This window comes from Sphingobium sp. TomTYG72 (genome assembly GCF_055394715.1).
This window is the reverse complement of record NZ_AP027337.1, coordinates 168,716-226,386: the sequence shown is the minus strand read 5'-3', so window position 1 is coordinate 226,386 and position 57,671 is coordinate 168,716. Positions and strand designations below refer to the sequence as shown.

Annotated in this window: 41 protein-coding genes (2 of these 41 running past the window's edge); 27 read left to right on the top strand and 14 right to left on the bottom strand. The window is 64.4% G+C overall.

What is annotated here, in order from left to right; translation table 11 throughout:
* Positions 1-1,808: the 3' portion of a cation-translocating P-type ATPase gene (locus ACZ5U1_RS14425; RefSeq protein ID WP_464780812.1), read on the top strand. It extends 745 nt beyond the left edge of the window; only the last 1,808 of its 2,553 coding nucleotides appear in the window; the start codon falls outside the window, past its left edge; its stop codon occupies positions 1,806-1,808.
* A gap of 75 nt (positions 1,809-1,883) precedes the next feature.
* On the opposite strand, the gene ACZ5U1_RS14420 is transcribed toward ACZ5U1_RS14425, so the two are convergent.
* From ACZ5U1_RS14420 to ACZ5U1_RS14410, 3 genes are read right to left on the bottom strand one after another with little or no spacing between them, the layout of a single operon-like run.
* Positions 1,884-2,192 carry an alkylphosphonate utilization protein gene (locus ACZ5U1_RS14420; RefSeq protein ID WP_464780593.1) on the bottom strand — a complete coding sequence of 103 codons (309 nt, stop codon included), beginning with the start codon at positions 2,190-2,192 and terminating at the stop codon, positions 1,884-1,886.
* A 22-nt stretch (positions 2,193-2,214) separates the two neighbouring features.
* On the bottom strand, positions 2,215-3,921 hold the full coding sequence (locus ACZ5U1_RS14415) for a SulP family inorganic anion transporter (protein ID WP_464780592.1): 1,707 nt from the start codon (positions 3,919-3,921) through the stop codon (positions 2,215-2,217).
* Complete coding sequence (locus tag ACZ5U1_RS14410) at positions 3,911-4,228, bottom strand: helix-turn-helix domain-containing protein (protein WP_464780591.1); 318 nt, start codon at positions 4,226-4,228, stop codon at positions 3,911-3,913. Before ACZ5U1_RS14410 ends, ACZ5U1_RS14415 begins: the two co-directional genes overlap by 11 nt.
* A gap of 405 nt (positions 4,229-4,633) precedes the next feature.
* Between ACZ5U1_RS14410 and ACZ5U1_RS14405 the strand changes: the two genes are divergently transcribed.
* The 13 genes from ACZ5U1_RS14405 to ACZ5U1_RS14345 all read left to right on the top strand — a co-directional run bounded on the left by ACZ5U1_RS14405 (position 4,634) and on the right by ACZ5U1_RS14345 (position 29,544).
* Entirely contained in the window at positions 4,634-7,720 is a 3,087-nt protein-coding gene (locus ACZ5U1_RS14405; protein WP_464780590.1) for a CHAT domain-containing protein, read from the top strand.
* 5 nt (positions 7,721-7,725) lie between these two features.
* Positions 7,726-9,768: a CHASE2 domain-containing protein gene (locus ACZ5U1_RS14400; RefSeq protein WP_464780589.1), complete on the top strand. Its 2,043-nt coding sequence runs from the start codon at positions 7,726-7,728 to the stop codon at positions 9,766-9,768.
* Complete coding sequence (locus tag ACZ5U1_RS14395; protein WP_464780588.1) at positions 9,755-10,471, top strand: hypothetical protein; 717 nt, start codon at positions 9,755-9,757, stop codon at positions 10,469-10,471. Before ACZ5U1_RS14400 ends, ACZ5U1_RS14395 begins: the two co-directional genes overlap by 14 nt.
* A 143-nt stretch (positions 10,472-10,614) precedes the next feature.
* Positions 10,615-12,372 (top strand): ShlB/FhaC/HecB family hemolysin secretion/activation protein, encoded by a 1,758-nt coding sequence (locus tag ACZ5U1_RS14390; RefSeq protein WP_464780587.1) that lies wholly within the window; start codon positions 10,615-10,617, stop codon positions 12,370-12,372.
* Positions 12,373-12,457: 85 nt separating this feature from the next.
* A complete protein-coding gene (locus tag ACZ5U1_RS14385; protein WP_464780586.1) occupies positions 12,458-13,858 on the top strand; it encodes a hypothetical protein in 1,401 nt (466 codons plus the stop codon).
* On the top strand, positions 13,746-18,116 hold the full coding sequence (locus ACZ5U1_RS14380; protein ID WP_464780585.1) for a beta strand repeat-containing protein: 4,371 nt from the start codon (positions 13,746-13,748) through the stop codon (positions 18,114-18,116). The genes ACZ5U1_RS14385 and ACZ5U1_RS14380 overlap by 113 nt, the downstream gene beginning before the upstream one ends.
* Before the next feature lie 144 nt (positions 18,117-18,260).
* The gene (locus tag ACZ5U1_RS14375; protein ID WP_464780811.1) at positions 18,261-19,583 is read left to right on the top strand and encodes a multiheme c-type cytochrome; all 1,323 of its coding nucleotides are present in this window, start codon (positions 18,261-18,263) and stop codon (positions 19,581-19,583) included.
* Positions 19,584-19,630: 47 nt separating this feature from the next.
* Positions 19,631-21,553: a heme-binding protein gene (locus ACZ5U1_RS14370; protein WP_464780810.1), complete on the top strand. Its 1,923-nt coding sequence runs from the start codon at positions 19,631-19,633 to the stop codon at positions 21,551-21,553.
* A gap of 2 nt (positions 21,554-21,555) precedes the next feature.
* A complete protein-coding gene (locus ACZ5U1_RS14365; RefSeq protein WP_464780584.1) occupies positions 21,556-23,394 on the top strand; it encodes a hypothetical protein in 1,839 nt (612 codons plus the stop codon).
* Positions 23,394-27,377 (top strand): LVIVD repeat-containing protein, encoded by a 3,984-nt coding sequence (locus ACZ5U1_RS14360; protein ID WP_464780583.1) that lies wholly within the window; start codon positions 23,394-23,396, stop codon positions 27,375-27,377. Before ACZ5U1_RS14365 ends, ACZ5U1_RS14360 begins: the two co-directional genes overlap by 1 nt.
* A 41-nt stretch (positions 27,378-27,418) precedes the next feature.
* A complete protein-coding gene (locus ACZ5U1_RS14355) occupies positions 27,419-27,961 on the top strand; it encodes a tetratricopeptide repeat protein (RefSeq protein WP_464780582.1) in 543 nt (180 codons plus the stop codon).
* A 330-nt stretch (positions 27,962-28,291) separates the two neighbouring features.
* Positions 28,292-28,735 carry a hypothetical protein gene (locus ACZ5U1_RS14350; protein ID WP_464780581.1) on the top strand — a complete coding sequence of 148 codons (444 nt, stop codon included), beginning with the start codon at positions 28,292-28,294 and terminating at the stop codon, positions 28,733-28,735.
* A complete protein-coding gene (locus tag ACZ5U1_RS14345) occupies positions 28,732-29,544 on the top strand; it encodes a hypothetical protein (RefSeq protein ID WP_464780580.1) in 813 nt (270 codons plus the stop codon). Before ACZ5U1_RS14350 ends, ACZ5U1_RS14345 begins: the two co-directional genes overlap by 4 nt.
* 70 nt (positions 29,545-29,614) lie before the next feature.
* On the opposite strand, the gene ACZ5U1_RS14340 is transcribed toward ACZ5U1_RS14345, so the two are convergent.
* The 4 genes from ACZ5U1_RS14340 to ACZ5U1_RS14325 all read right to left on the bottom strand — a co-directional run bounded on the left by ACZ5U1_RS14340 (position 29,615) and on the right by ACZ5U1_RS14325 (position 35,879).
* Positions 29,615-30,463, bottom strand: a complete 849-nt coding sequence (locus ACZ5U1_RS14340; protein WP_464780579.1) for a metallophosphoesterase — start codon at positions 30,461-30,463, stop codon at positions 29,615-29,617.
* A gap of 16 nt (positions 30,464-30,479) precedes the next feature.
* Entirely contained in the window at positions 30,480-32,276 is a 1,797-nt protein-coding gene (locus tag ACZ5U1_RS14335) for a cytochrome c3 family protein (RefSeq protein WP_464780578.1), read from the bottom strand.
* A 5-nt stretch (positions 32,277-32,281) separates the two neighbouring features.
* Positions 32,282-33,163 (bottom strand): hypothetical protein, encoded by an 882-nt coding sequence (locus ACZ5U1_RS14330; RefSeq protein WP_464780577.1) that lies wholly within the window; start codon positions 33,161-33,163, stop codon positions 32,282-32,284.
* A 238-nt stretch (positions 33,164-33,401) separates the two neighbouring features.
* Positions 33,402-35,879, bottom strand: coding sequence for a cyclic nucleotide-binding domain-containing protein (locus ACZ5U1_RS14325; RefSeq protein WP_464780809.1), 2,478 nt, complete (start codon positions 35,877-35,879; stop codon positions 33,402-33,404).
* Between the two features lie 268 nt (positions 35,880-36,147).
* Here ACZ5U1_RS14325 and ACZ5U1_RS14320 point away from each other — a divergent pair, with 268 nt between their 5' ends.
* The 12 genes from ACZ5U1_RS14320 (at position 36,148) to ACZ5U1_RS14265 (ending at position 50,097) form a co-directional block, all read left to right on the top strand.
* Complete coding sequence (locus ACZ5U1_RS14320) at positions 36,148-37,005, top strand: tetratricopeptide repeat protein (RefSeq protein ID WP_464780808.1); 858 nt, start codon at positions 36,148-36,150, stop codon at positions 37,003-37,005.
* A gap of 182 nt (positions 37,006-37,187) precedes the next feature.
* Complete coding sequence (locus ACZ5U1_RS14315) at positions 37,188-37,961, top strand: nucleotidyltransferase family protein (protein WP_464780576.1); 774 nt, start codon at positions 37,188-37,190, stop codon at positions 37,959-37,961.
* The gene (locus tag ACZ5U1_RS14310) at positions 37,945-38,688 is read left to right on the top strand and encodes a metallophosphoesterase family protein (protein WP_464780575.1); all 744 of its coding nucleotides are present in this window, start codon (positions 37,945-37,947) and stop codon (positions 38,686-38,688) included. Before ACZ5U1_RS14315 ends, ACZ5U1_RS14310 begins: the two co-directional genes overlap by 17 nt.
* 169 nt (positions 38,689-38,857) lie before the next feature.
* Positions 38,858-40,531, top strand: a complete 1,674-nt coding sequence (locus ACZ5U1_RS14305; protein ID WP_464780574.1) for a ShlB/FhaC/HecB family hemolysin secretion/activation protein — start codon at positions 38,858-38,860, stop codon at positions 40,529-40,531.
* A 36-nt stretch (positions 40,532-40,567) separates the two neighbouring features.
* On the top strand, positions 40,568-41,128 hold the full coding sequence (locus ACZ5U1_RS14300; RefSeq protein ID WP_464780573.1) for a 2OG-Fe(II) oxygenase: 561 nt from the start codon (positions 40,568-40,570) through the stop codon (positions 41,126-41,128).
* Between the two features lie 491 nt (positions 41,129-41,619).
* Entirely contained in the window at positions 41,620-43,062 is a 1,443-nt protein-coding gene (locus ACZ5U1_RS14295) for a hypothetical protein (RefSeq protein WP_464780572.1), read from the top strand.
* A gap of 98 nt (positions 43,063-43,160) precedes the next feature.
* On the top strand, positions 43,161-44,324 hold the full coding sequence (locus ACZ5U1_RS14290) for an EAL domain-containing protein (RefSeq protein ID WP_464780571.1): 1,164 nt from the start codon (positions 43,161-43,163) through the stop codon (positions 44,322-44,324).
* Between the two features lie 29 nt (positions 44,325-44,353).
* Positions 44,354-45,343: a ParB/RepB/Spo0J family partition protein gene (locus ACZ5U1_RS14285; protein WP_464780570.1), complete on the top strand. Its 990-nt coding sequence runs from the start codon at positions 44,354-44,356 to the stop codon at positions 45,341-45,343.
* Between the two features lie 240 nt (positions 45,344-45,583).
* Entirely contained in the window at positions 45,584-46,663 is a 1,080-nt protein-coding gene (locus ACZ5U1_RS14280) for a Rieske 2Fe-2S domain-containing protein (protein ID WP_464780569.1), read from the top strand.
* A gap of 125 nt (positions 46,664-46,788) precedes the next feature.
* On the top strand, positions 46,789-47,466 hold the full coding sequence (locus tag ACZ5U1_RS14275) for a hypothetical protein (protein WP_464780568.1): 678 nt from the start codon (positions 46,789-46,791) through the stop codon (positions 47,464-47,466).
* 310 nt (positions 47,467-47,776) lie between these two features.
* Positions 47,777-48,811: an SDR family oxidoreductase gene (locus ACZ5U1_RS14270; RefSeq protein ID WP_464780567.1), complete on the top strand. Its 1,035-nt coding sequence runs from the start codon at positions 47,777-47,779 to the stop codon at positions 48,809-48,811.
* Between the two features lie 344 nt (positions 48,812-49,155).
* Entirely contained in the window at positions 49,156-50,097 is a 942-nt protein-coding gene (locus ACZ5U1_RS14265) for an IS110 family RNA-guided transposase (RefSeq protein WP_464777874.1), read from the top strand.
* Positions 50,098-50,211: 114 nt separating this feature from the next.
* On the opposite strand, the gene ACZ5U1_RS14260 is transcribed toward ACZ5U1_RS14265, so the two are convergent.
* Together ACZ5U1_RS14260 and ACZ5U1_RS14255 are read right to left on the bottom strand one after the other, a co-directional pair.
* Positions 50,212-50,982, bottom strand: coding sequence for an SDR family NAD(P)-dependent oxidoreductase (locus ACZ5U1_RS14260; RefSeq protein ID WP_464780566.1), 771 nt, complete (start codon positions 50,980-50,982; stop codon positions 50,212-50,214).
* Positions 50,983-51,012: 30 nt separating this feature from the next.
* Positions 51,013-52,083 carry a Rieske 2Fe-2S domain-containing protein gene (locus tag ACZ5U1_RS14255; RefSeq protein ID WP_464780565.1) on the bottom strand — a complete coding sequence of 357 codons (1,071 nt, stop codon included), beginning with the start codon at positions 52,081-52,083 and terminating at the stop codon, positions 51,013-51,015.
* 123 nt (positions 52,084-52,206) lie between these two features.
* Here ACZ5U1_RS14255 and ACZ5U1_RS14250 point away from each other — a divergent pair, with 123 nt between their 5' ends.
* Positions 52,207-52,944 carry a helix-turn-helix domain-containing protein gene (locus ACZ5U1_RS14250; RefSeq protein ID WP_464780564.1) on the top strand — a complete coding sequence of 246 codons (738 nt, stop codon included), beginning with the start codon at positions 52,207-52,209 and terminating at the stop codon, positions 52,942-52,944.
* Here the strand turns inward: ACZ5U1_RS14250 and ACZ5U1_RS14245 are convergent.
* The 5 genes from ACZ5U1_RS14245 to ACZ5U1_RS14225 all read right to left on the bottom strand — a co-directional run.
* Positions 52,941-53,879, bottom strand: a complete 939-nt coding sequence (locus ACZ5U1_RS14245; protein WP_449469512.1) for an AEC family transporter — start codon at positions 53,877-53,879, stop codon at positions 52,941-52,943. The two genes, ACZ5U1_RS14250 and ACZ5U1_RS14245, sit on opposite strands and share 4 nt — an antisense overlap.
* A gap of 115 nt (positions 53,880-53,994) precedes the next feature.
* Positions 53,995-54,849 (bottom strand): sugar phosphate isomerase/epimerase family protein, encoded by an 855-nt coding sequence (locus tag ACZ5U1_RS14240; RefSeq protein ID WP_464780563.1) that lies wholly within the window; start codon positions 54,847-54,849, stop codon positions 53,995-53,997.
* A 12-nt stretch (positions 54,850-54,861) separates the two neighbouring features.
* Positions 54,862-55,761: an NAD(P)-dependent oxidoreductase gene (locus ACZ5U1_RS14235; protein WP_464780562.1), complete on the bottom strand. Its 900-nt coding sequence runs from the start codon at positions 55,759-55,761 to the stop codon at positions 54,862-54,864.
* A 230-nt stretch (positions 55,762-55,991) separates the two neighbouring features.
* Positions 55,992-57,236, bottom strand: a complete 1,245-nt coding sequence (locus ACZ5U1_RS14230) for a CaiB/BaiF CoA transferase family protein (RefSeq protein WP_464780561.1) — start codon at positions 57,234-57,236, stop codon at positions 55,992-55,994.
* Positions 57,233-57,671, bottom strand: the 3' portion of a protein-coding gene (locus tag ACZ5U1_RS14225; protein ID WP_464780560.1) for a crotonase/enoyl-CoA hydratase family protein. 362 nt of this gene lie beyond the right edge of the window; the window shows 439 of its 801 coding nt (coding positions 363-801); its start codon lies off the right edge, out of view; the stop codon is at positions 57,233-57,235. Before ACZ5U1_RS14225 ends, ACZ5U1_RS14230 begins: the two co-directional genes overlap by 4 nt.

The window sequence follows — 57,671 nt, the reverse complement described above, 5'->3', positions numbered from 1 at the left end:
TGCTGTACGGATGGTTTAGGGGCGACTGGATGGCCGCGCTGCTGGCGGGGATCGCGACGGCAATGTCGTTGCTGCCTGAAGAGTTTCCGGTGGTCCTCACCATATTCCTCGCCATGGGCGCGTGGCGCATTGCGCAGGTCGGCGTGCTCACCCGACGGGCTTCCGCCATAGAGGCTCTGGGCGCGGCCACGGTCCTGTGCACCGACAAGACGGGGACACTGACCCAGAACCGGATGACGGTCACTGAATTGTGGCTGCCGTCAGGTGAGGCGGCGGTCCTTGGCGAGGTATTACCGCAAGCGCAATTCCATGACCTGATCAGCGCGGCCGCCCTGGCGAGCGCTCCCGTGCCGGTCGATCCGATGGAGGTGGCGTTCCACACTGCTGCTCGGGATGTCCGGGTTCCCGCCCGCGAAGACTGGCTTCTGGTCCACACCAATGGTCTTCAGCCCGACCTCCTGGCAATGTCCAATGTCTGGCGGCCCGCGAACGCCGGGGAACCATTGCTTGTTGCGGCGAAGGGCGCACCGGAAGCGATCGCGCGCCTTTGTCGGCTGGATGAAGGGGCTCGTTCGGCCCTTGAGCAGGCGGTTCAGGCCATGGCGGCTCGCGGGATGCGCGTTTTGGGTGTGGCTTCTGCTAATATAGCGGAGCCAAATGTCGGGATAGGGCATGAAGCGCACGAGTTCAGTCTTCTCGGGCTGATCGGCTTGTCCGATCCGCTGCGGGCGGGGGTTCCGGAAGCCGTGGCCCAATGCCACACGGCCGGCATCCGGGTGGTCATGATCACCGGCGACTATCCCGCCACCGCGCAGGCTATTGCGCTAGAGGCGGGGATTGGCGCAGGCGCGCTCATGACCGGCGGCGACGTCGCGACAATGTCCGACGCGGAGCTTTGCGCGCGGGTCAAGGACGTCGCTATTTTCGCGCGCACCATGCCGGAACAGAAGTTGCGAATTGTCTCGGCGCTCAAAGCGGCGGGGGAAGTGGTCGCCATGACCGGTGACGGCGTCAACGACGCACCGGCGCTAAAGGCCGCCCATATCGGCATCGCCATGGGCAAGCGCGGCACGGATGTGGCACGGGAGGCTGCGGCCATCGTCCTGGTTGAGGATGATTTCGGTGCCATCGTCGTCGCCATTCGGCTTGGCCGCCGCATCTATGACAATATCCGCAAAGCCATAGGTTTCATCTTCGCGGTCCATGTGCCGATCGCAGGGCTTGCCGTTTCCCCACTTCTGCTGGACCTTCCGCTGGTGCTGGGGCCAATCCAGATAGCCCTTCTCGAAATGATCATCGATCCGGTGTGCGCGCTCGTTTTCGAAGCCGAACGGGAAGAAAACCGTATCATGCGCAGGCCACCGCGCAATCCGGACGAACGCCTCTTTTCCGGGCGTCTCGTCCTGCCAAGCATCGCTTATGGCGGGATTGCCTTCGCGCTGCTCCTCGCTCTCCATGTCTGTGCAAGCCTATGGGGCTATGATCCCGGCCGCGTGCGAGCGCTCCTTTTCTTCGGGCTGGTGGCGTCCATCATGGCGTTGGTGCTGGTCAATCGGTCCTTCAGTACATCCCTGACGAGCGCCGTCTGGCGACACAATGTTTCGCTGCGCTATGTCGCGCTGCTCGTCCTTTTGGCTTGCGCACTGATATTCATGCTGGAACCTCTGCGCCAGGTTCTGGACTTTGCTCCGTTGAAGCTGACGGATTTGGCCCTCCTGATCCTGCTGCCAGCCTGCGTTCTCCTTCTATGCGAACTGCTCAAGGGGCGCATGGGATGGAGCGCACGTCGCGCCGCGCGCGCGGATTGACGCACTGTCCAGCCACAAGTTTGGAGCGATATTATCCGTCCATCTCCATGTCAGCGTTTTTGGACCCGCCGCAGATCAATGCTTGCGCACAAACTCGGCTCGCAGAACCAGGCCTTTGATGCCCTCATAGCGGCAATCAATTTCCTGCGGGTCGCCGGTCAGCCTGATCGACTTGATCACGGTGCCTTTGCGCAGCGTCTGCCCGGCGCCCTTCACCTTCAGATCCTTGATCGTGATGACGCTGTCGCCGTCCGCCAGAAGGTTACCGGCGGAATCATGCACTTCAACCCGGTCTGCGAGCTGCTCCTTGGCCGCAGCCTCCGCCGCAGAGATCCACTCGCCCGAAGCTTCGTCATACACATAATCATCGTTTGTATCGGTCATTTCAAATCCCTGGTACTGTTGGTTAGTTGAGCCGCTGGGCCGCGCAAGTTGGTGCGAGAATGATCGCCCTTGCGAGGCGGAGGGCATCGGGAAAATCATCGCTGAAGATGACGCGCCGATCCGCCGGTCCCAGCGATACCCGCTTGAGCATCGCCATGGGTTGTGCCTGGACGCCTGAAACGATGATCTGCGTCCCGGCAGAGGCTGCTTGCCGGACGATTTCCTCGATCGCCGTCACGCCGCTCGCATCAAGCAGGGGCACCTGCCGCAGCCGAAGGATGATGACCTTCGGCGTGGGGCCGACCCGTCGCAGCGTATCGAGCAATTCATTCGCGACGCCAAAGAAGACCGGTCCATCGACATGGAACACCTCTACACCTGGCGGAAGCGCATCGCGCTGGTGGATGTCCTCCCTTTCTTCGGATGGCGGCGTTCCATTACCGCTGTCGTTCGCAATCTCCACCGTGCGGCTCATGCGCATCATGAAGAGCAGCGAGGCCAGCGTCACGCCTACGCCGATCGCCACGGTGAGATCGACCAGAACAGTGAGGCCGAAGGTCAGCAGCAACAGGCCCCGGTCGCCATTGGGCATCCGCAGCAACTGGATGAAGCGATGATGTTCGCTCATGCCCCAGGCGACCATGAACAGGATGGCGGCGAGTGCTGCCAGCGGCACGAACGCCATGAGATCTGAGGCGAACAGGATGAACAGCAACAGGAACAGCGCATGCATCATGCCTGCGATGGGCGTGATGGCGCCCGCCTTGATGTTGGTCGCCGTGCGGGCGATGGCGCCCGTCGCTGGCAGGCCACCGAACAATGCGGATGCGATGTTGGCGACGCCCTGGCCGACAAGCTCCTGATTGGATCGATGCCTTGATCCGATCATGCCATCGGCCACGACCGCGGACAGAAGCGCCTCGATTCCCGCCAGAAACGCGATCGTGAAGGCAGAGGGGACGACCGCCTGAAGCTTGGCAAGAGAGAAATCTGGCAATGCGGGGACAGGAATTCCGGTGGGCAGGTTGGGAAAGCGCGATCCGATCGTTTCCACCGGCAACTGGAGCAGCGCCGCCAACGCTGCCGCCAATATGACCGCGATCAGGAATCCCGGCGCCCGTGGCGCCCATTTGCGCAGGGCGATGATCAGCGCCAGTGACCCGGCGCCAATCGCCAGGCTCAATATCTGGATGCTGCCCTGCGCAGAGAAATAGGCCTGCCATTTGGGGATGAAATCGGCAGGGACGCCACCGCCCATTCGCAGGCCGAGAAAATCCTTCACCTGGCTCGACGCGATAATGACGGCGATGCCTGCGGTGAAGCCGATGACGACGGGTTGGGGAATGAAGCGGACGAGACTGCCCAGACCCGAATATCCAGCAATGATCAGCATCAGCCCAGCCATCAGCGTCGCCAGGAGCAGCCCGTCATAGCCATGCTGTGCGATGACCCCGAAAACGACGACGACAAAGGCGCCGGTCGGCCCACCGACCTGAACCCGCGACCCGCCGAGCGCGGAAATCAGGAAACCGGCTATAACGGCTGTGATAAGCCCCTTGTCAGGCGACGCCCCACTCGCGATCGCCAGCGCCATGGCAAGGGGCAGGGCGACAATCGCGACCGTGAGCCCGGCAATGCAATCGCGCCGCAGGCGATCGGCAGAATAGCCCTCGCGCAGGACCGTGATCAACTTGGGCGTGAAGGCGAGAAGTCGTGCGTTACGATCCATCGTCTTGGGCCGTCTGATCGAACAGCACGGAGGGCACGCGCCGGGGTTGCTGGCCGGACGCTGTTTCCCTCAGGCGGACACCGCGTCCCGCGCCACTACTCGGGGCATTCTCGCCGATAATCTCGATCCCTGCCGCTTCGAGCGCGCTGATCACCTTCACCAATGTATCAACGACGCTTCGTACCTGCCCATCGGAAGCTTCCATGCGCTGGATCGTCGGCAGCGACACGCTCGCTAAAGCGGCGAGTTGGCGCTGATCGATTCCGAGCAATGCTCGCGCGGCCCGCATTTGCTGAGAAGTGATCATTGGTCCTCGAATGATGTATAAAACATCAAATTACAATCTTTGAACATATATATGCAATGCGACAGGCCAAATCCAGATTTCTTTCATCGGATTTGTCGGACTGGCGACAGCAGACCCACCGTCGCGATGCCAAACTGAATAGTGCGGACGACGGTCGTCCTTGCGCACCAGTTTCGTCTGCATCAGTTTCTCGCGCGGGAGGATGAGCAACCCGAAGCCTCACCTCCTGCGAAATGCTGGTTTAAGCGCCGCATCGGATCGGCGCGACACCCCTCTTTTACCTTGCGGCAAGCTGGGGTGGCGTTATGAAGAGCGCGCCGGGTCCCGCCATGGGGGGCTTGCACGGACAGATCCGGCGAGGCTGGGGGGATAGCCTTGGGCACTATAGGAAATTTTTGTCGGATCTTGGCCGGGCTGGGCGCTTTGGGCCTGTCATCCGCGCTGGCCGCGCAGCCGGAGGTCGACCGCCCGCTGTTGCAGGACAGCTTTCGCATCGGCAGTGGCGGCGGAGCGCTTTGTCAGGCGCAGAGCGTCAACGGCGATCCGGCAAGCCGCACCATGTTCGATCGCGCCTGGGCCGTTGTATGTCGTGACGCCGCGCGTCCGGTAGGCCGCATCTATGCCTTCCGGCGGAGCGGGGCCGATAGCGAAGAGGCGCTGCTTGAAAGACTGTCGGCATCGCGCCGATCTTCTGTGAACTGCGCCGCGCCGGGCGGCATGACCTTGCCCGATATTGGTGCTGTAACTGTCCGCAATTGTTCCAGCGACGCGGGCGCTTACCGCATCCTGTCCGCCGAACGGGGCAAGACGCTTTATGTGACGCAGGGCTTCGCGCCCTATGACACGGTCCTGGACCTTGGACTCCGCACCGTCGCCTTGGGCCGCACCGTGCCGGGCAAGATCGACATCGTCACGACGGGCGGCAGCAATGCAGCGGCTTTCGCCCGGATGCAGGCGGTGACCCTCGATCCGCAGACTGTGTTGGCGGAGGGCTATCGCCGTAACGCGTCGGGCAATTATGCCGAGGCTGCGGAATTTTTCGACAGCCTGACCGATCGCCTTGCCCGTGATCCGGATACGCAAGCCCTAAGCCCCGCCGAACGCGCCAACCGACAACACGAATATCTCGTGAACCACGGTTTGCAATTGTCGAACCTTGGCCTGTTCGATCGGGCCGATGCCGCCTTTGCCCAGGCTCGCGCCGTGCCGACGGCTGATGCTATCCAGCTCCGCCTGCGCCGCAATTTCGAAGCCGTGCATCACCTCAATCAGCAGGACCTTCAAGGCGCGCTCGCCTTGCTCGACCAGTCGTTGGAAGGCGGGACGGCGCTTGCCGCTGGCACTGATGGCGCAGTGACCTTGCCGAGCGACGTGGCCGCGGAATTGAGCAGCGGCTCGCCGGAAACGCGGGCACTGGGCGTGCGGCAGGATACAGCGCTCACGCCCGGCGAGCGGGCGGCCATACTCGATGCGCAAGCGCAGCAATTGCGCGGCACCATCTTGCGCCTGTCCGGCAAGCCTCGGGAGGCGCGCGCCGTGCTTGCCCAGGCGCTCAACGACGTGCAGCGGGTGCGCGATGGCCGTGTGACCTCGATCACCCGGCTACGCGCGCAACTGCTGGGCGAGATCGCGCTGACGCACGAAGCGGAACAGGACTATGGTGGTGCCGAGGCGCGGCTCAATCAGGCCGTCAGCCTGATCGCCGCGCAATATCCCGAAACGATGGCCCTGAACGGCGCGCGTGCCCGCTTGGGCGCCTTCCTCGTGCGGCGCGGGCGGACGGATGAGGCGCTGAAGACCTATCGCGCGATCATGACGTCCACCACGGCGAACCGTGGCACGCTGACGGCGATGGCGAACCAGTTGCAGCCTTATTTCACGCTGCTCACATCCGAAATGCCCCGGCGCCCGGAACTCGCGGCGGACCTGTTCGAAGCGTCGCAATTGCTGGTGCGTCCCGGTGCGGCCGAGACGCTGGAATTGCTGAGCCGCGAATTGTCGGCGGGCGACGGAGAGGCCGCGCGCCTGTTCCGCCAATCGACATCTCTCTCGCGCGACATAGAGCGTGGCCGCATCGCGCTCGCCCAATTGCGTGAAGCGGGCAAGGGCGACAGCGCGACCCAGGATGAGATCGCGCGGCGGCAGGCAGAGATCGACGCCCTGGCGACCGATCAGGCCGCGACGCTGACGGCCTTGGCCGCCTATCCCCAATATCGCGCCGTCAGCCCGCAAGCGCTGACCCTTGGCGAAATGCGCGGAACGTTGAAAGCGGGGGAGGGCTATTACAAGCTCGCTCAGCTTGGCGATGCCCTCTATGCCCTGTGGATAGACGGGCAGGGGGCAACGGGCTTCCGCTTGCCTGTCAGCGCTGGCGAAGTGGCGCGCAAGGTCGCGGCGCTGCGCGAAACGATTTCGACCGATGTCGCGGGTGTGCAGTCCACTTACGCCCTCGACCTGCCGGTGGCACGCAGCCTCTATCTCGATCTGTTCGGCCCGATCGATGAGCGGCTAAAGGGTGCGCGCCATCTGATCTTCGAGCCGGACGGCGCGATGCTGCAACTGCCGGTCAACCTGCTGGTCGCCAGTCAGCCGGGCGTCGATGCCTATGCCGCGCGGCTGGAGAAGGGCGGCGACGAATTCGACTTTCGTGGCGTTGACTGGCTCGGCCGCGACCATGCGGTAAGCACCGCCTTGTCGGCCCGCGCCTTCCGCGACGCCCGGCTGACGCCGCCCTCGGGCGCACCGCAAAGCTATATCGGCTTTGGCGACAATGCGCCGATTGCCGGGCCAAGGCTGGCCGCCCTGACCCGTGGCGCGTTGCCCGGTCAGGCTGACGATTGTAGCTGGTCGCCTGCCCAATGGAGTCACCCCATTCCGGCGGACGAGTTGCGTCAGGCGGCGCAGGCGGTTGGAACATCGGGCAGCGAACTCGTAACCGGCGCGGCCTTCACCGATGAGGCGGTCAAGGCGCGCAATGACCTCAACCACTTCCGCATCCTGCATTTCGCGACCCACGGCCTTGTCACGCCGCCGCGCGCGGGATGCCCGGCCCGCCCTGCCTTGCTGACCAGCTTTGCGCCCAAAGCCGGGTCGGACGGCCTGCTGCAATTTGGCGAAATCTTCGACCTGCGGCTGGATGCGGACCTTGTCATATTGTCGGCCTGCGACACGGCCGGGGCGGCGGGGGCCGAAATGACCCGCGCGGCCGGGCTTTCCGGCAGCGGTGGAGCGCTCGACGGATTGGTGCGCGCATTCATCGGTGCGGGCGGCCGTTCCATCATCGCGAGCCATTGGCCTGCGCCCGAAGAATATCGCGCGACCGAAAGGCTGATGGCCGGGCTGTTCGCGGCGGCTCCCGACCAACCAGTGGCTGAGGCGCTGCGCTTGGCCCAGATTCAGCTGATGGACGACGCGGACACTTCGCATCCTTTCTACTGGTCCGGCTTTGCCGTCATAGGCGATGGCGCCCGTCCGTTGATCGCCCGGCGCTGATCCCGATGGCGGCGCAGGGCCTGTTGCGTCGGGGCGCGCGCGTCATGCAGGACGCGGGGCGATGGCGGCTTGCCGGGACGGCGCTGTTATTGCTGCTGGCGCTGTTCGTCGCGGGGTGGAACTGGACCAAGCCATTGGGCGCCGCCAGTTCAGAGCGGGAGATGCCGACCGCCGACGCGGAGCGCGGCCTGTATGATTGGCGCGCGGCCACTTTCGCCCCCCGCGTCGAGCAGGACAAGCGCGTCCTGATGGTCGTCTATGATGACCAGACATTGATCGCCACGCGCAAGCGATCGCCACTGGACCGTGGTCTTTTGGCGCGGGCGCTGCGCAATCTGGACGCGATGGGCGCAACTTCCATCGGCATCGATATATTGTTCGATCAACCGCAGGATGAAGACGCGCAGCTATTGTCGGCGCTGCACGCGATGCGCACGCCGGTCTGGCTCGGCTGTGCCAATTTCGGCGATAACCGCGAACAGATCATCTTCGAACAGCAGCAATATCTGGACCGGTTCATCGCTCAGGCGCGGACCTCCAGGGTCAGGCCCGCGAGCATCCGCCTGGAAACGGATGCCGACAATGTCGCGCGCAGCTGGCCAAAGCCAGTGCCAGGCCAGCCACCGCTGCTGTCGCTGGCAATGCACCCGTCGGCGCCCTTTGCGCATTATGGCGGCGCCATCCGTTTCCGCATGCCACGGCCCCAAGCGGACGGATCGGAAGAACCGGTGATCCCGAGCCTTCAGATCGATCTGCTCGCCGACCCCTCCATGGCCGCTGCTCTGGCGCCGATGGTGCGCGGTCGGCATGTGCTGATCGGCGGCGACATCGTCGATATCGATCAGTTCGAAACACCGCTGTCCGGACGGCAGGCGAAATCGACGATGATCGGTCTGGAAGTGCATGCGACCATGTTGGCGCAGCTGCTTGATCGCGCTCTGTTGCCTGCGGTCCCCGGCTGGACAATGTGGATCGCGGCGGCGCTCATCGTGCTGGCCGCAGCGCTGACCAGCCTCGCGGATTTGCGGTGGTTCTGGCTGGTGCCCGCGCTTGGACTTCAAGCCGTGGCCATAGCGGGCTTGCCGCTTTGGTTGCACGCGAGCGGCTGGGATACCAAGGGGCTGCCCGCCGCCGGTTGGGCGCTGGGCTGGGTCGTCACCTTTGCGGCAGTCAGTGCGGCAGCGCGGGCGGTCAATTCGCAACAGCGCCGCTTCGCGCAGGCGGCGCTGGGCAAATATCTGCCCCGTGATATCGCCGCGCAAATTCTGGCGGAACCCGAGAAACTGGCGCTGCATGGCGAAAAGCGGCCCATCTTCACCCTCTTCACCGATCTGGAAGGCTTCACCAAGCTTAGCCACGCGATCGCGCCGGAAATGGTGGCGCAGTTGCTGAACCGTTATCTTGACATGTTGAGCGACGTCGTGCTGGCTCATGGCGGGACCATCGACAAATTCGTCGGCGATGCGGTCGTCGCATTCTGGGGCGCGCCGATCGCGCGAGAGGATGACGGGCGCAATGCCGCGCTCGCCGCCTATGCGATGTGGCAGGCGGGCGAGGCGTTCCGGCAAGACCTGCCGCCCGGCGTCCCGCCGATCGGTCGAACGCGGGTGGGGCTGCACCATGGTGATGCGATCGTCGGGAATTTCGGCGGCGAAGGGCGCATTCAATATACGGCTCTGGGCGACAGCATGAACACGGCCGCGCGGCTGGAAGCGGCGAACAAGGCGCTGGAAACGTCCGTGCTGGTTTCGCGGGAGGCGATGGAACGATCCGGCCTCGACTGGTGGCGGCCGATGGGCCGGGTCCGCCTTCGCGGTAGGTCAACGCCCGTCGACCTGTTTGAGCCGACGCCGGATTTCGCGACCGCTGATCGCGCTCGGCTGAGCGCCGCGCTTGCCGCCTTCGACACCGAAGATGCGGAGACGCGGGCGGCGGGGCTGGCCCAGCTCAAAGCAGTGGCGCAGGAGCATCCGGATGATGCGGCTCTCGCCAATCTGGTGTATCGCTATGAATATATTGGGGACGGAGGAACTTATGGTCTGGGCTAAGGGGGCGGTGGCGCTCGGGATGGCGGTGGCCGTGGGCGCTGGGACGCCTGCATGGGCCGACAGCCTGGTGGTGCGGTCTTCGGGACCCTCGGCGGGCAGCTATGCGCCGGGCAAGAAGCTCGCGGATGGCGGGGCACTGCTGCTCAAGGCGGGGGACGTTGTGACGTTGCTCGATGCGAAGGGGACGCGGACGCTGCGTGGACCGGGCCGTTTCAACGTGACCGCGGCGGCGACAGTGCCGGCTTCCAATGTGACCATGGCCGCGCTGCTTGATACGAAAAGGGTTCGCCGGGCGCGCACCGGAGCCGTGCGGGGCACCTTGGGGGACGCATCAGCGGTGGCCAAGCGGCCCAATCTGTGGCTGGTCGATGTTGCGCAACCGGGGCCGCTATGCGTGTCCGATCCCGCCGCCGTGCGCCTGTGGCGTGTCGATGCCAAAAAATCGGCAACCGTCCGCATCAGCGGCGGTGGCGCGCAGGATACGGCCAGCTTCGCCGCTGGGGAGGCGATGACGGCATGGCCCGCAGCACTCCCCGTCAAGGATGGCGCAACCTATCGGGTGGATGCCGATGGGCGTTCCACCGACATTCGCTTCGCACTGCTGGGAGCGCCCGATGGAGGGATCGACAGCACGGCATCCGCGCTGATCGCGAATGGATGCCAGGCGCAGCTTGATCTGCTGATCGATACGGCGGCGCGCTAGGGACTTGATAAGCCGACGGGCGGCAGGCAGAGCGCCTTCCCCGGACGGTCGCAACGACAGGGGCGACAGGCTATATGGCCGCTCCCGTCGCACTTTGGGGGAATGAGACGGCTATGGGGTTTCAGGGGGCAGCAACATCCCGCATGACGGGGCGTGCGCAATGGCGGATGGCGTTGGCACTGACCGCCTTGGCGCCAATGCCCGCCATGGCGCAGGTTGCGCCGCGCGCACCGACGCGGGAGGAACTGTCTCCGGGCCAACAGGCCGCCGACGTCGCGGGCGAAGGAAGCCGTCTGACCGTCGAGGGCGGCGTTGAGCGGGCGCCTTGCCCCCTGGCCGATCCGCGCTTTGCCAATGTCACCGTGAACTTTGCCGATGTGCAGTTTGACGGCCTTCGCGGCGTGGACGCAGCCATCCTCAAGGACAGCTGGGGCGATCTGGCCGGGCGGGATGTGCCGATCGCCAGCCTGTGCGAAGTCCGTGACCGGGCCGCGACGGCGCTGCGGCAGCTCGGCTATCTGGCGGCCGTGCAGGTCCCGCCGCAGCGGATCGAGAAAGGCGGCACCGTCCGTTTCGACATATTGATGGCGCGGCTGGTCGCTATCGAGGTGCGCGGCGACGCGGGCCGGAGCGAGCGGCTGATTGCCGCGCATATGGAAGCGCTCAAGGGGCAACCGCTGTTCAATGTGCATGAGGCCGAACGCCACCTGCTGCTGGCGCGCGACTTGCCGGGCTATGACGTGCGGCTGGCGTTGCGGCCCGCCGGGACGGCACCGGGCGAGGTCATCGGCGAAGTGCAGGTGGTGCGTCGCCGGGTCGAGATGGACGTCAATGTCCAGAACCTTGGCAGCAATGCGGTGGGCCGCTTCGGCGGCCTCGCGCGGGTGCGCTTCAACGATCTGACCGGGATGGGGGACAGCACGGTCCTCAGCATCTTCAACACCGTGCAACCGAGTGAGCAGACGGTGCTCCAGGTCGGGCACAGCATGGCGTTGGGGAGCGACGGGCTGCGGCTGTCGGGCGACTTCACCTATGCCTGGAGCAAGCCGGATATCGACGGGCTGGACCTGTCGTCCAGAACGATGATCGCTTCGGCCGCGCTGTCTTATCCCCTTGTGCGGCGGCAGGTGCACACGTTGTTGGCGAGTGGCGGGCTGGACGTGGTCGATCAGGACCTTCGCATCGGCTCTCTGCCCTTGTCCCGCGACCGGCTGCGGGTGCTGTTTCTTCGGCTGGAGGGAGAGGCGATCGACGCCGACAGCCTGGGGAGCACGACCGGCTATTCGGCGAATGAACCCAAATGGCGGATCGGCGGTAATCTGGAGTTGCGCCACGGGCTCGCCGGGCTGGGGGCGAGTGAGCCTTGCGGCAATCAGGCCGCCTGCATTCCGACGGGACAGTTGGACGGAGACGCCTCTGCTTTTCTGGTGAGGGCAGGGGTGCAGGCGGAATATCGCCCTACCCCGAAGCTGACTTTCGCGCTGTCGCCCCGCGCGCAATATAGCCCGGACCCGCTGCTGTCCTATGAACAGATGAGCGCGGGCAATTATACCGTCGGGCGCGGCTATGATCCGGGCACGCTGACGGGTGACAGCGGCGTCGGGTTCGGGGCGGAGGTCCGCTACGGGCGGATCACGCCGAAGGGTCCGGGCGCGATCGCGGTGCAGCCTTTCCTTTTCTTCGACGCGGCGTGGATGTGGCACCAAAGCAGCGTCTTTGCCGGACTTGATCCGCAAAAGCTCTATTCGGCCGGTGGCGGGGTGCGGGCGACCTGGTCCAATCATGCGCGGATCGACGTGACGCTGGCAACGCCGCTGCGGCGCGCGGGTTTGCAGACGGAGCGGGGCGATACGCGGTTGCTGTTGTCGGTTAGCACTCGAATTCTGCCGTGGAGGCGGTGAAGTCATGAAGGAATTGGCGAGAAAAACGCGTTTTTCCAAACTGTGTCGTTACGTTAGTGTAACGGCTTTGGCGGCGGGGTGTTGCTTGCCTGCGGCGCGGGCGCAGACGGCGTTTCAGGGTGGGGTCATTTCCAGCACCGGGGCGCCCTCGATCACGCAGGGGACGTTAGGCGGGACGACGGATGTCATCACGGTAAGCAACCCGGAAACGATCATCAATTGGCAACCCACGGACACATCGGCCCCGGCGGAGATTGATTTCCTGCCGACCGGCAAGACGGCGTCGTTTGTGAACGGCATGTCGGGCGGCGGCGATTATACGGTGCTGAACCGCATTCTGCCGGTCGATAATAGCGGGCAAACCGTGTCCAGCATCATTGCGCTGAATGGCACGGTGCAGAGCGGCAGCGACGGCAAGATATGGTTCTACGCGCCGGGCGGGATCGTGGCTGGTCCTAACGCCTTGTTCAATGTCGGGTCGCTGGTGCTGACCGGCAATGACATCGACACGACCGGCGGGCTTTACGGGAGCGGGGGAGAGATCCGTTTTCGCGGTCCCAGCAACGTCCTGACATCGGTCGAAGTGAAACCGGGCGCGCAGATCAACGCGCTGTCGAGCGGCAGCTATGTGGCGCTGGTGGCGCCGCGCGTGGTGCAGGGCGGGACGGTGGCCGTAAATGGCGCAGCGGCCTATGTCGGCGCGGAAGCGGTCGATATCACAATAAATAACGGCCTGTTCGACATCAACATCAGCGCGGGCACGACCGATACCAATGGCGTGGTGCATACGGGCACCACAGAACGGCCGGGCGCGACGGTCACCGATGCGCAGCATGTCTTCATGGTCGCGATGCCAAAGAACCAGACGCTGACCATGCTATTGTCCGGCAACGTCGGCTATCAGTCGGCGGCGAGCGCGGTCCAGTCGGGCAGCGCGGTGGTGCTGGCTGCTGGATATGATGTAGCGGGCAACGTCATCGGCGCGCGCAATGTGACCGGCACTGGCGAGGCGAGCATCAGCATCGGCGGGGGGACCTGGCAACCGGATGTGACGGGCCATGCGACCGGCAATATCGCCGTTCAGCCAAGCGCGGCCACGAACTTCGCGAACCTGAACCTGACGGCGGAACGAGCGATTACGCTGCAATCCGGCGCTGCGGGAGCCATAGCGGCAACCGGCACCATGGACCTGAAAGCGGGTGAGGCGATCAGCGTGCGCGCCGATCAGGGCGGCAGCATCAGCGTTGGCGGCGACATGAACCTGACCGCCGGGCTTGGCGGCACGGGCGGGACGATCGACGTGCTGACCTTTGGCGGCAGCGCCTCGTCAGCGGGGAACGGGCAGATCGACGTCACTGGGGCGATGCAGCTGGATGCCCGCGCCTATGGGCTGGGCGGCGGTAATTTCCCGGTGCTGGCCGGTGGCGACGCGACGGGGGGGGGCGATCAACGTCATCGCCGAGGGCGGTTCGGTCAGCGCCGGTAGCCTGTTCGCTGCTGCCGATGCGACAGCCGGAGCTGGCAGCAACAGCGCGGGCACTGCGACGGGCGGAGCCATCACCATATCGGCGCGAACCGCGGCAGGGCCGAGCGGCCCGCTGGCGGGGACGATTGATTTCGGCGATATGGTGCTGAGCGCGACCGCAGGAATCCAAAGCAGCTTTCCCCTCCCTTCCGTCACAGGCGGCAACGCGACAGGCGGGACGATCGACGTCTCGGCGGCGGGCGGCAGCATCACGACCGGCCGTTTTGACATATATGCCAGCGCGGCGGGCGGGGACGCTAGCGGCGTGGCGGGGACCGGCACGGGGGGCAGCATCACCCTGTCGGCAAGTAGCGCGAACGGACTGCGTGGCAGCTTCGCCGCCGATTGCGTCGGCTATTGCAACGCTACCGCCGATGGTCGGGGCGGCTATGGTGCAAACGGGGCGAATGGTACGGGCGGGTCGATCCTGATCCATGCGACCGATGCGAGCTTTGTGGCGGATGGCAGCGGCCTGACTCTGCAAGCGAAAGGCGTCGGCGGGGAAACGGCGTCTTTTGACGGCGTTGCGGGCCGAGGCGGCGACGGGCTGGGCGGCAGCATATCGGTGGAAAGCCGAGCCGGTGCGGCGGGAAGCGCGGTGATGCGCTTTGGCGCCTTGTCGGCCTATGCGGACGGCGTCTCTACTTACAATGTCGAAGGGACGACCTACAACGAAGGCGATGGCGGGAATGGCACCGGCGGCACGGTGAACCTGCTGGTCGCCGGAGGCAGTTTCGATGCTGCGATGCTGTCGGCGGGCGCTTATGGTCGAGGCGGAGCGTCCTCTGTGAATTGCCCGTCATGCGGTGACGGCGTCACGCCGTTTCAGGCGGGTAGCGGGCAGGGCGGATCGATCCAGTTCCTGATGACCGGCGGCACCGCCAACATCGCCAATCTGGAACTGGGCGCGGGCGGCATCGGCGGCGAAGCGGTCGCGGCGAATGGCAGCGATGAAGTGACCAGCCTGGCCGGGTCGGGCACTGGAGGCACGGCGATATTGGAATCGCGCGGCGGCGTGCTGAATGCCGATAGCATTTCGATCGAGGCCAATGGCGGGGGCGGCGGCCCCGACCCCTATTATTCCTTCTATTCCTATAACGGTCCCAATGGCGCGGACGGCGGCGCGGGCATTGGCGGCACGGCCCGGTTGCTGATGGGCGCGGGCGGCACCGGCCAGATCGTCGTGACCGGAGAGCTGGGCATCCGGGCGCAGGGCCATGGCGGTGCTGGCGGTGAAGCCGGATCGGGTTCGCCCGGCGGCCAGTTCACGGCAGGCGCTGGTGGCAATGGCACGGGCGGCACGGCGGAACTGACGCTGGCGAGCGGAGCGCTGACAACGCCGTCGCTGCTGGTGTCGGGCGCGGGCGTTGGTGGCGCTGGCGGCAATAACAGCAGTGATGCGGCGGGTGGCGCGGCAGGCGATGGCACGGGCGGAACGGCGCGCGTCGCTTATCTGAGCGAAGGCCATGTCATTGGCGCGTTGAACGTTTCAGCATCGGGCGAGGGCGGCCAAGCGGGGATCAACCGCTACATCAGCGGTTTCGATATCAACGACCAGCCCATCTATGCCTATGGACCCGGCCAGGGCGGTGCGGGTGGCGCCGGAACGGGCGGCACGGCGGACATGCTGATCGATGTCGATCCCGGCTTTGCCAGCCTGATCGTCAGCGCCGACGGTATTGGTAGCGCGGGCGCGGATAGCGCTAGCAGCGGCGCGGGCGGGACCGGAACGGGCGGCATCGCGGCGCTCAACATCGGCTTTGGCGCGACCAGCGTTAGCGGCGAGCTGCGCGTGTCGGCTTCCGGCTTTGGCGGTGCTGGCGGGGTGGCGTCCAGCGGAGCGGCGGGCCGGGGCGGCGATGCCTTTGGCGGGGCGGCGACGCTGGGCCTGACCGGGGCATCGACCTCCCTCGACGCAGGCGACATCGCCGTTCTCGCAGAAGCGTTTGGTGGCGCGGGCGGCATTGGCGCGTTCCAGAGCGGGTTGGGCCTTGCGGGCGCGGATGGCGGTGACGCGCAGGGCGGGGCCGCGCTGTTCGCGGTGAATGCCGGGGCGAGCGCGGTCACTGGCGCGGAACTGATGTTGAGCGGCAACGCGATTGGCGGGGCGGGCTCGGCCGGGATCGACGGGCTGGCCGGTGGCGCAGGCGGTTCGGGCGGCAATGCGGCGGGCGGGTCGGCGACATTGCGGATCGACGGCGGAAAACTGCGTGTAAGCAACAGCTTTTCGACGCTGCCCGCCTACAGCATCACGGCGGTTGGTCAGGGCGGCGCGGGCGCCGATGGCGGCGTCGCGAGCGACCCGGCGCTGGCCGATGGCGCGGGCGGCAACGGTGGAGCGGGAACGGGCGGCGTCGCCTCCTTCGCAGCGAGCGATGGCGATTTCCTGCTGGGGCCGCTTTCCATCGTTGCTGACGGCGCGGCGGGACTGGCTGGCGCGGGCGGAATCGATGGCCTGAGGAGTGGTGGGACGGCTTCCCTCATCAATGACGGCGGTGTCGCGCTGGGCGCGGGTGTGCAGCGGCAGCTGGCTTCGCTGTCGATGACCGCCAATGGCGACGCGGGCGGCCGGATCAGTTTTACCGACAGCAGCACCGCGGCTGGCGGCGGCCTGCGCGTGGCCGGTCCGATGACATTGCATGCGACGGGCACAGTGGTGCCGGGCTTCACCGGCATCAGCTTTGCCGCGTCGGGCAATATGGTGCAGGTCGATGGCGCGGCCGATTTCCTGACGGAAGGCCCGCTGTCCTTTGCCTTCAACGGCGGCGGCGCGCTGGCGGTGACGGGCGCGCTAACCGGCTATTCGGGGACGAGCATCACGTTCAGCCATACTGGACGGGCGGCAGGCACGGACAGCCTGTCGGCGGCCAGCATTGCCCTCGACACGCCGGGCAGCATCAGCGCGACGGGCGCATCGCTGCGTTCGGTGGGATTGCTGACGATGAACGCGACCGGGATCAATGCGCAGGCTTTAGCTTCGGGTGGAGCTGCGGTGTTGGATGCCGGGGCTGGAGATCTGGTGGTGAACGACCTGCTGGCTCAGGGTGCGATCACGGCGCTGGGTCGCAACATCAGCCTGGGGTCGAGCGGCGGGATGGCGATCGCCAATGCCGTGGCGAGTGGCGATGTGCTGCTGAATGCCGCCGGACTGGTGGCGGTGAACGGCCAGGTCAGCGGGCAGGCGGTGACGATCGGTTCCGGCGACATCGCGATTTCGACCAATGGGCAGGTGAGCGCGGCGGAGCTGTTGCGCTTCGATGCGCTGGGCGCGCAGGCGTTCGTCGGCGGTGGCGACGCGACGGCGGGCTACAGCCTGTCGGCGGCGGAGCTGGGCCGTGTATCGGCTGGCGGCATTGCGATCGCGGGCGCGGGGGATGTGGCCGTGCGCGACCTGACGATCGGGACCAATGTGCTTCCGGGCGGCAGCGTGATGAGCATCGGCGCGGCCGGGCTGTTGCGTGTGCAGGGCGCGGTGGCGATGACCGGACGAACGGGCGACGGCGGGCTGACGCTGACGGCCGGGGACGCGCTGGAGGTGATCGCGGGGCTCGGGTCCATCGCGATCAGTGATGGCAATGGCGGGCTGGGCGGGGTGCTGACGCTTGACGCGCCCTCCATCTACGTCGCGACGGCGGAGGCGATTGCCGATGTGCGGGCGGCGGATTCGCTGGCGGCGCGGGACCTGCGGTTGGCGCAGAGTGACGGGCTGGCGCTGGACGCGGGGATGTTGCAGGCGGGGACGATCCGTCTGGCCGCGACGGACGGCATCTTCATCCAGAATAGCGGGCTGTCGACCAACTTTGCAGACCGGCGCGGCTTTACCGCCAACAGCTTGATCATCAGCAGCGGGAACGGACAGCCGCAAATTGCGATCAACGGGCGACTGGCGCTGGCTGGCGGGGGCTTTGCGCCCGGGCTGGACACGATCCCGCTGGTGGCGATTGATGGGCGCTATGCCGTGGGGTCGAAGATCAACGGCTGCTTCCTCTTTGGGTCCTGCACCACGCTGAGCTTCGATAATCGGGAGACGTTCGACGGCTTGCTCGATCCCACGGTGGCGGTGTCGCGCACCTTCCCGGCGGCGCTGATCGAGCTGCGCGATGTCGTGACGGAGGGCTTTCCTCCGCTGATCGACGAGCCGGTGACGGGCGCTGGCAATGAGGATCTGTGGGATCGCCCATGCGGCGGGCCGGGAGAAGCGGCCTGCGATGCGCAATAAGCGGAAAGACCAAGAGAAACGGGATTGAAAGGGTGGCGCGGACGCGGCTAGAGCGGTCGCGCGCAAGGGGGCGTGTGAATGGGGGGCTTCAGGAGCCATGGAGTGAGCAGGCGGGCGGTTGGCACGGTAGTGCTGGGCGCGGCGATGCTGCTCGTGCTGCTGCTGTGCGCCTTGCCGGGGGGCGGCCGGGGGGCGGCTGACGCTGCTCCGGTAACGCGCGGGTTTACCGGCGTTGCCTCCTGCGCGGGCTCCACCTGCCACGGGCGGATGGAAGGCGACGGCAAGGTCGTGCGCCAGGATGAGCTGATGCGGTGGCAGGAGCCTTCGACGCCAGGTGGGGCGCATAGCCGGGCCTTTGCGGTGCTGAGCGGCACGCGCGGGCGGCAGATCGCGGCGACGCTGGGGCTGGGCGATGCGGCGGCGGCGCCTGCTTGCCTTGGGTGCCATTCGACTCCGGCGGCGGGCACACGGGTGCTGGCGAGCGATGGCGTCGGGTGCGAGGCGTGCCACGGCGCGGCGGGCGGATGGATTGCGAGCCATTATGCGGTGGGCGCGACCCATGCGTCCAACGTTGCGGCTGGGATGATGCCGCTCGACCGGCCGCAGGCGCGGGCTGCTGTCTGCCTCGATTGCCATTTCGGGAGCGACCGGCCGGGGCAGTTCGTCGATCACCGCATGATGGCGGCTGGCCATCCGCGTGTCTCGTTTGAACTCGACCTTTTCTCTTCCATGCAGGCGCATCATGATGAGGATGCCGACTATGCGCGGCGGAAGGGGCGGACGGACAGCCTGAAGCTGTGGGCCGTGGGGCAGGCGATGGCGGTGGAACGGGCGCTGACCCTCTATGCCAGCGAGAAGGGGACGGAAGGGGCGTTCCCGGAATTCTACTTCTTCGATTGCCAGAGCTGCCACCGGCGCATCTATGACCAGACGGAGCGGAACAAGACGTGGGAGGCGAACCCCGGACGGCCGATCCCGGCGGGCATGCCGCCTTTCAATGACGAGAATATGATCATGCTGTCGGCGGCGGCCAAGGTGATCGCGCCCGGCGCGGCCGCCCGGTTCGATGCGGACAGCAGGGCGTTCCATGCTGCCATTGCGAGGGACCGGGGTTTGGCGGTCGCGGCGGCAGGCAAGCTGGCGGCAAGCGTCGGTGCGCTGGCCAATGGCTTTGCGGGGGCAAAGACGAATGGCGACATGGCGTTTGCTATCGTCAGCGAGATTGCGGGGGGAGCGATCAGTCCGCGCTTCACCGATTATGAAGGGTCGGTGCAGGCGGTGATGGCGATCGACACGTTGCTCAATAGCATGGTGAAGAGCGGCCAGGTGACAGTGGGCGCGGCGGCGGGTATCCGGGCGGACGTCAATCGCGCCTATGCGGCGGTGAAGGAGCCGAATGGCTATCAGCCTGCCGCGTTCAGGGCGGCGCTGGGTAGCGCGGCGCGCAGCATTGGGGCTTTGCGGTGAGGGCGTTGCGGCACAGATTTGGCGCGCTGGTTGCGCTGTCGGCGTTGATGCTGACATCGTGCGGCGGTGGAGGCGGCAGTAGTGGCGGGGGCGGAGGTTCGCCTACGCCTACTCCTACGCCCACACCTTCGCGGCTGTATGCCGATCCGGCGCAGGAGGCGTTAACCGTCGCCGATGTCGAGAGCGTCGTTGCGCATGCGGCGGCTGAAGCGCAGGCGCGTAGCTTGCCTGCGGTGATTGCCGTCACGGATCGCGTGGGCAATGTGCTGGCCGTGTTCCGCATGAATGGCGCGCGGGCGACAGCCACGACCAGCGCTGCGCCTAATGGGCAGAATATAGACGCGCAGAATCTGACCGTTCCGGCGGAGGCTGGCGCGATTTCCAAGGCGATCACCGGGGCCTATCTGTCGAGCGGCGGCAACGCCTTTTCGACGCGTACGGCGAGCATGATTGTGCAGGAACATTTCCCGCCTGCGCCCGGAACCGTTGGGCTGGAGAGCGGACCGCTGTTCGGCGTGCAGTTCAGTCAGCTGCCCTGTTCGGATCTGTCGGCGCGCTACATGTCGTCGGGCGCACAAGCGATGATCGGGCCGAAGCGGTCGCCGCTGGGGCTGGCGGCCGATCCGGGGGGCTTTCCGCTTTACAAAAACGGCGTCGTTGTCGGCGGCATCGGCGTGATGGCGGATGGGGTCTATGGATCAGATCCAAACGTCACCGACACGGACAATGATCCGGAAGAATATATCGCGCTCGCCGGGACGCTGGGCTTTGAAGCGCCCGACAGCATCCGCGCGAACCGCATCTTCGTGGACGGCACCTCGCTGCGCTATTCGGACGCGGCCTATTCAGGGCTAATGGCGAGCGGGACGGCCAGCTTTGCGGCGATCAACGGCAGCGCGGGGAGCCTGGTGGCGGTGCGCGGCTATTATGGCGATCCCGCGCCGATGGTGCTGGCGGGTGTCGCCTATGGCAGCGAGCTTTCGGGCGTGCGGGCTTCACGGGTGGCGGAATTTTCCAATCGCGACGCCTTTGTGCTGACTGATGGGTCGGGGAATAACCGCTTTCCGATCCGGGCGGCGACCGATGCGGGGGATGTGGCGCAGCCGCTGACCGCCGCCGAGGTGACTGCGGTGCTGGAGGAAGCCTTCACCATCATGAGCCGGGCACGGGCGCAGATCAGGCAGCCGCTGGACAGCCGGGCGCAGGTGACGATCAGCGTCGTGGATACGCGCGGGGCGGCGCTGGGAATCGTGCGGTCGCCCGATGCGCCGATCTTCGGTACGGACGTCAGTTTGCAGAAAGCGCGGACGGCGGCGTTCTTCTCCGGCGCCCATGCCGGGCCGGATTTGTTGGCGAGCAGCAGCGCGGATGTGGCGGCCTTTGTGGGGAAGGCGCGAACTTTCCTGAATGACTCCGCTGCGCTGACAGGCGCTCATGCTTTTACCGACCGGGCGAATGGTCTGCTTTCGCGGCCCTATTTTCCTGATGGCGAAGTGGGGCGGCCCAATGGGCCTTTCTCCCGCCCGATCGCGCAATTCAATCCTTTCTCGACCGGGTTGCAATCGGCGCTGGTGGTGGGTGATCTGGCCGCGCATCTCGCCTATGTGACCGGCGCGAGTGCGACCGACACGCCGCAGCGTTGTTCGGCGGTGACGGGCGTGGGCGCGGGTAATCGGGTGCAGAATGGCATTCAGATATTTCCGGGATCGGTGCCTATCTATCGCGGTGGCGTGCTGGTGGGCGCGATTGGCGTGTCGGGCGACGGCATCGATCAGGATGACATGATCAGCTTCCTGGGCGCGCATAATGGCGGGCTGCGGGGCGGCGGCATTGGCAATGCGCCTGCTGCGATCCGGGCGGACCAGATCGTCGTCGATCTGGGTAATGCTGCGGTGCGGCTGCGTTATGTGAGCTGTCCCTTTGCGCCGTTCCTCGACAGCGCGTCGCAAAATGTGTGTCAGGGGCTGTAAGGGTGGGGCTGGCCGCTTTCCTGCCGCTGTTGGCGCTAGCGCAGCCGGGCGAGCCTGTGCCGCCGCCGCCGCCGGACAATTGGGAAGAGATATTGAACGCGCCCGAGGTGGGGGCGGACGAGCAGTCGATCGATGGGCGGCGTAGGCCGGGGTATGAAGCGCCGCTGCCTGAGGCGGTGACCCAGGATAATGTGGGGGCCGTGCGCGCGCCTCCGCCAGAGGCTTTTCCGGTGGATCAGGTGCCGATCCCGGACCGCTGGCGGCTGATTGAATCGCTGGGCGTGGTCAAGGAACGCTGGTTCGATCCCTATGGCCAGAACACGCTGAAGGGTGACCGGCCGATTGACCGCGAGAAGGTCAAGTGGCTGCCGATCAAGGGCGAGGACTGGTTCTTCGTCGCCAATGCGGTGAGCGACACGGTGATGGAGCCGCGTACTTTTCCGATTCCCGTCGGCGTGCAGACGACCGAGCGGCCGGGCAGCATTGATGTGTTCGGCAAGGATGCAAGCTATGTGCTGAGCCAGACCTTCATCGGCGGCGTGGCGTTGATCAAGGGATCGACCGCGTTCAAGCCACCGGAGATCGAGTATCGGCTGACGCTGGCCTATAATATCAACCATGTGAATGTGCCCGAACGGCGGGTGCTGTTCGTGGAGCCGTCGAAGGCGAGCCATCGCACCGACCATTTTCTGGGGGTGCAGGAACTGTTCGTCGATTATCATCTGGCGAATACTTCGGATCGCTATGATTTCCGGTCGATCCGTGTGGGCATTCAGCCTTTTCAGTCGGATTTTCGCGGCTTTCTGTTCAATGATCAGCAGCTGGGCATTCGGCTGTTCGGTAATCGGGACAATAATCGGTTTCAGTTCAACCTCGCGGCCTTTTGGCGGTTGGAGAAGGATACCAATTCGGGCCTGAATTCGGTGGTACAGCCGCCGCGGCGGGACTGGGTTTTTCTGGCTAACCTGTATCGGCAGGATTTCCTGATACCGGGGTTCACCAGCCAGATTACTGCCGTCTATAATATGAACCGCGAGGCGGGGCGGATCGAGGTCGATGATAATGGCTTTCCGGTGCGGCCTGCCTTGCTGGGCGACCTGCGCGGGCGGGATTATGATGTCGTTTATCTAGGCTATAATGCGGATGGGCGGATCGGGCGGATCAATCTGACGGCATCGGTTTACGGGGCGCTGGGGGAGGATCGGAACAGCTTCTTTACGTCGGAGCCTGCGCAGATCAGGGCGTTTTTTGCTGCTGCTGAGGCGAGCATCGACAAGGATTGGATGCGGTTCCGGCTGTCGGGGCTGTATGCGAGTGGGGATGGCGATCCTTACGACAATCGCGAAAATGGGTTCGACGCGATTTTCGAGAATCCGGTCTTTGCAGGGGCGGATACGAGTTATTGGATCAGGCAGACTATTCCCTTTGCGGGGGGTGGGCGCGTCATTGGGATCAATGGGCGCAATGGCGTGCTGAATTCGCTGCGGTCATCGAAGGAACAGGGGCAGTCGAACTTCAACAATCCCGGCACGATGCTGCTGGGCGCGGGGGCGGATTTCGATCTGCTGCCGGAATTGCGGGTTTCGGCCAATGCGAACCATTTGTGGTTTGAGAATACGGCGACATTGCAGGCTTTGCGGAACGAGGGGAGTATTCCCAAGTCGATCGGCTGGGACTTGTCCACGGCGGCGATCTGGCGGCCTAAGGCGACGCAGAATATTGTGTTTCGCCTGTCGGGGGCGACTTTGCTGCCGGGGGCGGGATTTCGCGACCTTTTCACCAATAGCGAGCGTAACCGGGAATATTATTCGGTGCTCGGCAATTTGATTTTGAGCTATTGATGCGGCCTTTCTTCGCCTTTCTGTTGCTGATCCTTGCCGCTTTGACGGTGCCGGTGGTGATCCTGCATGCGTCCGATGCGGAAAAGCCGGTGACGCGGGTCTATGCGGTGACGCCGCCTGCGCCGATGAGCCAGACGGCGGATCAGGTCGCGGCGAAGTCGGACGGTTGTTATAGCTGCCACACCAAGACCGATGAGCCGTCGATGCACGCGACCCCTGCGGTGATGCTGGGCTGCGTGGATTGCCATGGCGGCGATGCGGCGGTGCGGGGCGACCCGAGCCATGGGTTTGACGATCCGGCCTATGTGGCGGCGCGGGACAAGGCGCATGTGCTGCCGCGTTATCCGGGGAGCTGGCATTATCCATCTTCGGCGAACCCGAAGCGGACTTATACGTTGCTCAACCGGGAGGCGCCGGAATTTGTGCGCTTTGTGAACCCGAGCGACTATCGCGTGGCGCGGGAGGCTTGCGGGTCGTGCCACATGCAGGTGATCGAGGCGGCCGAGCGGTCGCTGATGGCGTCGGGGGCGATGCTGTGGGGCGGGGCGGCCTATAATAACGGGATCGTGCCGTACAAGAATTACATCTTTGGCGAGGCTTATACCAAGGATGGAAAGCCTGCGAAGATCGTGTCGCCGGGGTCGCCTCCGGGCACGCTGACGGCGGAGCAGAAGGCGCGGGGCGCGTTGGCGGAACTGTATCCGCTGCCCAACTGGCAGGTGACGCCGCCGGGGGACGTGTTCCGCGTGTTCGAGCGGGGTGGGCGGAATATTGCTACGCAGTTTCCGGAAATTGGCTTGCCCAATCCGACTGGCTCCATTCAGCGACTGGAGGAGCCGGGGCGGCCTGATTTGAAGCAGTCGAGCCGGGGGCCGGGGACGGGATTGCGCGTGGCGATCCCGGTGCTGAACCTGCACAAGACGCGGCTCAACGACCCCTATATGTGGTTCATGGGGACCAATGATCAGCCGGGCGACTATCGCCATTCGGGTTGTTCGGGGTGCCATGTGGTTTACGCGAACGACCGCGAGCCGCGCCACAGCCTGACCTATGCGCAATATGGGCGGGATGGACAGACGGCGACGGTCGATCCGACGATTGCGGGGAAGATGGCGCATGAAGAGGGCGGCCATGGCGCGCTGAAGGGGGCGCATGACGAGACGCCCGATCATCCCATCGGTGCGGTCAAGGAAAGCGGGCATCCGATCCGGCACGCCTTCACCCGCGCGATCCCGACGGCGCAGTGCATGAATTGCCACATGCATCAGCCCAATATCTTCCTGAACAGTTATCTCGGCTACACCATGTGGGACTATGAGTCCGACGCCCCGCTAATGTGGCCGGAGAAGCAAAAATATCCCGACGCGGCCGAGGTGCACAAGACGCTGGAGCGCAATCCGGAAGGGGCAGCGCCGAAGGGCAAATGGTCCGACCTCGACTTCCTGCGCAACGTCTACGACCTGAACGACAAGGCGAAGGACACGCAGTTCGCCGACTATCACGGCCATGGCTGGAACTTCCGTGGCGTCTTCAAGCGGGATCGCGAAGGCAATCTGCTCGACGCGGACGGCAAAGTCGTGTCGAACGACGATCCGGAGAAATGGCGCAAGAAAGGTGAGGGCAAGTTCGTCCAGCCCGGCACCAATCCGGGCAAGTCCGTCCACCTCATGGACATTCATGCCGAAAAGGGCCTGCAATGCGCCGACTGTCATTTTGCGCAGGACAGCCATGGCAACGGCTTCATCTATGGCGAGGTGGCGAATGCGATCGAGATCGGTTGCAAGGATTGCCATGGCACGGCGGACGCATATCCGACGCTGCTGACGTCGGGACCGGCCGCGCCGCCGAAAGGCAATAATCTCGCGCTGCTCCGCAATCCTGATGGCAAGCGGCGGTTTGAATGGTTTTATGACGCGAGCGGGCGGCGCAAGTTGATCCAGCGGTCGATCGTCGATCCCAGCCTTGTGTGGGAGGTCAGCCTCGTCAAGGATTCGGTGGACGCCGCCAATCCCCATTTCAATGCGAAGGCGGCCCGCGCCAAGCTGATGAGCAAGTCGGGCGCGGAGGATGGCAGCTTTGCCTTCGGGCCGGGCGTCGCCAAGGCGGACCGTGCCCATGGCGATGACTCCATGGCCTGCTTCACCTGTCACCTCAGCTGGACGACCAGCTGCGGCGGGTGTCACTTGCCAATCGAGGCGAACTGGAAAACGTCGCTGCACCATTATGAGGGCGAGGAGACGCGCAACTTCGCGACCTATAATCCGCAGGTCGCGCGGGACGAGATGTTCCAGCTTGGCAAGCATATGACGACCAAGGGGAACGCGACCGCGCCGGTGCGATCGACGTCCGCGCTGGTGCTGTCATCGACCAACATCAACCGCGAGCGCATCTATATTCAGCAGCCGCCGGTGTCGGGCATCGGCTTTTCGTCACAGGCGTTCGCGCCGCACTTCCCGCATACGGTGCGCAAGACCGAGACGAAGACCTGTTCCGACTGCCACTTGTCGGTGAAGGACGACAATAATGCGATCATGTCGCAGCTGTTGTTGTTGGGCACGAACTTCGTCAATTTCGTGGGGCTGAATGCCTGGACGGGGATGGAAGGCGGGTTCGAGGCGATCCGCGTTACGGAGTGGGACGAGCCGCAGGCGGTGATCGGGTCTTACCTTCAGAAATATGCCTATCCCGATTATTGGAAGCTGCATGTCGAGCAGAATGGCCGCGAACTGAAGAATTGGGTGCGGGGCAAATTCTTCGACAAGAAGGGATCGGGCGAAACCCGGCCGGTCGAGGAATTCCGCAACGTCGTGAAAGGCACGGCGGGTCGGGTCGGGTGCCTGCAACTGCGCGGCGAATATATGTATGTGGCGGAGGGCAAGGGCGGCTTTCGCGTCTATGACGTCGCGTCGATCGCGAACAAGGGTTTTTCCGAACCGATCGTCAGCGGGCCTTTCTCGAAGCTCGGCCATAATACGGGCGTCGCGTCGAAAAATGCGACCTGCATGGCGCTGCCGACCAATCAGCCGATCAATCCGCTGCGCAGCACTAAGGAGCTGCGGGAGATTAATCAGGAACAGCCCTTCCTGCCGATCTACAGCTATGCGGCGGTGACGGACAGTGTCGAAGGGCTCATCATGGTCAATATTGAGACCATGGCCGACGGCGAATTCCGCAACAATTTCCTGAAGCGCGCCGTCACCTGGAACCCCGATGGCGTGCTGAACGGCGCGCGACATATCCAGCTTGCCGGGCAAATCGCCTATATCACCGCTGACGTGGGCTTGGTGGTCGTGGACCTGAGCGATCCGCTGCACCCACGCCTCGCCGCCGTCCGCCCGCTCAGGGATGCGTGGGCGAGCGCGATCCAGTTCCGCTACCTCTGGGTCACCGACGCCGACGGGCTGAAACTGTTCGATGTGACGAAGCTCACCGATCCGGTGGCCGTGCCATCCGCGACCGTGCCGCTGAAGGACGCGCGCCGCATCTATCTGGCGCGCACCTATGCCTATGTCGCGGCGAAGGCCGAGGGTCTGGCGATCGTCAACATCACCAATCCCTTGAAGCCCAGCCTCTATGCCAGGGAGACATTCGGCGGCCAGATGACCGATGTCGAGGATGTCATCGTCGGCACCACCAACGCGTCGCTCTTCGCCTATATCGCGGACGGCCGGAACGGCATGAAGGTGATCCAGCTGACCAGCCCGGCGAGCCAGCCCAATTTCTACGGCTTCTCCCCTGCGCCCAAGCCCGAACTGATCGCGTGGGCACGTACGCCCACGCCTGCGGTGGCTCTGTCCAAGGGTCTGGATCGCGATCGGGCGGTGGACGAGACGGGCGGGCAGATCGCGGTGTTCGGACGGATCGGGTCGCGGCCCTTCACCCGGCCTGAGATGGAACGGCTGTTCCTGACGTCGAAGGGCGTGCCCTACAAGGTCAGCGATGAAGTGGACATGAAGAGCTGGCGACCGCCTTTGCTGCGATGAGGGGTGTGTGCGACCGCGTCGGCCATCGAAGGGGGAATGATATGAGGCTAGCGTCCAAAATACTGATGACGGCAACGCTTATCGCCGTGCTGTCCGGCTGTTCCGTCGGCGTGAAGCGGACGGCGGGCATGAAAGCCTATGGCCGGGGTGATTTCGCAACTGCGATCCCACTGTTGAAGGAAGAGATCGGGCATGGCGATGTGTCCGCACGCTATTCGTTGGGTTTGGCATACCGCGACGGCAACGGCGTGGAACAGGACAAGGAACAGGCAGAAATATTGCTGACCGGCGCCGCGGTCGGCGGCGACCCGCGCGCGGTGGCGGCCATCCGCCAGATGCTGCTCACGCAGGCTCTCTGCCCAAAGGACAAAAGGCTGCACGATCTGTGGGGCAGCCTGGCGATGCACCGGAACATCGTTTACGGCACCTATGAGCTGAATAGCGCCCCGTCGGGAATATTGATGGCGATGGCCGCAATATATGACGATCCATGCCAGCCCCGGCCAGTTCAGGCGGAATCTGCGCGCAGCCTTCGGGCTATGGCAGGCGGCCCGCGCCATATATGGATATATGTGCCGGGCTGACCAGGACGCTATGAGCTAAAGAGCGATCCCCACAGTTTCCAGCCTACGCCCAGGGTGAGGCCGATCAGCGCGGTGACAATGAGCACATCGAGCGCTGACAGATCGTCGTCGTTCCGGGCCATTGGCTGGTCTCCTGCTGCCGCCGATCGTGGCGCCGACGACGGCCGCGCGCGAGCCTATCATGTTTCGGGAGCGAAATGCGATGGGGACGATGGAGTAGGGAACGGGCGACTGCTTCCAAATACTGATCCCGCTGCCAACCGTTGAGAGTTCAAAGCTGGCATTGCCGCAGTGATACGCTCGCTATAGAGAGTCTGAAGGGGGATCTGCATGAAGCCTGTTTGCATGGGGGCAGCAACGGTGGCTGCGCTATTCTGCTTGGCCACGCCGGCCTTGGCGGAAGGTCCCTATTATTTCCATCAACGCGGCATTGGCCGCGATCGTTACATGGACGATGTGAACGATTGTACGGAACTCGCAGGTGGCGTGCGGACGACACATATTCGTTTCATGGCCTATGGCTCGAGTGCGGCCAACAACGCCATAGCTGCGGGTATAGGCTCTTTCTTTGCTTCAATGGCGGCAAGCCGGGAACGGCGGCGGTTGATTTCACGCGTCGAAAGAACTTGCATGGCGGACAAGGGCTATGAGCGCCGTTCGATCGACAAGGCAAGCCATGCGGAAATCAGGAAGCTGGAAGGTGAAGCACGGATAGATCGCATGTTCGCGCTCGTCGCTGCGGAACAGCCTGTGGGGGAGGTGCTGGTAGAATGAAGCGATATCTTATTTTCTGGTTTGCCATGATAACCGCCTGGGCCGCGCCAGCAGCAGCATCCGGCGGGCTCAGCAAGGTGCCATCGGCACTCGATCCTACCAAAGCCTATGTGGTGGTGGAAATCGGCAAGCTGGACGATGCCATGTTGTACGGCACGCTGATCCTCGGCCGCTATGATCCGGCGAAGAACGATATTGCCACACCCACGCCGCCGCCCGGCGGCAAGATACCGCGTGGAGGATGGGTCCTCGACAACCGTGTTCACCTCATCAAGCCTGCAATGAAGGACAAGGAGCGGCGCCTCTACATCGCTGAACTTGATCCGGGGAATTGGGTGGTGGAAGGGGCCAATGATACCGCCTTTTCGCTTGGCTCCTCGGCGATGCAGCTTGCGGCAGGCACCGTCACCGACCTGGGTGTCGTGTCCGTCTACAGCGACTTTCCTCAAGGCCAGAAGCGTGATGTATTGACGGCAGGGCGTTTGCTTAAAGGCGCACTTATGGGGGGCATTTTCGGCAGTACTTTGCCGCAGCCAATGCCAAAAGCTGTCGATATTCGACCGCGCGAGCCAAGTGACATGCCGCTGCCCTCTCTGTTGGCACGGGCGACGCCGGTTGTTTGGTCAGGGGAGGTGCGTTTCGGGAACCATCTTGGCGGGTTGATCAATCGGATGGGCGGCCGCAAGGCCCGCTTGCGAGCGCTCGTTGCAGAACAGGCGACGGTGACAGCGGAGGCTGAAGACGAAACCGCCAAGGATGGAGGCAGCGCGTCGGTAGAGCATGTGGCTGCACCAGCGACCCCTCAATAGAGAAGCTGGCGGCGCCCGTCAGGACACGTTCGATCCCCGTCTTCGCTGGATGACCAATGCGACGCCGCCGTCACGCCGGCCGTTCATCCATCAGCATGCGGACCAGCGGCTGCATGCCGGTGTCGAACTTGGCCAGCCCGACATGATCGTCCGCCGTTTCAAAATGCGTGACAAGGCCATGCTCCGTCCAGCGGTGGAGCGCGTAGGCGGGCGCATCGGCGATGATCATCGGCCGGTTGTCCGGGGCGTCCGGATCCATTGGCCGCAGGTCCAGCGCGAGCTGGGGCGCCGTGGAGGAGCAGATGGCGACGGTCGTGCCCTGCCACGGCGCGGTGATGGTGCGGTGAAGGTGACCGCAGAGCAGCGCAGCGATGTTGGGGCGGCTTGCGATGGTAGCGGCGAAGCGCTGGACCCAGGGCTCGTCCGGGTGGGTGTTCATCCATTCGATCCCAGCTTCGACCGGGGGATGATGCATGACGATGAGGGTGGGGGTGGCGCTGTCCTCATTGAGGCGGGCGGCGAGCCATGCGGCGCGGGCTTCGCAGAAGGCGCCGCCGTGGCGGCCGGGCTCCAGCGTGTCGAGGACGAGGATGCGACGGTTTTCCAGCGGGATGGCGTAGTGGACGAAGCCGTCGTGCTGGGGGATGTGGGGGAAGATCGCGGCGAAGTTGGCGCGGTCATCATGATTGCCCATGCAGGGCCAGACCGGGAAAGGGCAGGCGGCGAAGGCTTGCGCCAGGGCGCGATAGCTTTCCGGATCGCCCTGATCGGTGAGGTCGCCGGTGGCGAGCAACAGGTCGGGGCGGTTGGGGCCATCGATCAGGGCGCGCAGGACCTGATCCAGACGCTGGCGGTTCAGCTCGGCGGGGTTGCCGGGGTCGAAGCCGAGGTGAATGTCGGTGATCTGGGCGATCAGCATGGTCCTTGCTCCCCCCTCAACTCTCGCGGCCTGTCTTGCGCGGTCTGTCGGCCTGATCTCTTCTGACGGTTTGATTGGCGGGCGTCCATGGCGCGCCGTCGCCGATATGATAGCTGTGGCACATGGCGCAGCCGGAGGGCACGTCCGCGCGGGACTTTTCGCCGCCGTGGCAGGTGCGGCAGCTGTCGATGCCGGGCAGGAGGAGCTGGCGCGCGTCATGGGATTTGGGCGCGGCGTGGCAGCTTTCGCAGGTTTCGGTGCTGTGCGCTTTGTGGTCGAACCAGCCATTCATCATGTAGCGCATCGGCTGGTTGACGGGGGTGACTTGCCAGTTGATTCCGCCTCCGGTGACGGTGTGGCAGTCGTAGCAGGCTCCGCCTTTCGAGAAGACGGCGCGGATGGCGTCGTCGGCGCGGGAGGGGCGGGCGGCGACTGCGCCGAAATAGGCGTGATAGACGCGGCCCTGCGCATAGTCGCCGGGGCGGCGGCGGGCCATGCCGCCGAGGGAGAGCGGGGTGGCAGGGCTGGTGGAGCGGTAATAGGCGCGCAGGTCCGCGATCACCTGTTCGGGCTGGCCGTGGCGCAGGGTGCGTACGGTGCCGCCGATCGTTTCGAAGGCGAGGCTGTGGCAGGACTGGCAGTCGCGTTCCATGTCGACGGGCATGAAGCGCACGCCATCGGCGGTCGGGCGGTGGCAATCCTTGCAGGCGAGGGCGTCGCCATAGCCGTTCTGTGCCTTCAACGTCCGCGCCATGCGGGCGACGCCGCCGGTTTTGGACAGGTGGACGTCGTGCGGGAATTTGAGGCCGCTGTCGTCCATCGGTTTGGTGTCGAGGCTGGCGCGGGTGAAGCTGGGGTGCTTGCCGGGGTTGTATTGGACAAGCGCCGAGAATTGCGGGTGGGCGGTGCCGAAGTCGCTGGCGTTGGCGAGCTTCGTGTCTTTGAGGCGGTCCTTCAGGCTGCCGTGGCAGTCCGTGCAGAAGGCCTGGGGCGCGGGCTGCATGGGACCAGCGCCTTCATGTTCGCGATGGCAATCGACGCAGGCGCCCTCGGGGGGCTTGCCGAAGGTGGCGGCGACAGTCGCCAGGAACTTGCCGCCGATGCCGGGTTCCGCGCGCGCCGCCGCGATGCGGGCGGCGGGGGCGTGGTCGTGGACGGACTTGTGGCAGGTCTGGCAGGCTGAATCGCGGACGGAGACGAACGCCTTTTGGTGGCAGGTCTCGCATTTGCCTTCGAGCGCGTGGTGGGCCTGGCTCAGAGGGCCGGAGGACCAGGCGCCGTCGCCCTTCACGCTGTAGATGTTGCGCGTATCGTCGGCGGGGCGGGTGGCGTAGCTGTAGATGGGAACCGCGAGGAAGCCGATGAGGATCGCGAGCACAAGGCCCCATGCGGTCAGGCGCTTGGGCGGGGCGAGGCGAGCGAGAGAGAAGACGCGGGCCTCCTCCTTTTCCTCCGAGGCTTCGGAGACGGCATCGACGCGGCGGATGGAGAGGATTGTCGCGCCGTCTTCGCTGCTGACGGTGATGCGATGGCCGCCGAAGCGCAGTTCCGCGCCCTTGGCCGTGTCGATGTCGGCCGAGCGGGTGGTGCGGCCTTCGATGTCGAAGCCGAGGGTGCCGGTGGCGCGGACACGGAGGGTGCGGGCGTCGAGCTGCTCGATCCGCGCGTGATCGGGTTCCAGCGCGAGGTCGGGGAGGTGGATGTCGTTGGTCGATGCGCGGCCCAGCGACAGCTGCGGCTTGGCAAGCGTCGCGCTGCGGACGATCTCGCGGCCGTCTGCGGTCAGGCTGATCTGGCGGACTGTGAAGCTCATTGCGCTCACCAGTAGAAGAAGACGCTGACGATGTGCGCGGTGAGCGCGGCGAGCAGGGCGAAGGTGGCCGGAACATGGAGGTAGAGCCAGATTTCCAGCAGTGCCTTTAATCGCAGGTGCCGGCGGAGGCGGGCGAGCATCGCCTGCTTGCGTTCGAGGAGGGCATCGATCTTTTCGAGCGGCTCCTTACCTGTGTCGGGATGGTCGCCGGTCCAATGGCGGAGCGATGCCTGCGCGGCGGCGGTGGCGCAGCGGGGGTAGCGGCCGGACAGGCGGGCGATCAGGCTGCCGCCGAAGGGGTCGTCGTTGAGGGACTGGCGGACTAGGCTGGCCTGATCGTGGGGCAGGGGCTGGGCGGCGTCATGCAACTGCCGGTCGATGGCGCGGATCGCTTCGAGCATCTGCACCTGCGTCATTTCCGTCCGGTTGTTGCTGAGCGCTGTGGGCAGGGTCGCATAGACGATGATGCCAAACAGGCCGGAAAGGATCACCAGCATCATCAGCACATAGGCGAGCGTATGAACGTTCCACCCAAGCTGAAAGCCCGTGTGCAGCGTGCCGATGACGATGAGGCTGAGGCCCAGATAGACATGGGCGCTGGTCCATGCCTTTAGCGACCAGCGGCCGCGCGTCATGGCGCGCTTGCGCAGGCCCAGCAGGGTGAGCCAGAGGATGAGGCCGACGCCGATGGTGCCGAGTGTGTAGCCGTACCAGCTGCCGCCATTGTGGTGTGGGGTGACGTCGATCAACAGATAGCTGGCGATGGTGAGGATGCAGAGGATGGTGGCGATCTTCAGCCAGCGGAAGTTCGCGTGGCGGAGGAAGCCGTCGTGGAGGGTTTCGCCCTTGGTGCGGCGCGGGCGGGTCGGGGTTGCTCGGGTGGCCATCAGAGCGTGTTCGCTTTGGTGTGGAGCATGATCGTATCGAAATTAGCTCTCATCCGTTCGGGCTGTTTGAGCGAGCCCCCTGTCTCGCTTAAATGTCGAAGCCCCTTACTCTCTTGAAGAAAAGTGAAGCCCTTCGACAAGCTCAGGGCGAACGGAGGTAGGGGATTGCCATTAGCTGGGAGATCGATCCCCGACTGCGGGGGGATGACGGAAATGATGTAGGCAGAGATGCCCATGCTCAATTCGCCTCCCGGTCCAAGCGGGCGACGGTGAGGAAATCCTCCGGCGAGACACGGATGGCGGCGCCGGTGGGGCAGGCGCGGACGCAGGCGGGGCCGCCTTCGATGCCGGAGCACATGTCGCACTTGATGGCTTTTTTTGGCTTTTCGACGCCGGGTTCGGTGTTTTTGTAGCGCCATTTCTTGGATGGTTCGCCGGGGCCGGGGCCTGAGCCGAAGAACATCCAGCTGAGCAGCCCCGGCTTCTTCGGCGGCACGCTGTCCATGCGGATCACGCCATAGGGGCAGTTGCGCTGGCAATTGCCGCAGCCGATGCAGGTTTCGTCGATGAAGACTTCGCCGTCCGGGCCGCGATGGATGGCGTTGGGCGGGCAGTCGGCCATGCAGTGCGGATGCTCGCAATGGCGGCAACTCGTCGGCACATGGAGATGGGCGTAGGTGCGCCCGGCTTCGCGGTCGAGGCGGGAGAGGCCTTCGTGGCTGTCGGCGCAGGCTTTCTCGCAATTGTCGCAGCCGACGCAGAGATGCTCGTCGATCAGGAGAACGTCGGTTGCTTCGCCGATGCCGTTATCGACCAGGAATTTCGCCGTTTCCGAATACATGTCGACGACGGTGGAAAAGCTGTCCTTGCGGCTTTCGATGAAGGCGTTGACGTCCTGCCGCGCGGCCATGTCGCGGCGGGCGCGTTCGAGCAAGGCGGGCTTGGCGGCCATCAGCCGGGCAAAGGCGTCGCCGTTCAGCTTGATGACCTCGGACTTGACCGTCGCCTTGACCGTGGCGGTGCGCGGGCCGCCCGCGATCAGCGCCATTTCGCCGACATAGGACCCAGCGGGAAGGTAGGAGAGGAAGACGTTCTTGCCGCCGATCTTCTTCTCCACGATCATGGAGCCGACGCGGATGACATAGATGTCATTGCCGAGGTCGCCTTCGGTCAGGATCGCCTCGCTCGCCTTAACGGTCTTGATCTCGGCGGTGTCGAGCACTTCGGCGAGATCGGCGGGGGTCAGCCCTGAGCCGAACATCTGGAGCAGTTGGCGTTCGGTCGAGATGCGGGTGATGGCGCGCTTGGCGGGCGGGTTGGAGGACATGAGCTTCAGCGCCGCCGTGCGCGACACCTCCACCATGATCGAGTCCTGGCCCGCGCGCACGGTCGAGCCACGGCGGCGGCCTGAGATGAGGCCGACTTCGCCGAAGATAGAGCCTTGGTCGATCGGCACGTCGGTGGCGGGGGCGACCTCCACCAGCGCCTGTCCGCCCGCAATGCCGAAGAGGGAGGAGCCGGGGTCGTGCTTTTCGAAGATGACTTCGCCAGCGCGATAGGCGCGGACCTCGCTGTCGAGCATGAACTCGCGCATCTGGAGGGGGGAAAGCCCTTCCAGGATCGAGACGTTGGTGCGCAGATATTCGAGCCATTCGGACACGCTGCGTTTTTCGGGAAGCGCGGCGAATTTGGCGGCCAGGATGGGTTCGTCGGCGGGCTTCAGGTCGTTGTTGCCGTTGATGAACTCGACAACGTCATAGCCCTGGTTCATGCAGTGCTTGATCAGCGGATAGCCCGCCAGCGCGCCGATCACGAAGATGCCGGGCGCGGTGCTTTCGAACACCGGGGAGAGCTTCGGGAAGGCCAGGCGGTCGTTGCTGGCGAATTCCACGCCGCAGCTTTCGACGAAGGCGCGCGGCGGGGCCGAGCCCATGCGGGCGATGATGCGGTCGCACTTCATCTTCACCTCGCCATCGCGGCTGTCGAGGGTGATGAAGCCGGGCTCGATCTTCGCCGTGGTGGACTCGGTCATGATGGAGAGGCGGCCTGCTTCGGCGGCGGCCATCAGTCCCTTGACGTTGGCGGGTTTGGCGCTGGCGAATTCGGTCGAGCGGTTGAGGATGGTGACGACATTCCCCTGCGCCTCGTCAGCGGCGAGGCCCATCGCATTTTCGATGCCCGCGTCCCCGGTGCCGACGACGAAGATATGTTCGTCATTATAATCGGCGGGGTCGTCCAGCTGATACTGGACATGGGGCAGGTCTGCGCCGGGGACGCGCATCAGGTTGGGATTGCCCTGCGTGCCGATCGCCATGATGACGGCGTCGGCGATGACTTCGCGGCCGTTGGAGAGGGTCAGGCGGTAGGGCGGGGCGAGGCGCTGGATTTCCTTGGTTTCGGTGGTGCCATCGCGTTTGCGCTCGACGATCTTGTGAATGCTGCCGGGGATGGGATCGCCGATGCCGGTGATGGCTTTGACTTCGGCATTATAGGCGATGTTGAGGCCCTGGGCGGCGGCCTGCTCATTCCAGCGGCCGAGGATCGCTTCGCGCTTGCCCGCGTCGAAATCGCAGTCGGAACGGAGCACGAGCTGGCTGGGCGTCGCCATCACATGCTTGCCCTTTTGATATTTGAAAATCGTGTCGGACAGATGGTCCGTCTTTTCGATCAGAAGATGCGGGATGCCGAGCTGCGCCGCGCGCGCGGCCGCGCTCATCCCCGCCGGTCCCGACCCGACGATCGCGATACGCACGCGGTCAGTCACTTGATACCCCCCTCTTGCGAGATCACCCGCAGCCCCGGCTTTAGCCCCTGCCGATTTATGGTGCGCGGATCAAGTCTTTGGGCACTCTATCAATTTGAATGGGCGGCGCTAGAGAGCAGTTGGTGATTTCGAGGGGGATGACGTGGCGGCGAAACTGAGCATGGGACGGGTGGCGCTGATCGGGGCGGCGGCGCTGGCGGTCGTGTCGGTGGGCTATAATATGTGGCGTGACCGGCCGGAGAAGGAGGAGGCCGCAGCTTCTGCGCCCTTCGCGGCGGCGGGGCAACCCGACCCGGAAAGCGTCATTCGCGGCTTGCAGGAAAGGGTAGGCGCCAACCCCAATGACGCGGAAGGCTGGCAGATGCTCGGCTGGGCCTATTTTGAGGCCGGGCGCCATGCGGATGCTGCGCGGGCTTATCGCCGTGCGGTGAAGCTGGCGCCGGGCAACGCGACCTTCTGGTCGTCGCTGGGCGAAGCGGTGGTGATGGCGAGCGAGCGCGATCCGATGCCCAAGGAAGCGGCGGAGGCTTTCGACAAGGCGGTGAAGCTCGACCCCAAGGAGCCCCGCGCGCGCTATTTCCAAGCGGTGCGCAAGGATTTGGCGAAGGACCATGAGGGCGCGATCCGCGATTGGCTGGCGCTGCTGGCTGATACGCCGCCGGGGGCTCCGTGGGAAGCGGACCTGCGGCGGACGATCGAGCAGGTGGGGAAGATCAACGACATCGATGTTGCGCAGCGGCTGGCGGCGGTGAAGCCCACGGCCCCCCATCCGCCGATCGGTTCGGTCGCGACGGCGGCGATCCCCGGCCCAAGCCGCGAGCAGATGCAAGCCGCCTCGCAGCTTCCCAAGGGACAGCAGGACGCGATGATCGAGGGCATGGTGTCGGGGCTGGAGGCGAAGCTGAAGGCCAATCCGGGCAATGTCGAGGGGTGGATCATGCTGATGCGCAGTCGGATGACGCTGGGTGAAACGGCCAAGGCACAGGCGGCGTTCGAGGCGGCGCGGAAGGCTAATCCGGGACAGGTGGGCAGGCTGAAGGATGAGGCTCGGGTGCTGGGGGTGCCGGGGGTCAGATAAATCCTCCCCATCGTCAGATGGGGAGGTGGCAGGCCAACGGTCTGACGGAGGGGAAGGAGCGCGACCTGCGTAATTCCCCTCCACCATCCTGCGGATGGTCCCCCTCCCCCCGCCTTCAGCGCGGGGAGGATTAAGGGGGGCGGAGCGGAACACTCGCGATCTTCACCCGTTGCCTTGCTGAAATGACAGCAGACCCCGCGATCTTCGATCCGCCGCCGGACTCGGTGGCCTTCTACACCGAAAGCCTCCAACATCTGGTGGAATCCGGCATCCCCTTCATGCTTTCGGGCACCTACGCGCTGGGCTGTCACACCGGCATCGTCCGCCCGACCAAAGACCTCGACGTCTTCTGCAAGGCCGGAGACGCGCCGCGCATCCTCGCCTATTTCAAGCATCTCGGCCATGAAGTCGAATTTGAGGACGAACGCTGGATCGGGAAGGTCTGGAAGGACAAGAACTTCTTCGACGTGATCTACAACATCTCATCGGCCAGCGTCCCCGTCACCGAAGAATGGTTCCGCGCCGAAGATCATGCGCAGGTCTATGGCATCAACGTCCGCATCACGCCGCCGACCGAATTCATCCTGTCGAAAATCTTCATCCAGGACCGTTATCGCTATGACGGTGCCGATGTCGTCCATGTCATCCTGCGCCAGCATGAGCGGATCAACTGGCAATGGCTGCTCGACACGATGGAGCTGCATTGGGAATTGCTGCTGATCCATCTGCTCAACTTCCGCTTCATCTATCCGACCGAACGCCATTGCATACCGCTCTGGCTTTTCGAGGAACTGCTGGGCCGCTTGCAGACTCGGGCGGAACTGCCGGTACCCAACATCCGCGTATGCCGGGGGCGGCTGCTGTCCCCGCGCGACTATCTGATCGACATCACCGAATGGGGCTTCGCCGATGTGGTCGGCAAGGGCCTTGAGGAGAGCCATGACCGCAACAAATGAACCAGCCCGGCACGAAGGTCTGACCCTCGCCGCGATCGGGGACCTGCATGTCACCGACACGTCCGAGCATCGTTACCGCGCGATGTTCGAGGAGATATCGGAAAAGGCCGACATATTGGCGCTGTGCGGCGACCTCACCAATTTCGGCAAGACGCGCGAGGCGGAGATATTGGCGGAGGATTTGCGCGCCTGTACGATCCCCACGGTCGCGGTGCTTGGCAATCACGACTATGAATGCGGCCAGCCCGAAGAAGTCGCCCGCATATTGCATGGCGCGGGCGTCACTGTGCTGGACGACCAGGCGGTGGAGATAAAGGGCGTCGGCTTTGCCGGGGTGAAGGGCTTTGTCGGCGGTTTCGGCCGGGGCGAACTCGGCGCCTTCGGGGAAAAGGGCATCAAGACCTTCGTCGAGGAAGCGATCAACGAAGCGCGGAAGCTGGAAAATGCCCTCCGTTCGTTGCGCACAGACCGTTGCGTGGCCGTGCTGCATTATGCCCCGGTGGAGGACACGGTGGAGGGAGAGCCACGGGAAATCTATCCATTTCTGGGCTCGTCGCGGCTGGCCGAGGCGATCGACCGGTTCGACAATGTCCGTTTCGCCGTGCATGGCCACGCCCATCGCGGCGCTTTTGAAGGTCGCACGCCGCGTGGCGTTCCCGTCTATAATTGCGCGCAGTTCGTCGTGTCGGAACGGTTCGATCGGCCCTACGCCCTGATCGCGCTGTGACTGGCGGGGTGGTCCCGCCAATCTGGTGACGATTGCCGCTTGTCCCGATGGAGAATCGGCCGAAATTGCACCAAATCGGTTCTATTTCGGGGGCAAATCGCAAAGACATTGCTCTAGGCCCTGATGCTGGCAGTCGCCATTTTCCATGGCGCGGGGCGGCATGGGGCAAATGGGTTTCGACAGGGTTCTGGATCGGCTGAAGGCGATTGTGGCGGCGGTGGCGCTCGTTACAATGACCGCCCCTGCAACGGCGCAGATCGGCGGGGCGGGAGGGGGTGCGTCTGCGCCCGTGATCGACCGGGACAGGGCCGATCGGGTTGCACCGGGAATTGCGCCTGCGCCTTCCGTCACTGTCGCCGCGCCCGTCCCTGCGGTCGGAGCGGTGGGCAGTTCGGCCGAGAGCGTCAGGCTGGCGCGGGCGCATTATATGGGAAGCTCGCTGCCCGTGCCGCTGCTGGGCAAGGCGATGGCTCCGTTGATCGGACGGCCATTGACGCGCGAGACATTGCAGGCGGTGGCGAAGGCGGTAAGCGATGCCTACGCCCGCAGCGACATCGCCTTCTATTCCGTGTCCATCCCGGCACAGGTGCCCGCAGGAGGACAGCTGATCGTGCGGGTGGTCGAAGGACGGGTGAAGGAATATCGGCTGGCGGGCGTTTCCCCCAGCATGCCGACCCGCCTGATCGAAGCGCAGATGCGGCGGCTGAAGCGCGATACTCCGCTGCGCAAGGCGACGCTGGAACGCGCGCTGGGCCTGCTGCGTGACATACCGGGCCAAAGCGTCGAGGCGCGAGTGCGGCAGGGCGGCGGCGAAGGCGATCTGATCCTGGACCTGATCGTCAAGCGCGAGCAGGTGCAGATCGGCATCCTGATCGACAATAGCACCGTCAGCAACGTGATCGACGGCGTGCAGGCGCAATTGTCGGTCACGGCCAATGGGCTACTGCGCGAAGGGGACAGCACTCGGATCGCGGGCTATTTGCCCTTCTACCCCGAACGCTATCAACTCTTTTCCCTAAGCCACTCCACCCCGATCGGCAGCAACGGCACGACCCTGTCGGCCAATATCGCCCATGTCGAAAGCCGCGTGCGTGACCGGCCGATCGAGGGGGAAGCGACGCTGGTGGGGGTGGCGATCAGCCATGCGCTGGTCCGGTCCAACAAGACGAACCTGATTGTGAACGCCTCGATCGACGGCATCGACAGCAGCAATTATTTCCTCGATGTCCGATTTGGCGACTATAAATCGCGGGCGCTGCGGCTGGGCGCGTCCTGGTCGCATTCCGACCAGCGGCAGGGACAAGCCCTGTCGGCGGTCGTCAGCCGTGGCGTGGGCCTATTGGGCGCGCGGGCCTTCACCGGCTTTTCGGAAAAAATCTTCACCAAGGTCAATGTGCAGGCGGTCGCCGTGCGCACCCTGTCGAAGCGCGTCGCCCTGAAACTGAATGCAAAGGCGCAATATTCCCGCGACAGGTTGCCGGTGACAGAGCGCTTTTCGCTGGGCGGCAGCGGCGCTGGCATGGCGTTTCCGGTGGGGATCAGGACCGCCGAACAGGCCGTCGCGGGCGGCGCTGAATTAAGCTGGACCCCTGCGCGATCCGGGGTTTTGCAGAAGGCAACGCTCTTCACCTATGCCGATGGCGCGGTCGCGCATGCGGTGGCGCGGCCCTATTACCGCCTGCCGCCTGAAAATTTCTCGCTCGCATCGGCGGGTGGGGGCGTGCGCATCGGTATCGGCAGCAAATGGCGAGCGAGCGCGGAAGTTGCCGTGCCGATCAAGCGTATCGCCAGCGCGGATTCGCGCCGGGCGCGCTTTTTCTTCGGGATCGGCCGCGCCTTCTGACCCCGTTTTGCGTGTACGCAAAGGAAGGCTGAGATCATGAATAATGTGTGGGAAGTGTGGCCGTCGGCACTGACGGCCGCCGAATGCGACGCCATCGTCAAGCGGGCGGACTTTTATGCCGACCAGTCGGCGACGGTCGGCTTTGCGGACGGCAGCCGCAATGATCAGGCCTATCGATCCTCCATCATCCGCTGGTTCGATCCGTTGCGGGAGAAAGACATTATCGACCGGGTGATGCAATTTGTCGGCGCCTCCAACCGGACCAATTTCGGGGTGGACATCGTCGCGCCCTATGAAGTGCAGTTCACCGAATATCACGCCACCCAGCAGGGCAAATATGACTGGCATCAGGATGTGTGGCTGGGGTCAGGCCGTCCCTTCGACCGCAAGCTGTCGGTCGTGGTGCAACTGTCGGAGCCGGAGGAGTATGAAGGCGGCGCGTTCGAGTTTTTCTGCGTGGCTCAACCCGGCGCGACATTAGCGGCGCGGGGAAGCCTGCTGATCTTTCCGTCCTTCCTGCAACATCGGGTGTTGCCGGTGACGGTGGGGGTGAGGCGGAGTCTGGTGACCTGGGTCGAGGGGCCTCGATGGCGGTGAGGCGAGTTGTCATCGAAGCGCTACAGTCCCCTCTCCCCTTCAGGGGAGAGGGTGCCGAGCGCAGCGAAGGCGGGAGAGGGGACTGTAAAGCACGACCGTCGCTCCCCTCTCCCCAACCTCGATGAGAGTCACGCGCCTCTCATCGACCCCTAAAGGAGAGAGGGAGCAGGCTTCTTCCCACGGCCGACTGCATCGGAAAGATCGAACCAAAATGGACAAAGCCCAAAAATATCCCATCGTCGCCCTTTTGCGCGCTTAAAACCTCACCCAACCCATTTCCCTTATCCTCGCCCCCACTTTTCAACCAAAAACCCGCACCCTCGCGCCCTTTGCGTACCTAACCCCACGCTTCCCACATCCCCTCTCACATCTTTTCGTCCCCAACACCCCAATCTCACCAAATCGGTGATTTTAGAAGAAGCCGTAAGGGAATGCCGTGCTTAACCTTGTGGCCTTGCGATGATGTTCGCATTGAACAGGGAGGTTATAGCATGTCTTTGGTTGGGCCAGCGCGGTCAGGGCGGCGTCTGCTGCTTTGCGCCACGGCGATTCCGCTTTTCCTACTCGGCGCCTGCTCCGACGGCGTGGGCTTCAGTGTCCGCACGGCAGGGGGCAAGACGCCCTCCGGGCCGTCGGGTCCAACCGGTCCCGGCGGCCCGACCGGTCCTGGCGGTCCGAGTGGTCCGAGTGGTCCATCCGGCCCCAACGGCCCAGATGGTTCCGGCGGTCCCACTGGCCCCGGTGGCCCTACCGGTCCAGGTGGCCCCACAGGTCCCGGCGGTCCCACGGGGCCAGGTGGTCCGACAGGCCCCGGCGGCCCAACAGGCCCCAGCGGCCCAACAGGACCGAACGGTCCTACTGGACCCGGAGGTCCCACTGGCCCCACCGGCCCGTCTGGACCGAGCGGCCCCAGTGGTCCGGGCGGCCCGACTGGCCCGACCAGCGGCTCGCTGATCGGCGTCAATCTGGGTAATCAGCCGATCACGGGTCCGACAGGCTCCGGATCATTGGTCGGCCTCAACGCCCTGTCCGCCACCGGTGGCGCGACCGGAACCGTTGCCACGGTCGATCTGCTGAACGGCGATGGCACCGTTGTGCAGGCCACTCTGCCGACCACGGTTGCGGGCGTGCAGCAGGGACTGGCGCCTGTGGGTTCGCTCGCCGGAACCTTGCTGGGCGATCAGGCGGGCGGCGCCGTCACCCAGTTGACCGATGGCCTCGCCCCCGTAGTGGCAACGGTAACCTCCGCCGCCACCCAGGTGACGGCGCCAGTGCTCGACACGCTGAACGGCGCGCTGGCGCCCATAACGGCGCCGCTTGTCGGCAGCGATGGTGCGCTTGCCCCCGTTACGGGTCTGGTCGAGACTGTCGCGGGCGGCCTGACAGGTGCGCTCGGCGGTGGCGGCGAAGCGCCGGGCGCGCTGCTTGGCGCTCCGCTGATCGGCGCCAATGTCGGTGGTGAGGCGGTAACGGGTCCCTCCACCAGCGGCACGCTCGCCGGGGTCAACCTGTTGCCGTCCACCACGGCCCCGGCGCAGGGTCAACTGCTGACCGCCGATGTGCTGACGCAGGGGACGATCGTCGATGTGGCGGTCCCGACAACCACGGCGGGTGTGGAGGCCGGGCTCGCACCGGTCGGCAACCTCGTCGGCGGCGTGCTGGGGGCGGAAGCGGGCGCTGCGGTCAATCAGGTCGTGACTGGCACCGCGCCCGTCGTCGCCACGGTGACATCCACCGTCGACAGCGTCGTCTCCCCCGTCCTTGATGCCGTCAACGGGCTGGCTCCGGCACTGCCCACAGGCGGTAGTGGCGGCGGGGAATCGCTGCTGGCGCCAGTAACCGGATTGCTCGTTGGCGCTTCGGCTCCATCGACGGGCGAGCAAAGCCCGGTCGCGCCAGTCACCGGCCTGTTGGGAGGCTTGTTGGGTCGCTGAGTCTTCCCACGGAGGGGAGAGGAGGCGGCAGGCGCGCCGCCTCCTCGAACCTTTCCGTCCCTTTCCTTGTGCGCCGGGTTCACTGAAAGGATCTGCCTTTGACGAAACCCCATCAGGCCGAGCATCTGCTCGTCATAAGTCTCAATAATATTCACGCGATCGAAGCGGCCTATGGCGCCGGTGCCGCCTGTGGCGCGATCGATCACCTTGTCCATGCCACCCGTCGGCATCTGGGCCGCATCAATCTTCGCGGCGTGGAGGGGGGCCGGATCACGCTGACCGCGCGCTATCCGCTCATGCGGTCCCTGCCCATGGGAAGGCTGGTCGAAAGCCTCTGCGAGGCACTCGACAGCAAACCGTTCAGGTACGAAGGGCGGGATATATTGCTGTCCATATCCGCAGGCCATGCCGCCACCGGGGAAGCGGAGGCGCGCGCCCGGCTCGCCGCCTCCAGCCTTCATCAAGGGGCTATCGCTATCCGACCCGGCGAGGCCACAGCCCTGTATCGCAAGGACATGGCGCAGGCGGCCGCCCTCTTGCATCAGGTGCAGGACGGCACGGCCTTCCTCCGCTGGCGCCCCGTGTCGCGGGCCGAGAACGAAGGCGCCACCCTATATCATGAAGCGACGCTAACCGGCGAGCAGGTCGACTGCGCCACAAGCTACGCCGCGCTAGAGCGGCTCGGCCTGGCCCATCTGATTGACCGATTGCTGGTGCGCGACGTGCTGCGCGAACTGGAGAGCGACCCTACCGCCTGCCTGTCGGTAGCGCTTTCGCCCCAGAGCCTGTCGCTCAACCTGCATGGCGAGGGGGCGGGCTGGGGCGAACTGCTCGACCGGCTAAGACACGCCCCCCAAATCGCACGGCGGCTGGTGATCGAGATCAGCGATAATAGCGACATCGTCCTGTTTCGCGACGCGCTGGCCTTCGTCAGGACCTTGCGCGCGCTGGGCGTCCGGATATCGGTATCGCGCTTCGGGTCGGGCCGCGCCTCGGTCGGGCAGCTGATGGCACTTTCCCCCGATATGGTGAAGCTCGACCGCCCGTTCCTGCACACGGCCTGCGCATCGGAAAGCAACCGGTCGCGCGTCGTCTATCTTCTGGGCCTTGCCCGCACCATGACATCGACCGTGATCGTCGATGGCGCCGAGTCATTCTGCGCTGATCCCGCTTTTGCGTACACGCAAAGAAGGCTTCCGCCGCCCCTCACTCGCACCATTACGGACGCAGTCCACCGGGCGGGGCAGGGGACATGGCGCTAGTGCAGTCCCAGCAACGGAGGATGGATGGAATGGTGGCCCTGATACGGGAGATGATGGCGACACTGTCCCGCGATGGCAAAACCGGTCGCGCGGCCATGGCGGAGCAGGAGGCGCTGGGTCGCCTGGACGACCGGCTCACCAGCTTTGCCGAGGCCAGGATCGACAGCCGGGCGCCGATGCTGATCCGGCCGGACGAATGCGTGGTCTGGGACGGCAATCCGCGCGATCAGCCGGGCCTCAATCCCGACAGCTGCCGGTCGCTGATCGAATCCATAGCGACCGAAGGCGGCAACCGCATTCCCGTGCTGGTGCGGTCGAACCCCGGCGCGTCGGAACAGCCCTATCAATTGCTGGTCGGGAGCCGCCGCCGCTTTGCGATCGACTGGCTCAATCATAATGGCCGCCCTGAATTGCGCCTCAACGCGCTGCTGGTCGAGCCGTCCGACGAGGAAGCCTTCCGTCTCGCGGATATCGAGAATCGGGAACGAGCCGACATTTGCGAACTCGACCGCGCGCGCAGTTATCAACAAGCGGTGGACCGCTTCTATGGCGGCGTCCAGTCGCGCATGGCGCAGGCCCTGGGCCTGTCCAACAGCCAGCTGAGCCGCCTGCTCGCCCTTGCCCAACTGCCCGAAGAGGTGATCCAGGCCTTCGCCACGAAGGAAGATCTGAAGGTCCGCTATTCCGAATTGCTGACCCCGCTGCTGCGCAGGCATGAGCAGCGGGCGGACCTGATCGCCGAAGCGCGGGCCATAGCAGGGGAGCAGCAGGCGCGGGCGGCGGGTGACGGGGCGATGCTGCCATCCGCAACGGTGCTGTCCCGATTGCGTCAGGCCGCCGCGAGACGGCCGAAAGAGATGAGCGAGATCCCGGTCCTCACCGGCAGCGACCGCATCGGGCGGGCAAGGGTCGCCAAGGGGGCCGTCATGCTGGACGTCAGCGTCCCCAACGATGTTGACCTTGACGCCTTGTTCGCGACGTTACGAGAAACCATATTGGCAGCGCGCGCGATGGCCTGAGCGACCATGGCGCACGAATTTTGCGCGTACGCAACGTCGGGGTGACGCCGGGCGGCCGTTTCTCCAATGCGCAGTATTAAGGGCCGGTTCAAGCTTATTGGCGATAAGTAACTTGCGCGGGCGGATGGCTTTGCGTAAATTATATGGCAGCAGTTATCGTGGTCGGGTTGATCGCCATATGGTTCATATGGGCGAACGGCCCGCCCTGCTACGTCAGGTAGCGAGTGAGAGGATCAAGAAATGGCGACATCGTCGGACTATCGTCTGGGAGACTTCACCTTTCCGCGTGGCTGGTTCATGGTGGGTGAGAGCGCCGAGGCGACGAGCACGCCCAAGGCGATGCGCTATCTGGGCCAGGACATGGTGATGTACCGTGGCGAGAGCGGCAAGGTTTATGTGACGGAAGCCTACTGCCCGCACATGGGCGCGCATCTGGCGAAGAACACGACGAGCTATATCGTGCGCGATGGCGAGCAGGTGGAGGGCGAGTCGATCCGCTGCCCCTTCCACGGCTGGCAATATGGCCCCGACGGCCAGTGCAAGAACATCCCCTATTCCGACTTCGTGCCCAAGGCAGCCAAGCTCAAGACCTTTCCCGCGATGGAACGGGCGGGCACGATCTGGATCTGGCATGATCCCGAAGGCCTCGAACCCAATTTCGACCTGCCCGATTTCGGCGGCCATTATGATGCGCCCGGCTGGGTCAACTGGAAGATCGACTATATGGGCGATCTTGATATCCATCCGATCGAGGTGGTCGACAATATGGCCGACTTTGGCCACTTCATCCCGATCCATGGCGCGAAGGACTTTGTCTACTTCGCCAATGAGTTCAAGGATCACATCGTCCACCAATATTATGCCGCCGGGCACCGCACGCTGGTGCAGAACCCCGATGACGTGCTGACGCTCGACACCTGGTATACCGGCCCCTCGATCCTCCAGTCGGAGATGGCGGGGACGTTCGACAGCTTCATCATGATCACCCACACCCCGATCGAGGATGGCAAGATCCGCGTCTGGCATGGCCTGATGGTGCAGGTGAATGACGGCTCGGCTCCGGTCACCGATGACCTCCGCGCCGCTGCGCTCGAATATCAGGAAGGCAGCCGCCTCGCCTTCGCGCAGGATGTCGAGATTTGGCAGAACAAGCGCGCCTGCCTCAACCCGCTCGTCATTCCCAATGACGGCCCCTATGGCAAGGTGCGGACCTGGTACAAGCAGTTCTACAATCCCCGCGACAAGACGCCCGACATGCACAAGCGCACCAACGGCCTGCATGTCACACTCGACAAGCGTAGTTCCACGCAGGCGGCATAATGGCGGAGCAGGTTGCGTCAGCGGTCGCTTGGCGCAACTAACCGCGTTCAGGATGGATGGCCCGATCGGGCGGATTTTCCAGGCAATGACAGCCGTGTGAGCGGCCGGATCAGGAGGCACGAAAAATGGCGACGTTGGCGGTAGAGGCACAGGATTGCATGCGTTCGATGGGGCATGTTGCCCTATATTATCCGAATGCGGAGGACGGCCCTGTCGCGGCCAAGCTGCTGAAGCTTCTGGGCTTCGTGGAAACGCAGATGCTGCCCTTTCCCCAGGGAAACTTCTATCGTTTCGTGGTGCATAACGACAACCGCAGCCGCGGCGATGGCATCTTTTACCTCGCCGCGCTGCCCGCAGCGCAGGCCGCGCTGAACAAGGCCGCGCGCGAAGCGCTGGGCTATGGCACGGACAAGGAACATGCAGCGGTTGCCGCGCTGCGCGAGGCGGTGGAGTCCGATCCCGAATATACGTTCCACATCGGCACGCTGGTCGATTCTTTCGAAGTGATCGAAAAGATGACGCTCGCCCTCATCGACGCGAACGAAAATGATCCGGACCTGAAGGGCCGCCTGAAGGTAAAGGTCAATCGTCCCCGTCAGGGCAATGCGGAAATCGACGCGCAACTGGACGCGTCACCCGCCTTCGGCAACGTCACCCGCTATGCCTATGGCCGCAACGGCCTGCAGCTGTTCGTCGAGACGGATTTGCTGACGAGCGGCCAGATCGGCGACACGCTGATCCTGGAGTTCGACTATGTGTGGCCGGGCTTTGACAGCCACATCCTGTCGGTGGTCGAACTCTAAAAGGCTAGGGGATAGAGGCAGCCCGCATGTCTTTGCGGGCTGCGCGCTTCCGCCCACCCGGACCAGCGTTTGATTTAATGCGGCGCGCTTTGAGCATAGTCATTGCGCTGAGCTTCGTGACCGTCATGAACAAGCTCGGTTCGCACAGAAGCACCCCCTTCACCGATCCTTATAGCGGCGATGATCGGCAGTATCCCCGAATCGTCCCGGCTCCAGCCTGCCTCCAGATATTGCGGTTTTCTATTATATCATCCAATCAGCGTGTCGTCGGCGGGCGCGGTCCACAATCGCTGTGTAACTGGAGAGTGAAGTGAGCGAAGCAGTACTCGTTACCGGGATAAGTGGTTTCGTCGCCAAATATGTGGCTTTGGCTCTATTGAATAAGGGCTATAAGGTAAGAGGAACCTTGCGTTCATCGGCAAAGGAAGATGATGTTCGCAAGGATTTGATGGAAGCTGGCGCAAATGTCGACAATCTCAGCTTTGCCATTGCCAATTTGACATCAGATGATGGGTGGGACGCTGCGGTAGAAGGTTGCGATTATGTTCAACATGTCGCGTCGCCTTTCCCGCTTGAACAGCCCCGTCACAAGGAAGCATTGGTGCCAGAGGCGCTTGGCGGAACAAGGCGTGTGCTGGATGCGGCGCTCAAGGCCAAAGTCAAACGCGTTGTTTTGACGTCATCCATAGCGGCGATGATGTATCGTGCCGGACGCCCGAAAACGGAATTTCACTTCTCCGAGAAGGACTGGACCGATCCGGAATGGTCGCAAACCCACCCCTATAGTGTTTCCAAGACCAGAGCTGAACTTGCGGCGTGGGACTGGGCAGAAAAGGCGGGACCAGACAAGCTGGTGGTCATCAATCCCGGCGTCGTGGTGGGGCCTACGATAGGCAAGGATGGCAGCACATCGACCGAGATCATCAAGATGATGCTGGAAGGCACCATGCCAAAGACGCTCCCGATCGCTAATCCGCTGGTGGATGTTCGCGACCTGGCAGAATTGCATGTTGTCGCCATGACCTTGAAAGAGGCGGGTGGGCGACGCCTGATTGGAAGCAGCGGAACCATGTCGTTCGCAGAGATAGCCCAGCTTCTCAGCAGGGAATATCCAGAGCTTAAGGATAAAATACCCCAGTCGGAATTTTCTCCATTTTTCGTCAAGCTCATGAAGCTTCTTGTACCAGGCGTAAGAACTATTCGCGCCGAAGTTGGCATTCGCTCCATTGCTGATGCCGATTATGTGTCCGAACTGACGGGTGTGTCATTCAAGCCGGTGGAACAAGCGGTGCTGGCGACGGCGCAATCGCTTCTTGGTCGCGTTGATAACGGCCTCCAGCCATAGCCGCGCGGCTGCAAGATCGAGGCAGCTTTCGAAGGATAGAGCATTTTCGAAGCAGATGGCATCATCTGCTGGCTCGGAAAATGCGGAAAACAAAAGACAAATAGAGCGTGATCCGATTCAGTCTGATCGGATCATGCTTGTCTTATGACATTGCGGTCCGTTTGGGTCATGCTGGATTGCCCGGGCCGGGGTGGCCACCCCGGCCCGGGCGGAAGGGGACGGATCGTGAAAACGCCGGTCGTTGTGGGACCGGGCTAGAGTAGGATCGCCCCTTTCTTTTCCATCAGGCCCGAACGGATACCGGGGTTTTGGACCCGGATGACAAGCATGGGATAGCGGAAAAGATGAGCGACAATCTACCACAGACGATCGGCATCGACATCTCCAAAGCGAGCCTCGACTGCCATGTCCACCCTGCCGGCGCCGAACGTCAGTTCGCCAACACCGCCAAGGGCCACAAGGCGCTGATCGCCTGGCTGCGACAATGGCCGGTCGAGCGGATCGCCTATGAGGCAACCGCAACCTACCATCGAGCGCTGGAGGCGGCTCTGGCCGACTGGCCCTGCGTTAAGCTCAACCCAGAGCGCGCCCGGCGCTTCGCCCAAGCGACTGGCACTCTGGCCAAGACCGATCGCATCGATGCCATGTTGCTGGCCCGTATGGCGGCCACCTTGCAGCCGCCGGTCAGACCCGCTCGAAGCGCACAGCAGGCGCAGATGGCGGAGCTCATCAATGCCCGAGACGGCCTCGTGCGCGATCGCACCGCGCTCAAGAATCGCGAGAAGAACCTCACCATCGCCTTCCTCAAGCGCCAGTGCCGGCAGCGGCTCGAGCAGATCGATCGGCATATCGAGGCGCTCGATACCGAGATCGCCAACCTGATCGCCGCGGATGCCGCGCTCGCCCGCCGGCATGAGATCCTCACCAGCATCGCCGGCGTCGGAACGCTGACCGCCAACCAGCTCATCGCCACCATGCCCGAACTCGGCAGCCTCGAGAATAAGCAGGCCGCATCCCTCGCCGGTCTCGCCCCCGTCGCTCGACAGTCCGGACAATGGAAAGGCAAGAGCTTCATCCGTGGCGGACGCGCCAACGTGCGGCAGGCTCTCTATATGCCGGCCCTCGTCGCCGCCCGGTACAATCCCGATCTCAAGGCAAAATATCAGCAGCTCGTTACTGCCGGGAAGCCCGCCAAGATCGCCATCACCGCCGTCATGCGAAAGCTCGTCGTCACCGCGAACGCCCTGCTCAAAGCCGATCGATGCTGGATGCAATCTCCAGCTTGATCATCACGGATACTCTAGGTCGCATTGACACAAAGGACGCCAGCCGAACCCTGCCGGATACGCCCCGAAGCGCCAAGGGGGGGGAGAGACCGGTAGTCCCTCCCTCCGACAGCATCAGACCCCGAAGCCGCCCGATACTGAAATCACCTGACCCGTCACATAGCGCGCGCGTTCGGATGCGAAGAACACCGCCGCCTGCCCGATATCCTCCGACTGGCCCCAGCGCTTGAGGCACAGCAGCTTCTTGGTCTCCGCGATCCAATAATCGTCGAACACGCCCTGCGCGGTCAGTTCATGGAACATGCCCGCGTCGATGACGCCGACCAGCACCGAATTGGCGCGGATCTCGTGCTTACCCTCTTCCTTGGCGATGCCCTTGATCAGCGCTTCATTGGCCGCCTTGGGCGCGACTGACAGGCCATCGAGCTTGGGCCACCAGTCATGCCCCGCCGATCCCAGATGGACGAACGAACCGCCGCCCTTTTCGCGCATGTGCGGGATGAAGGCGCGGGCGGCATTGTAAAAGCCGAACACTTCGACCTCCATCGCCTGCCGGAACTGCTCATCGCTCCATTCGGCGATCGCGACCTGCGGCACCAGCGGCCCCGCGCCCCACACGACGCTATGCACGCGGCCATGAGCAGCGGTGGCGGACGCGACGACCGCGTCCACCGAAGCGCGATCCCGCACATCGACCTGATGCAGGCTGGCCTTGACGCCCAGCGTTTCGATCGCCTGCGCCGTCGCCTCTGCGACATCCTTCTTGCTGCGATAGCAGATGGCGACGTCCGTGCCCGACTTGGCGAACTCGACCGCCACGCCCTTGCCGATCCCGCCGCTGCCGCCAAAGATGAGCGCCGCGCCCTCCGGGAAATCCCTGTTCATTTCTATACTATCCTCTGTTTGTTATGAATGTCATTCGGCCGCTGCGGCGGTCGGCGCCTGATCCAGCCCCTTGGTGGCATGGTCGCCATTGGCGCGCCCCTGATGGCCCGCCGCCTGCGCGCGCGGATTGTAGAATTGCCGATACCAGGCGCGGTTGCGGTGGAACGGCCCATCGGTCGGCAGGCGCAATATCTGCAACGCGGGCGCCTTCGTCCGCCAAATCTTGAAATCCTGCGAGAAGGCGGACAGGCCAAGCTGCTGATATTGCCCATGCAATTCGACATCCTCTGCGGAAGGCGGCACCTGCCGTCCGCGCGTGATGATGCCATGCCACACATGGGTCACGCCATCCTCGACCGGCGTATGCAGCACGATTTGTACCGCGTCCGTCTCCCCGGAAAAGCGCGCGATCAATATGCCCGGCCCAGTATAATAGGCATCGACATCCAGCACGCCGCCCTCGCTGGTCATCGTCTCATGACCTCCGCCGGAAAGCTGCCGTCCGGTGACGCCCTCAAAGCGCGAGTTGAAATAGGCGAGCCGCTGCCCATGCACCGGCCCGAAATGCCGCGCATCGACCAGATTGTCGATAATCTCCTGCGGATGGACCGGGATCTGCCCCAGATCATCATAGATGCAGCGCACCCAGGCGGCATCTTCCCATTCCGGCAGGTCGGGCAGGGGATAGTCCGGCTCCATCTGCTCCGGATCATGCCAGGCGAACAGGCATCCAAACCGCTCCTCCACCGGATAGGCGCGCACCCGCGCCGCCGGGGGCAGCGGCCCGTCGAAATAGGGCACATTGTTGCAAATGCCATCCGGCCCGAAGCGCCACGCATGATAGGGACAACGGATCGAGTCCCCCTCGATCCGCCGCGCGCCCGCACCTGAACTTTGCTCGGCCGCCAGATGCGCGCCCATATGCGGGCAATAGGCATCGAGCAGCGCCGGACGCCCGCTCTCCCCCCGATACAGCACCAAATCGCGCCCGAACATGCGCAGCGCGGTGGGCGCGGCTACGGCATCCTCTCCCCGTGCGATCATGAACCAGCCACGGGGAAAAGTATATTCGCCCAAGCCATAGTCGGCCGTGGTCGCCATCCGTCCATCCTCTCTCTTATCTCGCGCGCATAGTGGGATAAGGACGCCACCGGATCAATTCACGCTTGCCCCCAGCAATCATTATATGATCCCATGCGATCACCTAACGATCGGACTTCAGACATGCCCCAAAATGAAAGCCCCGGCGTCGCCGCCATCCTGGCCCAACTCCGCCACGAACTGCGCGTGCAAGGCGTCCGGGTCGCGGACCTCGCCGCCCGCATGGAGGTCGCGGAGCCAACTCTGTGGCGCTGGCTGCGGGGCAAGGGGCTGACGCTCGACAATCTCGATCGCATCTGCCTTGCCATCGGCATCGACGTGCGCGACTTGCTCGCCCGATCAGCCGACAGCGGCGCGGATCGCTTCACCCTGGCGCAGGAGCGCGTCCTCGCCGCCGACCGCAGCCTCGCGCTGCTCTTCTTCCTCGTCCTCAACGGCGCGCAGCGGGCGGAGTGCCAGTCGACGCTCGGCATCGACACGGCGACCCTGGACGAAGCGATCGAGCGGCTGCGGCGCCTCGGCCTGGTCGACCGCCTGCCCGGCGGCCGCCTGCGCCCACTCACCAGCCGCGCCGTCCGCTGGCGCCCGGGCGGCCCACTCGACCAAGCCTTCAACCGCGTGGTGAAGCATTTCTTCCTCGGCCCCTCACTGCTGGTGGGGGACGCCCGCTATGTTTCGGACATGCTCTGGCTCGGCCCCAACGGCCGCGACCGGGTGCAAGCCCTGTTCGAGCGGCTACGCGACGACGCCTATCTCATCGCCCGACAGGAACGCGAAGCCGCCGCCGACACCGGCGATTGGTCCGCGCTGTTCCTGCTCGTCCGCCCCTTGGCAATGGCGCGCGTTACCGAAGACCTTTAAGCCCCCAGCCACCACAGCATCCCGATCAGCGTGATCGACGCCATCGTCGTCGTCAGCATGACCGCCCATGCGCTCAGTTCCATCGCCCAGCGCCCCGCCTTCCCCGCCAGCACAAAGCTCGACGCGCCGCACGGCATCGCCGCCATCAATATCGCGACCTTCGCCCAAAGCGGCGGGATCGGCGGCAGCATCCACAACAGCCCCGCCGTGATCAGCGGCTGCACAAGCAGCTTCAAAGCAACGACCCGCCCGATCGGTCCGGGCGTCGCGCTGCGCCGGGGCAGGGCGATGAAAATCCCGATCGCCGTCAGCGCGCACGGCGCCGTCGCCTGCGCCAGCGTCTGCATCAATATGTCGGCCGGTCCCGTCAGCGGCAGGCGCAGCACTGACCAGACGCACCCCAGCACCGCCATCAGGATCAACGGATTGCGCACCGTCGACCGCGCCGCCAGCTTCAATCCCGTGCCCACCCCATGGCCCTGGCTCGCCGTCACCTCGCTCATCACCAGACCGACCGTGAACACGATCGCCGAGTAGATCAGCATCGTCACGGACACCGGCGCGACCGCTTCCGGTCCCCAGGCCAGCGTCGCCACCGGCAGGCCGATAAAGCCCGTATTGCTGAAACAGGCGCACAAAGCCGCGATATTCGCATTCGCCCCCGACCGCCCGAACCGCCGCGCAATCGCAAAGGCCAGCGCATAGGTGATTAGCGCGCCCAGCGTCACCGCGATGAACATGCCCGGCACGGCCAGATTGCTCGGGTCCATATGCGCGATCGACCGAAAGGTGAGGATGGGCAGGGTGATGGCGATGACGAAGCGGTTCAGCACCTCGAACGCGCGATCGCCCAATATGTCATAGCGCCCGCATACATAGCCGATCAGGATCAGCCCGAATACCGGGACCAACGCGCCCAAAATCGTCACAGCCATGAAAAGCGCCCTCATGCTCGACGGCGTCGCTCCCGTCGCGATGCACCTCCTATGACAGGGCGGATGCGACGGAAACGCCTTTCTGCGCAATCGTCAGTGCGCGTAGGACAATCAGCTAAGGGACGAACTGCGCCACGCTGCTCTCAAAGCTGCGCCGCGCGGCTTCGGTCAGCGGAAGCTGGCGAAACGCATCGGACAGGATTTCCACGCCATAAGGGCCGTCATAACCCGCCAGACCCATCGCGCGGATAAAGCCCGGCACATCAAACTCACCCTCGCCGCACAGCTTGCGGTGGCGCATCGTATCTTCCGTGATCTCGCCCTGCATCGCCATCGTCGCGTCGCACAGTTCAGCGGATATGATGAAACGCGCAGGCAACCCCGCAACCTCCTCCATCGTGCCGCCAGAGCGCATCACATGCCAGATATCGACCAGCAGCCCGCCATTGGCCGCATCCGCCGCAGCCACCATCTCCAACGCGGCACCCAGGTTCGGCAACATCGAGAAGGGCAACATCTCCAGCCCGATCATCAGTCCATGATCGGCCGCCTGCGCACAAAGCACCGCAAACTCGCCAGCCAGATCGTCACCCGCCGGATCGTCGGGCAGGAAGGGCGGCATCACCTTGATATGCCGCGCGCCCAGCGCATCGGCGGCGCGGAACAACTCCGCCCTTGCCGCATCCGACCGATCGCGACGCTCCCCCGAAGCAAACCAATCCGCCAGATATTCCAGCTCAACGATCTTCTGCCCGGCATCATCCAGCAGCCGCCTGAGCGAGCCATAGTCCCGCCCACTCGCCTCCCAGGCAAGTAGGTCGCCCAGCCAGAAGCCCGTCCCCGCATAGCCCGCGCGCGCCGCTGCCTCGATCCGCTGCTCCAGCGGAAAGCGGCCCAGATTGTCCGGCCGGTCGGGCCGGACATTGCCTGCCGTGGTCCAGCAGGTGGCGATCAGTTGCGGCGCGCTCACGGCCTTTCCGGATCAATCCATGCGCGGCGTTTCGACACCGGCGTTGCGGCAGGCGTAGTCGAGCAGCGCCGAATAATCCTTGTTCGCATAGTCCGTCGCCCGCGCGCCACCGAACGCAGCATGCGCCGCCGCGCCCATGGGCAGGCCGACGCGGTTTTCCGCCGCCGCATTCATGGCAAGGCTCAAATCCTTGAAGGCAAGGTCGATGGTGAAGCCGGGCTCCATATCGCCCTTCAGCACCTTGTTCACCATCAGCACATGGAACTGGCCGTTACGTGCGGTGGTGTTGCCGGTGACGTCATGCATGGTCTGGATGTCGAGGCCCAGCTTCGTGCCCAGCGCGATCGATTCCGCGACGATCTGCGCCGTCGACAGCAGCATGAAATTGTTGATCACCTTCATACGGCTGCCCATGCCCGGCTTGCCGCAGCGGAAGATGTCGGTGCCCATCGCCTTCAGCGCCGGTTCGACCCGCGCGAATTCCGCGTCCTCCGCGCCGACCATGAACAACGATTCCCCGCGCTCGGCATGCAGCGCCAGACGGCCGATCGGCGCATCGACAAAGCCGATGCCCTTGGCCGCGCAGGCCGCCGCGACCCGGTCCGTCCCCTTGGCGTCAATGGTGGACAGGTCCATCAGCACGGCACCCGCGTCGATGTTGGCCAGCACGCCGTCCTCGCCCAGCACCACCGCTTCGACATGCTGCGTCGCGGGTAGGACGGTGATGACGATGTCCTGGCCCCGGCTCGCCTCGGCGACGGTGGCGGCCTTGGCCGCGCCCAGCGCTGCCACCTTGTCCATCTTCTCCGCGTCGATGTCGTACACCGTGACCGCAAAGCCCTTGCGCTGAAGGTTCGATGACATGGGCAGACCCATGGCGCCCAGCCCGATGAAACCGATCTTGGTGGTCATGCTGTAAATCCTCTCAATCTTGAGCCGGGCGTCCCCGGCATGATGAACTGTTGTTTCCCGATCTATCAAGAGCGAAGCGGAGCGGTACTCCTGCCGTCTTCGTCACCCCGGACTTGATCCGGGGTCCCGCTACGCTCACGGCACCGCGAAAAAAGCGGACCCCGGCTTTCGCCGGGGTGACGGAGGGGAAGGGCCATAATCACCGTCCTCTGCGCCTCTGCGCGCAAAAATCAATGCAGCTTCTCCGCGATAACCCCCGCTTCGACAAGCGCCGCGATCTGCCCTTCGGACAATCCCAGCACGTCGCTCAACACATCGCGCGTATCTTCCCCCGAACGCGGCGGCGCACGGCGGTAATCGGCGGGCGTCTTGGAAAATTTGCCCGGATAGCCCAGCACCTTGACCGGCGTGCCGTCCGACCGAACCATGTCCTTGATTACACCGCGCGCGGCGATATGCTCGTCCGCAAGGATGTCGGGTATCTCATTGACCCGTCCGCCCGGCAGCTTCGCCGCTTCCATGGCTGCGATCAGATCGTCCGACTTCCACTTGGCGATCGCTGGTCCCATCTCATCCTGCAACGCCTTGCGGTTGGGCGACCGGTTGCCATTGTCGACAAAGCGCGGATCGTCCGGCAGGTCCGGCCGCCCGATCAGATCGCAGAAGCTGCGGAACTGCCGGTCATTGCCCAACGCCACCAATATGTCGCCGTCAGAGCAGGAGAAATCCTGATAGGGCACCGTATTGGGATGCTCATTGCCCAGCCGCCGGGGGATCATGCCCCCGTTCATATAATTGGACGCCTGATTGGCGAGCAGCGCCACCTGCGTGTCGAGCAGCGACATGTCGATATGCTGGCCCTCGCCCGTGCGATCGCGATGGGCGAGCGCTGCGAGGATCGAAATCGCCGAATAAAGCCCGGTCACCAGATCGCTGATCGGAATGCCGACCTTCATCGGCCCGCCGCCCGGCTCACCGTCGGGACGGCCGGTGATCGACATCAGCCCGCTCATGCCCTGAATCAGGAAGTCGTAACCTCCGCGATCCTTGTACGGCCCATCCTGACCAAAGCCGGTGATCGAACAATAGATGAGCTTGGGATTGATCGCCGACAGCGACGCATAATCCAGCCCATATTTATTCAGCCCGCCGACGCGGAAATTCTCGACCACGATGTCCGCGCCCAGCGCGATCTCGCGGATCAGGTCGGCGCCGCGCGGGTCGGCCAGATTGATGGCGACCGACTGCTTGTTGCGGTTCGCGCACAGATAATAGGCCGCGTCCTTCGACCCGTCGTCCAGGAAGGGAGGCCCCCAGCGCCGCGTGTCGTCGCCTTGCCCCGGCTGCTCCACCTTGATCACGTCCGCGCCCAGATCGCCCAGAATCTGCGTGGTCCACGGCCCCGCCAATACGCGCGACAGGTCGAGTACCTTGATCCCCGCCAAGGGACCGGTTGAGGTCTGCTGATCGCTCACTTGTTCTTGAACTCCGGCGCGCGCTTGCCAAGGAAGGCGGCGATCGCTTCATGATGATCTTCGGTATAATGGGCGAGCGACTGATAGCCCGCCGCCATTTCCAGCAGCGTGGTCAGCTTCATGTCCGCGCCTTCGCGCATCAGCCGCTTGGCCATGCGCGTCGCATGACCCGGATTGGCGGCGATCTTGCCCGCCAGTTCCAGCGCCCGGTCCATCAGCTTGTCGGCGGGCAGCACTTCGGCAACCAGCCCATATTCCAGCGCCGTCTGCGCATTGATCGCATCGCCGGTCAGCGTCATGATGTTGGCGCGCTGCGGCCCGATCAGGCGCGGCAACAGCCACCCGCCGCCGCCGCCCGGAATGATGCCCAGCTTGACGTAGCTTTCCGCAACCACGGCGGTGTCGGCCATCAGGCGGATGTCGCACATGCAGCTG

Coding starts and splice junctions, on each gene's coding strand:
- ACZ5U1_RS14285 (WP_464780570.1), top strand. CDS start 44,354: ATGGTGGCCCTGATACGGGAGATGATGGCGACACTGTCCCGCGATGGC.
- ACZ5U1_RS14380 (WP_464780585.1), top strand. CDS start 13,746: ATGCCCGCGCCTATGGGCTGGGCGGCGGTAATTTCCCGGTGCTGGCCG.
- ACZ5U1_RS14340 (WP_464780579.1), bottom strand. CDS start 30,463: ATGCTGATCGCCCAGATCACCGACATTCACCTCGGCTTCGACCCCGGC.
- ACZ5U1_RS14280 (WP_464780569.1), top strand. CDS start 45,584: ATGGCGACATCGTCGGACTATCGTCTGGGAGACTTCACCTTTCCGCGT.
- ACZ5U1_RS14315 (WP_464780576.1), top strand. CDS start 37,188: ATGACAGCAGACCCCGCGATCTTCGATCCGCCGCCGGACTCGGTGGCC.
- ACZ5U1_RS14420 (WP_464780593.1), bottom strand. CDS start 2,192: ATGACCGATACAAACGATGATTATGTGTATGACGAAGCTTCGGGCGAG.
- ACZ5U1_RS14260 (WP_464780566.1), bottom strand. CDS start 50,982: ATGAACAGGGATTTCCCGGAGGGCGCGGCGCTCATCTTTGGCGGCAGC.
- ACZ5U1_RS14255 (WP_464780565.1), bottom strand. CDS start 52,083: ATGGCGACCACGGCCGACTATGGCTTGGGCGAATATACTTTTCCCCGT.
- ACZ5U1_RS14250 (WP_464780564.1), top strand. CDS start 52,207: ATGCCCCAAAATGAAAGCCCCGGCGTCGCCGCCATCCTGGCCCAACTC.
- ACZ5U1_RS14310 (WP_464780575.1), top strand. CDS start 37,945: ATGACCGCAACAAATGAACCAGCCCGGCACGAAGGTCTGACCCTCGCC.
- ACZ5U1_RS14360 (WP_464780583.1), top strand. CDS start 23,394: ATGCGGCCTTTCTTCGCCTTTCTGTTGCTGATCCTTGCCGCTTTGACG.
- ACZ5U1_RS14335 (WP_464780578.1), bottom strand. CDS start 32,276: ATGAGCTTCACAGTCCGCCAGATCAGCCTGACCGCAGACGGCCGCGAG.
- ACZ5U1_RS14325 (WP_464780809.1), bottom strand. CDS start 35,879: ATGAGCGCGGCCGCGCGCGCGGCGCAGCTCGGCATCCCGCATCTTCTG.
- ACZ5U1_RS14265 (WP_464777874.1), top strand. CDS start 49,156: ATGAGCGACAATCTACCACAGACGATCGGCATCGACATCTCCAAAGCG.
- ACZ5U1_RS14375 (WP_464780811.1), top strand. CDS start 18,261: ATGCTGCTCGTGCTGCTGCTGTGCGCCTTGCCGGGGGGCGGCCGGGGG.
- ACZ5U1_RS14395 (WP_464780588.1), top strand. CDS start 9,755: ATGGTCTGGGCTAAGGGGGCGGTGGCGCTCGGGATGGCGGTGGCCGTG.
- ACZ5U1_RS14370 (WP_464780810.1), top strand. CDS start 19,631: ATGCTGACATCGTGCGGCGGTGGAGGCGGCAGTAGTGGCGGGGGCGGA.
- ACZ5U1_RS14415 (WP_464780592.1), bottom strand. CDS start 3,921: ATGGATCGTAACGCACGACTTCTCGCCTTCACGCCCAAGTTGATCACG.
- ACZ5U1_RS14350 (WP_464780581.1), top strand. CDS start 28,292: ATGAAGCCTGTTTGCATGGGGGCAGCAACGGTGGCTGCGCTATTCTGC.
- ACZ5U1_RS14355 (WP_464780582.1), top strand. CDS start 27,419: ATGAGGCTAGCGTCCAAAATACTGATGACGGCAACGCTTATCGCCGTG.
- ACZ5U1_RS14300 (WP_464780573.1), top strand. CDS start 40,568: ATGAATAATGTGTGGGAAGTGTGGCCGTCGGCACTGACGGCCGCCGAA.
- ACZ5U1_RS14330 (WP_464780577.1), bottom strand. CDS start 33,163: ATGGCCACCCGAGCAACCCCGACCCGCCCGCGCCGCACCAAGGGCGAA.
- ACZ5U1_RS14345 (WP_464780580.1), top strand. CDS start 28,732: ATGAAGCGATATCTTATTTTCTGGTTTGCCATGATAACCGCCTGGGCC.
- ACZ5U1_RS14275 (WP_464780568.1), top strand. CDS start 46,789: ATGGCGACGTTGGCGGTAGAGGCACAGGATTGCATGCGTTCGATGGGG.
- ACZ5U1_RS14410 (WP_464780591.1), bottom strand. CDS start 4,228: ATGATCACTTCTCAGCAAATGCGGGCCGCGCGAGCATTGCTCGGAATC.
- ACZ5U1_RS14235 (WP_464780562.1), bottom strand. CDS start 55,761: ATGACCACCAAGATCGGTTTCATCGGGCTGGGCGCCATGGGTCTGCCC.
- ACZ5U1_RS14305 (WP_464780574.1), top strand. CDS start 38,858: ATGGGTTTCGACAGGGTTCTGGATCGGCTGAAGGCGATTGTGGCGGCG.
- ACZ5U1_RS14295 (WP_464780572.1), top strand. CDS start 41,620: ATGTCTTTGGTTGGGCCAGCGCGGTCAGGGCGGCGTCTGCTGCTTTGC.
- ACZ5U1_RS14320 (WP_464780808.1), top strand. CDS start 36,148: ATGTGGCGTGACCGGCCGGAGAAGGAGGAGGCCGCAGCTTCTGCGCCC.
- ACZ5U1_RS14400 (WP_464780589.1), top strand. CDS start 7,726: ATGGCGGCGCAGGGCCTGTTGCGTCGGGGCGCGCGCGTCATGCAGGAC.
- ACZ5U1_RS14390 (WP_464780587.1), top strand. CDS start 10,615: ATGACGGGGCGTGCGCAATGGCGGATGGCGTTGGCACTGACCGCCTTG.
- ACZ5U1_RS14245 (WP_449469512.1), bottom strand. CDS start 53,879: ATGGCTGTGACGATTTTGGGCGCGTTGGTCCCGGTATTCGGGCTGATC.